This window comes from Streptomyces panacea (genome assembly GCF_040560175.1).
GTDB lineage: Bacteria > Actinomycetota > Actinomycetes > Streptomycetales > Streptomycetaceae > Streptomyces > Streptomyces panacea.
The window spans coordinates 1-57671 of sequence record NZ_JARJHW010000015.1 but is presented as its reverse complement, the minus strand read 5'-3'; the positions used below and the strand labels follow the sequence as shown (position 1 = coordinate 57671).

At 70.7% G+C, this 57671-nt stretch carries 43 protein-coding genes, 1 pseudogene and 1 riboswitch (1 of these 45 running past the window's edge); of the genes and pseudogenes, 33 read left to right on the top strand and 11 right to left on the bottom strand.

Annotated elements, in window-relative coordinates; genetic code table 11:
- A protein-coding gene (locus P3L51_RS06355; protein ID WP_354604063.1) for an SDR family oxidoreductase crosses the window boundary here: on the bottom strand, window positions 1–577 show its 5' portion. It extends 338 nt beyond the left edge of the window; only the first 577 of its 915 coding nucleotides appear in the window; the start codon lies at window positions 575–577; its stop codon lies off the left edge, out of view.
- Window positions 578–689: 112 nt separating this feature from the next.
- Window positions 690–1541, bottom strand: coding sequence for a helix-turn-helix transcriptional regulator (locus tag P3L51_RS06350; RefSeq protein WP_354604062.1), 852 nt, complete (start codon window positions 1539–1541; stop codon window positions 690–692).
- A gap of 244 nt (window positions 1542–1785) precedes the next feature.
- Between P3L51_RS06350 and P3L51_RS06345 the strand changes: the two genes are divergently transcribed.
- From P3L51_RS06345 to P3L51_RS06300, 10 genes are all read left to right on the top strand, one after another.
- Window positions 1786–2658, top strand: a complete 873-nt coding sequence (locus tag P3L51_RS06345; protein WP_354604061.1) for a helix-turn-helix transcriptional regulator — start codon at window positions 1786–1788, stop codon at window positions 2656–2658.
- A 60-nt stretch (window positions 2659–2718) separates the two neighbouring features.
- Window positions 2719–3783: an NAD(+)/NADH kinase gene (locus P3L51_RS06340; RefSeq protein ID WP_354604060.1), complete on the top strand. Its 1065-nt coding sequence runs from the start codon at window positions 2719–2721 to the stop codon at window positions 3781–3783.
- An 84-nt stretch (window positions 3784–3867) separates the two neighbouring features.
- Window positions 3868–4152, top strand: coding sequence for an Atu4866 domain-containing protein (locus P3L51_RS06335; protein WP_354604059.1), 285 nt, complete (start codon window positions 3868–3870; stop codon window positions 4150–4152).
- 107 nt (window positions 4153–4259) lie between these two features.
- A complete protein-coding gene (locus P3L51_RS06330; RefSeq protein ID WP_354604058.1) occupies window positions 4260–5645 on the top strand; it encodes an amidohydrolase family protein in 1386 nt (461 codons plus the stop codon).
- 210 nt (window positions 5646–5855) lie between these two features.
- A complete protein-coding gene (locus tag P3L51_RS06325; protein WP_354604057.1) occupies window positions 5856–7226 on the top strand; it encodes a DUF4192 domain-containing protein in 1371 nt (456 codons plus the stop codon).
- A 142-nt stretch (window positions 7227–7368) separates the two neighbouring features.
- On the top strand, window positions 7369–8133 hold the full coding sequence (locus P3L51_RS06320) for an NUDIX hydrolase (protein ID WP_354604056.1): 765 nt from the start codon (window positions 7369–7371) through the stop codon (window positions 8131–8133).
- Window positions 8134–8269: 136 nt separating this feature from the next.
- Window positions 8270–10015 (top strand): ATP-binding cassette domain-containing protein, encoded by a 1746-nt coding sequence (locus P3L51_RS06315; RefSeq protein ID WP_354604055.1) that lies wholly within the window; start codon window positions 8270–8272, stop codon window positions 10013–10015.
- A 159-nt stretch (window positions 10016–10174) separates the two neighbouring features.
- Window positions 10175–11062 carry a FadR/GntR family transcriptional regulator gene (locus tag P3L51_RS06310; protein ID WP_354604054.1) on the top strand — a complete coding sequence of 296 codons (888 nt, stop codon included), beginning with the start codon at window positions 10175–10177 and terminating at the stop codon, window positions 11060–11062.
- 379 nt (window positions 11063–11441) lie between these two features.
- Window positions 11442–12989 (top strand): RNA polymerase sigma factor, encoded by a 1548-nt coding sequence (locus P3L51_RS06305; protein WP_354604053.1) that lies wholly within the window; start codon window positions 11442–11444, stop codon window positions 12987–12989.
- Between the two features lie 145 nt (window positions 12990–13134).
- Window positions 13135–13983 carry a S1 family peptidase gene (locus P3L51_RS06300; protein WP_354604052.1) on the top strand — a complete coding sequence of 283 codons (849 nt, stop codon included), beginning with the start codon at window positions 13135–13137 and terminating at the stop codon, window positions 13981–13983.
- Window positions 13984–14105: 122 nt separating this feature from the next.
- On the opposite strand, the gene P3L51_RS06295 is transcribed toward P3L51_RS06300, so the two are convergent.
- Window positions 14106–14336, bottom strand: coding sequence for a DUF7455 domain-containing protein (locus P3L51_RS06295; protein ID WP_023538184.1), 231 nt, complete (start codon window positions 14334–14336; stop codon window positions 14106–14108).
- A gap of 431 nt (window positions 14337–14767) precedes the next feature.
- On the opposite strand from P3L51_RS06295, the gene P3L51_RS06290 reads away from it, so the two are divergent.
- From P3L51_RS06290 to P3L51_RS06270, 5 genes are all read left to right on the top strand, one after another.
- Window positions 14768–16894 (top strand): DNA gyrase/topoisomerase IV subunit B, encoded by a 2127-nt coding sequence (locus P3L51_RS06290; RefSeq protein WP_354604051.1) that lies wholly within the window; start codon window positions 14768–14770, stop codon window positions 16892–16894.
- Window positions 16895–17026: 132 nt separating this feature from the next.
- Window positions 17027–18244, top strand: a complete 1218-nt coding sequence (locus tag P3L51_RS06285; RefSeq protein ID WP_354604050.1) for a sensor histidine kinase — start codon at window positions 17027–17029, stop codon at window positions 18242–18244.
- Window positions 18241–18909 carry a response regulator transcription factor gene (locus P3L51_RS06280; protein ID WP_354604049.1) on the top strand — a complete coding sequence of 223 codons (669 nt, stop codon included), beginning with the start codon at window positions 18241–18243 and terminating at the stop codon, window positions 18907–18909. Before P3L51_RS06285 ends, P3L51_RS06280 begins: the two co-directional genes overlap by 4 nt.
- A gap of 97 nt (window positions 18910–19006) precedes the next feature.
- On the top strand, window positions 19007–19597 hold the full coding sequence (locus tag P3L51_RS06275) for a DUF485 domain-containing protein (protein ID WP_354604048.1): 591 nt from the start codon (window positions 19007–19009) through the stop codon (window positions 19595–19597).
- Window positions 19594–21252, top strand: a complete 1659-nt coding sequence (locus tag P3L51_RS06270) for a monocarboxylic acid transporter (protein ID WP_354604047.1) — start codon at window positions 19594–19596, stop codon at window positions 21250–21252. The genes P3L51_RS06275 and P3L51_RS06270 overlap by 4 nt, the downstream gene beginning before the upstream one ends.
- A gap of 26 nt (window positions 21253–21278) precedes the next feature.
- Here the strand turns inward: P3L51_RS06270 and P3L51_RS06265 are convergent, their stop codons facing one another.
- Both P3L51_RS06265 and P3L51_RS06260 read right to left on the bottom strand, forming a co-directional pair.
- The gene (locus P3L51_RS06265; RefSeq protein WP_354604046.1) at window positions 21279–21959 is read right to left on the bottom strand and encodes a response regulator; all 681 of its coding nucleotides are present in this window, start codon (window positions 21957–21959) and stop codon (window positions 21279–21281) included.
- Complete coding sequence (locus tag P3L51_RS06260; RefSeq protein WP_354604045.1) at window positions 21956–23689, bottom strand: sensor histidine kinase; 1734 nt, start codon at window positions 23687–23689, stop codon at window positions 21956–21958. The genes P3L51_RS06265 and P3L51_RS06260 overlap by 4 nt, the downstream gene beginning before the upstream one ends.
- A 361-nt stretch (window positions 23690–24050) precedes the next feature.
- Here P3L51_RS06260 and P3L51_RS06255 point away from each other — a divergent pair, with 361 nt between their 5' ends.
- The 8 genes from P3L51_RS06255 to P3L51_RS06220 all read left to right on the top strand — a co-directional run bounded on the left by P3L51_RS06255 (window position 24051) and on the right by P3L51_RS06220 (window position 36541).
- Window positions 24051–28337 carry a galactose-binding domain-containing protein gene (locus P3L51_RS06255; protein ID WP_354604044.1) on the top strand — a complete coding sequence of 1429 codons (4287 nt, stop codon included), beginning with the start codon at window positions 24051–24053 and terminating at the stop codon, window positions 28335–28337.
- Between the two features lie 126 nt (window positions 28338–28463).
- On the top strand, window positions 28464–29471 hold the full coding sequence (locus P3L51_RS06250; protein ID WP_354604043.1) for a LacI family DNA-binding transcriptional regulator: 1008 nt from the start codon (window positions 28464–28466) through the stop codon (window positions 29469–29471).
- A 285-nt stretch (window positions 29472–29756) separates the two neighbouring features.
- Window positions 29757–31178, top strand: coding sequence for an extracellular solute-binding protein (locus tag P3L51_RS06245; RefSeq protein WP_354604042.1), 1422 nt, complete (start codon window positions 29757–29759; stop codon window positions 31176–31178).
- Window positions 31179–31316: 138 nt separating this feature from the next.
- Window positions 31317–32279, top strand: a complete 963-nt coding sequence (locus P3L51_RS06240) for a carbohydrate ABC transporter permease (protein WP_354604041.1) — start codon at window positions 31317–31319, stop codon at window positions 32277–32279.
- A gap of 15 nt (window positions 32280–32294) precedes the next feature.
- Complete coding sequence (locus P3L51_RS06235; protein ID WP_354604040.1) at window positions 32295–33224, top strand: carbohydrate ABC transporter permease; 930 nt, start codon at window positions 32295–32297, stop codon at window positions 33222–33224.
- Window positions 33225–33344: 120 nt separating this feature from the next.
- Window positions 33345–34976, top strand: coding sequence for a glycoside hydrolase family 13 protein (locus P3L51_RS06230; RefSeq protein WP_354604039.1), 1632 nt, complete (start codon window positions 33345–33347; stop codon window positions 34974–34976).
- A 37-nt stretch (window positions 34977–35013) separates the two neighbouring features.
- Window positions 35014–35256, top strand: coding sequence for a hypothetical protein (locus P3L51_RS06225; protein ID WP_354604077.1), 243 nt, complete (start codon window positions 35014–35016; stop codon window positions 35254–35256).
- A gap of 178 nt (window positions 35257–35434) precedes the next feature.
- On the top strand, window positions 35435–36541 hold the full coding sequence (locus tag P3L51_RS06220) for a CobW family GTP-binding protein (RefSeq protein WP_354604076.1): 1107 nt from the start codon (window positions 35435–35437) through the stop codon (window positions 36539–36541).
- 16 nt (window positions 36542–36557) lie between these two features.
- On the opposite strand, the gene P3L51_RS06215 is transcribed toward P3L51_RS06220, so the two are convergent.
- Window positions 36558–39008 (bottom strand): DNA gyrase/topoisomerase IV subunit A, encoded by a 2451-nt coding sequence (locus P3L51_RS06215; protein WP_354604038.1) that lies wholly within the window; start codon window positions 39006–39008, stop codon window positions 36558–36560.
- A 285-nt stretch (window positions 39009–39293) separates the two neighbouring features.
- Here P3L51_RS06215 and P3L51_RS06210 point away from each other — a divergent pair, with 285 nt between their 5' ends.
- The 3 genes from P3L51_RS06210 to P3L51_RS06200 all read left to right on the top strand — a co-directional run bounded on the left by P3L51_RS06210 (window position 39294) and on the right by P3L51_RS06200 (window position 43251).
- On the top strand, window positions 39294–40664 hold the full coding sequence (locus P3L51_RS06210; protein ID WP_354604075.1) for a M16 family metallopeptidase: 1371 nt from the start codon (window positions 39294–39296) through the stop codon (window positions 40662–40664).
- Window positions 40665–40681: 17 nt separating this feature from the next.
- A complete protein-coding gene (locus P3L51_RS06205) occupies window positions 40682–42049 on the top strand; it encodes a M16 family metallopeptidase (protein ID WP_354604074.1) in 1368 nt (455 codons plus the stop codon).
- 219 nt (window positions 42050–42268) lie between these two features.
- Window positions 42269–42434: riboswitch (cyclic di-AMP (ydaO/yuaA leader) on the top strand.
- Window positions 42435–42447: 13 nt separating this feature from the next.
- Window positions 42448–43251, top strand: coding sequence for a M23 family metallopeptidase (locus P3L51_RS06200; RefSeq protein ID WP_354604037.1), 804 nt, complete (start codon window positions 42448–42450; stop codon window positions 43249–43251).
- 70 nt (window positions 43252–43321) lie between these two features.
- On the opposite strand, the gene P3L51_RS06195 is transcribed toward P3L51_RS06200, so the two are convergent.
- The gene (locus tag P3L51_RS06195; RefSeq protein ID WP_354604036.1) at window positions 43322–43603 is read right to left on the bottom strand and encodes an HPr family phosphocarrier protein; all 282 of its coding nucleotides are present in this window, start codon (window positions 43601–43603) and stop codon (window positions 43322–43324) included.
- Between the two features lie 134 nt (window positions 43604–43737).
- On the opposite strand from P3L51_RS06195, the gene P3L51_RS06190 reads away from it, so the two are divergent.
- The 4 genes and pseudogenes from P3L51_RS06190 to P3L51_RS06175 all read left to right on the top strand — a co-directional run.
- Window positions 43738–46680, top strand: a complete 2943-nt coding sequence (locus P3L51_RS06190) for a bifunctional acetate--CoA ligase family protein/GNAT family N-acetyltransferase (protein WP_354604035.1) — start codon at window positions 43738–43740, stop codon at window positions 46678–46680.
- A 48-nt stretch (window positions 46681–46728) separates the two neighbouring features.
- A complete protein-coding gene (locus P3L51_RS06185) occupies window positions 46729–47328 on the top strand; it encodes a DUF5998 family protein (protein WP_354604034.1) in 600 nt (199 codons plus the stop codon).
- Window positions 47328–48548 carry an alkaline phosphatase family protein gene (locus tag P3L51_RS06180; protein ID WP_354604033.1) on the top strand — a complete coding sequence of 407 codons (1221 nt, stop codon included), beginning with the start codon at window positions 47328–47330 and terminating at the stop codon, window positions 48546–48548. Before P3L51_RS06185 ends, P3L51_RS06180 begins: the two co-directional genes overlap by 1 nt.
- 99 nt (window positions 48549–48647) lie before the next feature.
- Window positions 48648–49286: pseudogene (locus tag P3L51_RS06175) on the top strand (thymidine kinase); the annotation flags it as partial.
- A gap of 136 nt (window positions 49287–49422) precedes the next feature.
- Here P3L51_RS06175 and P3L51_RS06170 read toward each other — a convergent pair.
- On the bottom strand, window positions 49423–50211 hold the full coding sequence (locus P3L51_RS06170; RefSeq protein ID WP_354604032.1) for a VOC family protein: 789 nt from the start codon (window positions 50209–50211) through the stop codon (window positions 49423–49425).
- Window positions 50212–50429: 218 nt separating this feature from the next.
- Here P3L51_RS06170 and P3L51_RS06165 point away from each other — a divergent pair, with 218 nt between their 5' ends.
- Window positions 50430–51266, top strand: coding sequence for a sulfurtransferase (locus tag P3L51_RS06165; RefSeq protein ID WP_354604031.1), 837 nt, complete (start codon window positions 50430–50432; stop codon window positions 51264–51266).
- Window positions 51267–51363: 97 nt separating this feature from the next.
- Here P3L51_RS06165 and sepH read toward each other — a convergent pair whose 3' ends face one another.
- Window positions 51364–52413 (bottom strand): septation protein SepH, encoded by a 1050-nt coding sequence (gene sepH, locus P3L51_RS06160; RefSeq protein WP_354604030.1) that lies wholly within the window; start codon window positions 52411–52413, stop codon window positions 51364–51366.
- 487 nt (window positions 52414–52900) lie between these two features.
- On the opposite strand from sepH, the gene P3L51_RS06155 reads away from it, so the two are divergent.
- The gene (locus P3L51_RS06155; RefSeq protein ID WP_435594388.1) at window positions 52901–53785 is read left to right on the top strand and encodes a hypothetical protein; all 885 of its coding nucleotides are present in this window, start codon (window positions 52901–52903) and stop codon (window positions 53783–53785) included.
- A 12-nt stretch (window positions 53786–53797) separates the two neighbouring features.
- Here P3L51_RS06155 and P3L51_RS06150 read toward each other — a convergent pair whose 3' ends face one another.
- Both P3L51_RS06150 and P3L51_RS06145 read right to left on the bottom strand, forming a co-directional pair.
- Window positions 53798–55135 carry a D-arabinono-1,4-lactone oxidase gene (locus tag P3L51_RS06150; RefSeq protein WP_354604028.1) on the bottom strand — a complete coding sequence of 446 codons (1338 nt, stop codon included), beginning with the start codon at window positions 55133–55135 and terminating at the stop codon, window positions 53798–53800.
- The gene (locus tag P3L51_RS06145) at window positions 55077–56342 is read right to left on the bottom strand and encodes an MFS transporter (protein WP_354604027.1); all 1266 of its coding nucleotides are present in this window, start codon (window positions 56340–56342) and stop codon (window positions 55077–55079) included. The genes P3L51_RS06150 and P3L51_RS06145 overlap by 59 nt, the downstream gene beginning before the upstream one ends.
- A 154-nt stretch (window positions 56343–56496) precedes the next feature.
- Between P3L51_RS06145 and P3L51_RS06140 the strand changes: the two genes are divergently transcribed.
- Complete coding sequence (locus P3L51_RS06140; RefSeq protein ID WP_354604026.1) at window positions 56497–57624, top strand: ferrochelatase; 1128 nt, start codon at window positions 56497–56499, stop codon at window positions 57622–57624.
- Window positions 57625–57671 lie beyond the last annotated feature (47 nt).

The window sequence follows — 57671 nt, the reverse complement described above, 5'->3', positions numbered from 1 at the left end:
CGCAGACCGACAGGGAGCTGGCGTCCAGAAAGTCCGTGCGGAAGACGCCCGGCTCCACGACCACGGACTGGATGCCGAACGGGGCCATCTCGACGGAGAGAGCCTCGCTGATGCCGGCGGCGGCGAACTTCGAGGCGGAGTACATGCTGACGCCGGGCTCGCCCTCGAAGCCGGAGCGGGAACCGATGTGTACGAGCTTGCCGGATCCCTGCTCGCGCATGATCGGCAGTACGGCTCGTGTGACGTTGATCAGGCCGAAGACGTTGAGGTCGAACAGTGAGCGGGCCTCGGCGTCGGTGATTTCCTCCAGCGCGCCCAGCAGGCCACGGCCGGCGTTGTTGACCAGGACGTCGATGCCGCCGAAACGATCCACGGCCACCTCGACCGCCCGCGGGATGCTGCCGTTGTCAGTGACGTCCAGAGAGACCGGGAAGACGTTCTCGGAATTCTTCAGATCGTCGGGGACACGTTCCGGGTCGCGAACCGCGACAACGGCATTGTTTCCCTTTGTCAGAGCGGCGCGTGCGATCTCGGCGCCCATGCCGCGAGAAGCTCCGGTGATAAACCACGTCGCCATGAGGAGAGCCTCTTTCCCTGTTCTCGTTGAAGGGAGTTCTTTGCTTTCGAGTTCGAGTCTGTATCCGGCAAGAAGGGAGAGGAAGGCAACGGTTTTCCAGGGAGTCCCACACCTACGATGGCGAAGACAGACCAGGGAGTGAGCTGAGCAGGGCCAGCGCGTCCTCGGACGGCGATCCGGGTTCCGCCTGCAGGACGATCAACTGTTGGCCGGGCTTGCTCCGTACATTCAGGGCCTCGTGACGGAGTTCGAGATTTCCCACACCCGAATGGTGAAGCTGCTTCACCTCGTACGCGGCCACATTGATGTACACGCGGGCCCACATCGAGCGGAATTCGCTGCTGCGGACCGACAACTCGCCGACAAGTTCCAGGATGCGAGGGTCGTCGGGATCGCGGGCGGCGGCCCGCTGCAAGTCGGAGACAGCCCGGTCCTTCGCCCGCTCGGCATTCCGGTAGAAGGAGTGCGTCGCGTGGTCGAGGAAAAGCATGCGAAGGACGTTGTCGTGTTCCGCGAAATCGGAGTACAGGGCCGCGGCCAAGGCGTTCATCGCCAGGATGTCCTGCGCGTTGCCGATGAGGAGCGCCGGAGTCCTGGTCCAGCTCTCGATCAGCTCGCGCAGATGATCACTGACGCGCTCGACCCGGGCGGGGGCCCTCGTGCGACGTGCCGCGGGCTTCACGAGGCGGTAGAGGTGGTCCGTATCCGCTTCATCCAGTCGCAGGGCCTTCGCCACGGCGTCCAGCACCCGTCGGGACGGGCTCAGTTCACGCCCCTGCTCAAGGCGCGTGTAGTAGCCCGGGCTCACGCCGGCCAATGCCGCGACCTCGTCGCGTCGCAGACCAGGCACCCTGCGGCGACCGGAAGCGGTCAGTCCTGCCGCCGCGGGGGACACCAGTGCCCGCCGGGAGCGCAGAAACCGGCCCAGGTCCTCCACCTGACCAGGGTGTCTGTCGTCGTCCATGACGCCGAGGCTAGGGCGAAAGCGGGCCGGGAGGGCGTGCGGATGGTGGGTGTATCACTCCCAGGGTCCGGTGCGAGGAGCCGAGGGGCAGGTGAATTGATGACGCCCGTGACGCGAAAAGGAACGTCCCACGAGGCGGCATTACGTTACGTGACTCGTTGCGTGCCACGTGTGCCCGGTGCGGTCGAGAAGGATGTCCTGCCGGACACGTCTGTGTGGCGCCCCACCCGTTTAGCCTTGCCGTATGAGTAATGGGACTCCATTGGGTGACTACCTCAGGGCCCGGCGAGAAGCGTTGAAGCCGCGGGATGTCGGCCTGCCCGAACATGGCCGTCGCCGAGTCCCGGGGCTGCGCAGAGAGGAAGTCGCGATGCTGGCGGTTGTCAGTTCCGACTACTACATCAGACTTGAGCAAGGCCGCGAGAACAGTCCGTCCCCTCAGGTTCTTGGCGCTGTGGCGCAAGCGTTGAAACTGAACGCGGAAGCCGCCGACCATCTCCACCGGATCTGCCTCGACGCCTCCCAGCGCCCCGGGGACGTTGAAAACGGGGGCGTCAGCGCCCAGTTGCTCGAGTTGATGGACGGATGGGAGCACACGCCTGCCTTCGTTCTCGGTCCGGCACTCGACGTACTCGCGGGAAATTCGCCGGCCACCGCTCTGCACAGCGGCTTCACAAGCTTTGACAACTTGGCGCGCATGGTGTTCGTCGACCCGGCGGGCCGTGAGTTCTACCAGGATTGGGAGAAGGCCGCGCGTTCCTGCGTGGCGGAGATCAGGGCCGCTTACGGCTACGACCCGGAGTCGGCCAGGATCGCCGAGGTGGTGGAAGAGATCTCGGCGGAGAGTGACGAGTTCGCGGATCTCTGGAGCCGGCACGAGGTCAAGGGCAAAACCCGTGCGGGCAAACACCTACGGCATCCGCGGGTGGGTGATCTGCACATCCGATTCGCGGCCTTCACCGTGAACGGTGCTCGGCACCAGCAGCTCGTGGTCTACCAAGGGGAACCGGCCGGCCGTACATCCGCCGCCTTCGAAGCGCTTCGCGCCATGGCCACCGAGCCCAGGCAGGCCGAAACAGTCGCGCTGCTCCCGGATCTGGCCGCCGCCGACGGCTAGCTTGTGGGCGAGACTTTCTCGCGATGTGGATCCGGAGTTCGCGCGGATCCGGAGGTTGTCATGCCCGTACGACGCATCGGACTGATCGTCCACCAGGGGCGTCCTGCCGCCCTGGACGTTGCCCGGGCAGTGCACGCCTGGTGCGACGCGCACCGTATCCGCTGCACCGAGATCGACGTCTGGGCGAAGGAGCAGCACCGTCGCGGTAGCCGTGAGGAAGCCGAAGCGGCCGGCGATCCGGACCTCGTGGTGACGCTCGGCGGAGACGGCACTTTTCTCCGCGGGGCACGGATCGCGGTCAACAGCGGTGCGAGCGTGCTGGGAGTGGACCTGGGCAAGGTCGGCTTCCTCACCGAGGTGCCTGCCGGCGATGTGACCCAGGCTCTGGACGCCGTACATCAAGGTCATGCCGTCGTCGAAGAACGTATGACGCTGACCATGCGCGCCTCCCGGGCCCTGGAGATCCCCGAGGAGATGGAGGGCCTGCTCCGCTACGGCCGAGGCCCCGCGCTGCCCCCACCACAGATCAGGCCGGAGACCACCGAGGGGGCGGGCTGGGGCCTGGCTCTGGACGTGATCGCCCTGAACGACATCGTCCTGGAGAAGCTCGCCCGCGACCACCAAGTCGCCGTCGGCGTCTATCTGGCGGGCAGCCTGCTCGCCTCCTACGCGGCCGACGCCCTCGCCGTGGCCACCCCCACCGGGTCCACCGCCTACAGCTTCGCCGCTGGCGGGCCCGTCCTCTCCCCGCACATGGACGCGGTCGTCTTCACCCCGATCGCCCCGCACATGACCTTCAACCGCACCGTCGTGGCGGCGCCGGACGAACCCGTCGCCCTCCGTGTGCTTCCGCACTCGGGCCAGGCCGCCGTCAGTATCGACGGCCAGCTGAGCGGGGTCCTCGACCCGGGGGACTGGATCGGCGTCTTCCGCGCCCGGCACCGCGTACGACTCATCCGCCTGCACCCGACCGACTTCTACGGCCGCCTGCGGGACCGCTTCCGTCTCGCCGACGCACCCGCCACCACGACCGACGGAGAAGCCGCGCCGTTCTTCCGCCCCGACACCCCCATCCCGCCCGACCTCGCGCACATGCGGCTGCCACCGCCCTCGGCGGCCCGCTGAACCCTGGCACGCCAGGGTGGGTGCGCGGCTCCCAGGAACCCTGTGACCTGGTACTTCCTGCGGCAGCGGGAGACCGTTTGGGCCATGAACACCGACGACACGTCCCACCCCCACCCCTATGTCGGCATGTGGGTGACCGCGGACGGCTTCATCCGCCAGGAACTGCGCGCCGACGGCCGTTACGACGAGGCCCGCGGCGACCGGCCGAGCGCCTACACGGGCGGCTACACCGTCACCGGCGCCCACATCGACTACGTCGACGACACCGGCTTCACGGCCACCGGCGACGTACGCGACGGCGTGCTCCACCACGAGCACCTCGTCCTGTACCGGGAGACGGCTGCTTCGCCCCGGCCGGATCGAGCCTGAGAGCGCACAGCCGTTGCGCGTCGATCCGTCGATCCGTTCCGAGTCGACCCCTCCCGCGTCGAGATTCCGCCGTCGATCCAACTCCCGCTGTCCGGAAAGGGCCTCTCATGCCTGCCAACGACACCACCGACCCCGCCCTGTTGGAGCGGCTGCGCCGCCGAGCCGACGACCCTCGGCGGCGCATCCTGTTCACCGGCGCCACCATCGTCACCATGGACCCCGAGCTGGGGACCCTGGAACGTGGTGACCTCCTTGTGGAGGGCGACACCATCGTCGCTGTCGGCCCAGGTCTGAGCGCCGAAGGCGCGGTCACCGTCGACGCCACCGGCACCATCCTGGCCCCCGGCCTGGTCGACACCCATCGGCACGCCTGGGAGGCCCAGCTGCGCCGCGTCATGCCGGACGTGGACGATCTCGGCGGCTACGTGATGTCCACCCTGGCCGGCTACGCCACGGTGTACCGGCCCGAGGACATGTACATCGGCACCAGACTCGCCGCTCTGACCGCGATCGACAGCGGCATCACCACCATGCTCGACTTCTCCCACAACTCTCGCACCCGCGCGCACTCGGACGCCGCGATCGAAGCTCTCCGCGACACCGGCATCCGCGGTGTGCACGCCTCCATGGGACCCCATTTCGGGAAGTGGGACCGGCAGTGGCCCGGAGATCTCTCCCGGCTCAAGAACCAGTACTTCAGCAGCGACGACCAACTGCTGACACTGCGCGTCGCCGCCCTCGCCACCGACGAGATCGGGGGTTCCACCCTGGCGTACGGGACCGATCTCGCCCGCACCGCGGCGGAACTGGGCGTCGGAGTGAGCGTCGACGCCGTGTTCGGCGCGTCCTCCTCCGAGGCGGTGCTGTCCTGGGCCGGGGAGGGCGTCCTCGGCCCTTCCGTCACCCTCATCCACGCCACCGGCCTCACCGCCGAGGCGTGGCAGGCGATAGGGGCGACCGGCGCCACGGTGGCGCTCGCTCCCACCTCCGACGCACAGATCGGCCTGGAGACGGCGATACCCGCCGTTGACGAGGCGCTGGCCGCCGGTATCCGGCCCGGCCTGAGCATCGATGTGGAAGTCGCCCTGGCCAGCGACATGTTCACCCAGATGCGAGTCCTCCTCGCGATCCAGCGGATGCGCGCCGTCAACGCGGTCTACGGCACGGACCGAGAGCCTTCCCGGATCACCACCCGTGACGTTCTGGACTTCGCCACACTTCAGGGCGCTCGTACCAACGGCCTCGCCGGCGTGACCGGTTCACTCACCCCGGGCAAGAAGGCCGACCTGCTGGTCGTCCAGGCCGAGGACCTGAACAACATGCCGCTCAACGACCCGATCGGCACCCTTGTGCTGGGCTCCGACGCCCGCAACATCACCGCCGTGCTCATCAACGGTGAACCCCGCAAGTGGAACGGCCAGGTCCTCGATGTGGACCTTCCGGCGCTGCGCGGCGAAGTCCAGGCATCACGCGAGTACATACGCCGCTCCTGACGCGAGGCACGGTCACCGCGGGCGCCCCGCCGCTGGGCGACTGGCAGGAGGCCGATGTCCGCACAGGCGGCGGGGTCGTCGTCGGGCCGAGTCTCATGGGGTCCATGGGGGCCGGTACGTGGAGAACGGCTCGCGCCGGCCGGAACTAGCCTGTGGATAACCTTATCCACAGGGGTCGCGGGATTCGGGCTTTCGCGGGACCGTCGAGCCATGAACAAGCACAGCGAACCGACCCGTCCCGCCGACGAGCAGCAGGTCACTCTGCGCAGCCCCGCTGAACTCGCCGATGCCCTGCCCTTTCTGATGGGCTTCCATCCTTCCGACTCCGTGGTGCTCGTCGCGCTGCACGGCGATGAGGGCCGCTTCGGGGGCCGGCTGAGGCTCGGTATCCCGCGCTCGCCCCGCGAGTGGGCGCCCGTCTCCGAGCAGTTGGCCGCGTGCCTGGTGGAAGGGAGCGAGCGGCGTGGGTCCCGTCCGGACGGGATTGTCGCCTTCCTCTGCCAGGACCCGGAGAACGGGGCCACGGGCCGTGGCGTGCGCGACCGGCTGCAACCGCTCGCGCAGTTGATTCGCACGGGCTTCGGGAGCCTCGACATCCCCGTGCACGAGGTGCTTTGCATCTCCGACGGCCGTTTCTGGTCCTACTGCTGTCCGGACACGCGCTGCTGCCCGCCCGAGGGTACGCCGCTGGCCCTGCCCGGCACATCCGTGATGGCCGCTGCCTCCGCCTACGCGGGGATCCAAGTGCGTGGATCCCTGCGGGAGATGGAGGCGCGGCTGGAGCCCTGGCGTGGTTCCGCCGAGAGGGCGGCGAAGCAGGAACAGGCGCTGGACGAGGCCGCCGGCGCGCTGGTGCCGAGGATTCTGGGCGGTGGTAGCCGTGAGCAGGTGGGCGCGTCGACGCTCAGCGCCGCCCGGGACCTGATGGACCGCCTGGCACAGACACCGCCCGCGTCGGCCCGCCGGGGAGCGAGCGGGCGGGTCCGCGAGGGCGACGACGGTGGCACGGACATCGCCGACGACCGGCTCATCGCGGATGACGAGGCGGCGGCGGTCATCATCGGCCTTCAGGACCGGGAGACCCGCGACCGGGCGGCGCAGTGGATGGAGGGTCCCGACGCCGAGCCGGCGCTACGGCTCTGGCGGGCCCTGGCCCGTCGCTGTGTGGGTTCCTACGCCGAACACGCGGTCGCCCCGCTCACCCTGGCCGGCTGGGTCGCCTGGTCCGCCGGCGACGAGCCGGCGGCCCGGGTCGCGCTCGGACTCGCCCTGCGTCTCGACCCCACGTACACCTTCGCCCAACTCCTCCACCAGGCATTCAACGAGGGCCTCGACCCGGAGACCCTCCGGCGTTGTATGCGCGGCGAACGCGTCGCCACCGGGAGCCCACGGCATCGCCCCGTACGGCGGTCAGCGACGAAGCAGGCCAAGAAGTCGATCAAAAGGGTGGTGAAGAAGGCGACGATCAAGAAGGCGACGCCCAGGACGGTGCCGTCACCGAGGTCCCGTCCGGGTCCGCCGGCGGCGCGCGCTCGGACCGCGAGCCGTGGCGGTCGGCGCGCCACGGAGGGCGGCAAGTGAGAGCGGGGGCGCCGCACGCGGTGAGCGAGGGCGTGACAGTGCACGTTCCCTCCGGCGGGGGCCGGGAAGCGGGCGGGGAAGAAGTCGCCGGACCTGAGCGGAACGGATGTTTATCGTCAGGCAGACGACTAAGATCACCGGCATGTCGCCCTACGACCCGTCGGCTTACCCCGCGTTCGCAGTCACCGTCGACCTGGTCGTGCTCACCGTGCGCCGCCACGCCCTGTGCGCACTGGTCGTGCGGCGCGGTGAGACGCCGTTCCAGGGGCGCTGGGCGCTGCCCGGCGGGTTCGTCAAGGGCGACGAGGATCTTGGTGCGGCTGCGGCGCGCGAACTGGCCGAGGAGACGGGGCTGTGCGCGCACGACCCGGCGTCACCCGCTCCCGCGAACGGTGCCCATCTCGAACAGCTCGCGACATACGGCGACCCGGCACGCGACCCCCGGATGCGGGTCGTCAGCGTGGCCCATCTCGCTCTCGCGCCCGACCTGCCCGCGCCCCGCGCGGGCGGCGACGCCAACAGCGCCCGCTGGGCGCCCGTGGACGCCCTGCTCGACCACGAGGGCGGCTTCGGCCGGGACGGCGAACAGCCCGCGCCGCTCGCGTTCGACCACGCGCGCATCCTCGGGGACGGGGTGGAGCGAGCCCGTTCCAAGATCGAGTACTCCTCCCTGGCCACCGCCTTCTGTCCGCCGGAGTTCACTGTCGGCGAGCTGCGGCGGGTCTACGAGGCGGTGTGGGGCGTCGCGCTCGATCCCCGCAATTTCCATCGCAAGGTCACCGGCACCCCCGGTTTTCTCGTGCCGTCCGGCGGCACCACCACGCGGCAGGGCGGGCGACCCGCCCAACTGTTCCGCGCCGGCGGTGCCACGATCCTCAACCCGCCGATGCTCCGCCCCGAGGTCTGACCCGAGGTCTGACCCCGTCGGACGGGACCCGGACACCCGTAGGCGCAATCCTGCGCCACAAGTCGGACATGTCGCGTTATCTTGCTGCGGTACCCATACTGCCGTCGAGCGGTCTCACCTCCCCGCGAGAGAAGCGATGCTCCAGGCCATCGGACTCACCAGCAGCCCCCACCGCGACCTCCCGCCCGCCGTGGACGATCTGACCTTCGAGGCCCGGACCGGTGGCGTCACGGCGCTGCTCGGTGCCGAGGGCAGCGGGAAGACCACCGCCCTGCGGCTGATGCTCGAACTCGAATCCGGCCGGGGAATCACCTACTTCCGCGGCCGGCCGCTCCACCGCATCGCGCACCCCGCCCGCGAGGTCGGCGTGCTGCTCGGTGATGTGCCGGGGCACCCCTCGCGTACCGCCAGAGGGCAGCTCCGCATGCTCTGCGCGGCCGCGGGCGTGCCCGCCGCGCGTGCCGACGCCCTGCTCGACCTGGTCGGCATCGGCGCCCTGCGCGACGAGCCGCTCGGCACCCTCTCCCTCGGCATGGACCGCAGACTCGGCCTCGCCGCCGCCCTGTTGGGAGACCCGCACACGCTCGTCCTCGACGAACCCGCCGCCGGTCTCTCGCCTCGCGAGAACAGCTGGCTGCACGGACTGCTGCGGGCGCACGCGGCGCACGGCGGCACCGTTCTCTACGCCACCAGCGATCCCAAAGAGGCGGCCCGCACCGCCGATCGCGTCGTCACCGTCCACGAAGGCCGCCTCGTCGCCGACCAGGACGCCGCCGACTTCGCGCGGACCCGGCTGCGGCCACGCGTCGTCATCCGTACCCCGCACGCGGCCCGCCTCGCCGACGCCGTCAACCGCGAGGCTCGGGCGGACCGCCGCTCCGTCGAGGTCGTCACCGGGGCGGGCGGACGACTGACCGTCTTCGGCAGCAATTGCGCCGAGTTGGGCGAGACGGCCTTCCGGCACGGCATCCTCGTCCACCAACTCGCCGACGAGACCGGAGACACCGGCCCGACGCCCTCGGTGGACCCGTCACCGCCCTCAGAGGTGCGGCAGGCCCTCCAGGGGCCCGACGGCGACCTTCTGCCGCCTCCGCTGCCCGCGCGGCCCGTGCGCAGCCCCCTGCGTCCGTTCCGCTACGAGCTCCGCCGCTTCCTCGGCGTACGGACCCCCTGGCTGGTCGCCGCCGCCGTCCTCGTCGCCTCCGTCGCCCTGACCCTGCCGCTCGCCCGTACCGGCAACACCCCGCTGCCCGGCCTCCTCGCGGCCTGGCCCGGATTCCTCCCGCTGCCGCCCGCCGCCCTCGGTGCCGGTCTGCTCGGCGCGTTCGCCTTCGGCGACGAGTACCGCTACCCCGCGCTCGCCGCCGGAAGAGGCACCGTCCCGCGACGCCTCGGCCTGCTGCTGGCCAAACTCACCGTCACCGGCACGGCGGCCCTGCTGCTCGCCGCCCTCACCGTCGCCGTCGACTCGCAGGCGATGCGGCTGGTGTACGGCGGCGGAACGGAGGTGGTGCCCCCGGACTGGCCGGCGCTCGTGGCCAGTTGGGCGGGACTGACCGTCGGCTGCGCCTGGGCGGGCCTGCTGGGAGCCGGCATCTTCCGTGTCACCGGTGCCGGGGTCGCCGCCGTCCTCGCCGTACCGGTCGTCGTCGTCCCCCTCCTTCAGAAGGGGCTCGCCGTTCCGTCAGCGCGTTCGATCGTCGGACTGCCGGCCAGGCTGCGCGAACTGGCCTGGCCGCAATGGCCGGAGGCCGCCGACCGCTGGCTGGTGGCGACCGGTCGGGTCCTCGCCCAGCCTGTCGGGGCGGCGTTGGCGCTGTCGCTGTCCGCCCTGCTCTGCGCGTATCTGTTCACGAGCCTTCGTCGCAGGGCCCGTTGGTGATCGCCGGGCGACCGGAGCTGTCACACCTGCCGATAACTCCCCGATTGCGCCCGCTTCTTTACGATAAGTCGTCAATCGAAGGGCGGGCGCCGATCACCCTTTCGTGTGCTTTTCACCAAAGACCTCAAGGGGCCGACGAGCAGAGCCGACAAAGGATGCGTGAGTACCCTTGCGCACACCATGATGACCGCCGCCCGCTCCGTCGAGTCCGGCCTCGCGGCCCCGGGCGGAATCGACCGCTACCCCTACGCGGAGGCGCCCGGCGCCGACCGCATCCCCGCCCCCACTTGGGACGGCGCGGACAACGAGTTGGGCCGGGTGGGCCGTCGCTCGGCGGGCAGCCGGGGCCGTGGACTGCACGGCCAACTCGTCCAGCAGCTCGGCCAGATGATCGTCTCCGGCGACCTGGGTGCCGACCGGCCGCTCGTACCGGAGGAGATCGGCCAGCGTTTCGAGGTCTCCCGCACGGTGGTCCGCGAGTCGCTGCGCGTCCTGGAGGCCAAGGGCCTTGTCAGCGCCCGCCCCAACGTCGGCACCCGCGTCCGGCCGGTCAGTGACTGGAATCTGCTGGACGCCGACATCATCGAATGGCGGGCCTTCGGCCCCCAGCGTGACGACCAGCGCCGCGAGCTGAGCGAGCTGCGCTGGACGATCGAGCCCCTCGCCGCGCGCCTCGCCGCCGGCCACGGCCGTGAGGACGTCCAGCAGCGGCTGGCCGACATGGTCGAGATCATGGGGCACGCCATCGCCCAGGGCGACTCGATCACGTTCTCCCGCGCCGACGCCGAATTCCACTCCCTGCTGATCCAGCTCGCGGGCAACCGGATGCTGGAGCACCTGTCGGGGATCGTCTCGGCGGCCCTCCAGGTCTCCGGCGGCCCCGTCACCGGCTGTGACCGTCCTACCGACGCGTCGCTGGCGCACCACGCGCGGATCGTGGAGGCCCTGGCGGCCGGCGACGCCCAGGCGGCCGAATCCGCCATGCGGCAGCTTCTGATGGTCCATCCGGAAGTGGAACGCGTCGTTCCCGCGCCCCGCGAGCACTGAGGGCGCCACCGGGGTACTGAAGGCGAGTTCCCGCGGTGCCGAGCAGAAAGACGAAGGTCAGGACGGACAGGGGCGTGCGCGTCACGTGCCGCCGGACCCCCGGGCCCGGCGGCACGAATGTGCGATAAGACCCTTCTGGCCGCTTTGCCGCAAATGAGGTGTGACTCGGGCCACGTGGATTGGGCGTAACACTCCACGAGGCAGGGCGATGACCTAAGAGGTGAACAGCCACGGAGGGAATAGCGCCACGAGGAGTGGCGCTGTATCCAGCTCCGAGGTCCAGCCCGCGCCGTCGGCACATCCCCAGTCGACGGTCGTCGGTTCCGCCCCGATCCTGGGGGGAGCCGGAAGCCGTTTCCATCGTTCCGAGAGGTTGTTCGTGTCGGCCAGCACATCCCGTACGCTCCCGCCGGAGATCGCCGAGTCCGAGTCTGTGATGGCGCTCATCGAGCGGGGAAAGGCTGATGGGCAGATCGCCGGCGACGACGTGCGTCGGGCCTTCGAGGCTGACCAGATTCCGCCAACCCAGTGGAAGAATGTTCTGCGCAGCCTCAACCAGATCCTCGAGGAAGAGGGTGTGACGCTGATGGTCAGTGCCGCGGAGTCGCCGAAGCGCGCCCGCAAGAGCGTCGCTGCGAAGAGCCCGGCGAAGCGCACCGCCACCAAGACAGTCGCCGCCAAGACCGTTCATACGAGGACCGTCGCGGCCACCGCCGCCCCGGCCTCCGAGACCGTCGAGACTCCCGCCGACGAGACGGCCGCGCCCGCGAAGAAGGCGGCCGCGAAGAAGACCGTGGCCAAGAAGGCGGCGGCCAAGAAGACCGCCGTCAAGAAGACCGCGGCGAAGAAGACCGCTGGCAAGAAGGACGCCGACGAGGCCGGTGACGGCGAGGAGACCTCCGAGGAGGTCCAGGCCGGCAAGGGCGAGGAGGAGGAGACCGAGGGCGAGAACAAGGGCTTCGTCCTCTCCGACGACGACGAGGACGACGCGCCGGCCCAGCAGGTCGCCGTCGCGGGCGCCACCGCAGACCCGGTCAAGGACTACCTCAAGCAGATCGGTAAGGTCCCGCTCCTCAACGCCGAGCAGGAGGTCGAGCTCGCCAAGCGCATCGAGGCGGGTCTGTTCGCCGAGGACAAGCTGGCGAACGCCGACAAGCTCGCCCCCAAGCTCAAGCGCGAGCTGGAGATCATCGCCGAGGACGGGCGCCGCGCCAAGAACCACCTGCTGGAGGCCAACCTCCGCCTGGTGGTCTCGCTGGCCAAGCGCTACACCGGCCGCGGCATGCTCTTCCTGGACCTGATCCAGGAGGGCAACCTGGGTCTGATCCGCGCGGTCGAGAAGTTCGACTACACCAAGGGCTACAAGTTCTCCACGTACGCCACCTGGTGGATCCGTCAGGCGATCACCCGCGCCATGGCCGACCAGGCCCGCACCATCCGTATCCCGGTGCACATGGTCGAGGTCATCAACAAGCTCGCGCGCGTGCAGCGCCAGATGCTCCAGGACCTGGGCCGTGAGCCCACCCCGGAGGAGCTGGCCAAGGAGCTCGACATGACCCCTGAGAAGGTCATCGAGGTCCAGAAGTACGGTCGCGAGCCGATTTCGCTGCACACCCCGCTGGGCGAGGACGGGGACAGCGAGTTCGGTGACCTCATCGAGGACTCCGAGGCGGTCGTCCCGGCCGACGCGGTCAGCTTCACGCTTCTCCAGGAGCAGCTGCACTCGGTGCTCGACACGCTCTCCGAGCGTGAGGCCGGTGTCGTCTCCATGCGCTTCGGTCTCACCGACGGCCAGCCCAAGACGCTGGACGAGATCGGCAAGGTCTACGGCGTGACGCGTGAGCGCATTCGTCAGATCGAGTCCAAGACGATGTCCAAGCTCCGCCACCCGTCGCGTTCGCAGGTTCTGCGCGACTACCTGGACTAGGCCGCTCTCCGTCCACGGCACAGCCCCTCCTGAGGGCCCGCGATCCCGACCGGGATCACGGGCCCTCAGGCGTTGCGGGGATGCGTTTGTCGGCTCAATGGGTGACTCTGTGTCAGTAGGTGTCACCGGAGAGTCAGGAGCCAGTATGCGTCGTCCTATTGCCCGAGTGCTCACGGGAGGACTGGCCACGATCGCCGCGGGGGCGGTGCTGCCGCTCGTCTCCCCCGTGCCGGCCGCCGCGGACCGGGTGGTCGTGGGCGGGGAGCCGGCGCCGGCCGAGGAGAGTCCCTGGGTCGTGGCCCTGTCGAGCCGAGAACGTTTCGGGGACACCCGCGCGGGCCAGTTCTGCGGCGGCGTGGTCGTGGCGCCGACGAAGGTGCTCACGGCCGCGCACTGCATGGGCCGGGACGTGCTCGGGGTGAAGCCCGAGGACGTGACGGATCTGCGGGTCATCGCGGGCCGGGAGCAGCTGACCGGGAAGGGCGGCAAGGAGGTCCGGGTGGGATCCGTACGGATCGACCCGGCGTACGAGCCGACGACCCACGCCGCCGACCTCGCGATCCTGACGCTGGCGCGGGCGCTGCCCGCGCGGTACGCCGTCCGGCCGGCCGATCCCGGCTCGGAGGCCGTGGCTCCGGGCGCCCCGGCGAAGGTGTACGGCTGGGGCGACACCACCGGTCAGGGCAAATACGCCGCCACGCTGCGCTCAGCCCCTGTGACGGTCCTGGCGGACTCCGAGTGCGAGCGGGCCTACCCGGGGGGCTCAGGGGGCCGCTACGCGGCCTCCACGATGCTCTGTGCCGGCGATCCCCAGGGCGGGCACGACGCCTGCCAGGGTGACAGCGGCGGGCCGCTGGTGGCCCGTGGGCGGCTCATCGGGCTGGTCTCGTGGGGGAGTGGCTGCGGGCGGGCCGGGAGCCCGGGGGTCTATACGCGGATCACCTCGGCGGTCGACGAGGTGGCCGCGGCCACCGGGACGCGCCGAACGGGCTGAGAGCGCCGCGCGGCGGGCGCACCGCACGCGACGACGAGAACGGGCCGCCATCCCGGTTTTCTGGGGTGGCGGCCCGTCGGCCGGTCCTGGATCAGCCCTTGGCTCGTCGTGGATGCGAGGTGTCAGTGTTCCTCTTCACCGGCGGCGGCCTGCACGGCCGTCAGTCGGTCGGTCTCATCCTGTATTTCCGCGGCGATCTTCTTGAGTTCCGGCTCGAACTTGCGTCCGTGGTGGGCGCAGAAGAGCAGTTCACCACCGCTGGTAAGAACGACGCGCAGATATGCCTGGGCGCCACAGCGGTCGCAGCGGTCAGCGGCCGTCAGCGGGCTCGCGGGGGTCAGAACAGTAGTCACGTCGCCTCTTCTCTAGCTCGACGAGCTGTCGTACCAGGGTCAACATCCAACCAGGCCGAAAACGTTCCCGCTCGCGGCCTTTCCTCGAAACTTCTTCCCGAGGTGGCTGTCTGCTGCCGGTTGGCGGCGAATGAGCCGTATTGCGTCGCTTTACGGTTTCGCGTTGCTTGTCAGGGTCGATCCTCCCGGCTGGCTTGCCGGTCGTTCATGAGGACGTGCCCGGAGCCTAAATGGTTCATGCCTGGAAGGGAACGTGATGTGTGCTTCACTCCATCGAGCGATCGAACACTCATGCGAGCCTCGGTTAGCATGAGAATTCAATAGGGTGGCGCTACAACGGCTCTACCAGGCCTCTGTACCCTCTGAGCGGCGACCGATGCCAGGCCCCTACCCACTGGGCCACATTTCAAATTCAGCGAGGAGCGAACCGCGTGACCGCCGAGACGTCCGTGCCGTCCAGTGCGCTGCTGACCGCAGACCGTGACGGTTCCAACTACACCGCGCGGCACCTGCTCGTCCTTGAGGGGCTCGAAGCGGTCCGGAAGCGACCCGGCATGTACATCGGGTCGACCGACAGCCGCGGCCTGATGCACTGCCTCTGGGAGATCATCGACAACTCCGTCGACGAGGCCCTGGGGGGTTACTGCGACCGTATCGACGTCACCCTCCACGAGGACGGCTCCGTCGAGGTCAAGGACAACGGCCGGGGCATCCCCGTCGACATCGAGCCCAAGACCGGCCTCTCCGGCGTCGAGGTCGTGATGACGAAGCTGCACGCGGGCGGAAAGTTCGGCGGCGGCGCGTACGCGGCCTCCGGCGGTCTGCACGGCGTGGGCGCATCCGTCGTGAACGCGCTCTCGGCCCGGCTGGACATCGAGGTCGACCTCAACAGCGCCACGCACGCGATCAGCTTCCGCCGGGGCGTCCCCGGCATCTTCACGGAATCGGGCCCCGACGCCCCCTTCGACCCGGCGAACGGCATGCTCAAGGGCAAGCGGGTGCCCAAGACACGCACCGGCACCCGCACCCGGTACTGGGCCGACCGGCAGATCTTCCTCAAGGACGCCAGGCTGTCGCTGGAGACCCTCCACCAGCGGGCCCGCCAGACCGCCTTCCTCGTCCCCGGCCTGACCATCGTCGTGCGCGACGAGCGGGCGGCCGGCGAGAGCGAGGGCAACGGCACGATCGAGGAGACGTTCCGGTACGACGGCGGGATCAGCGAGTTCTGCGAGTACCTGGCGCAGGACAAGGCGGTCTGCGACGTGCTGCGGCTGACCGGGTCGGGCGTCTTCAAGGAGACCGTGCCCGTCCTGGACGACCGAGGTCACATGACGCCCACCGAGGTCACCCGCGAGCTGGGCGTCGACATCGCGCTGCGCTGGGGCACGGGGTACGACACCACGATGCGCTCCTACGTCAACATCATCGCCACCCCCAAGGGCGGCACGCACATGACGGGCTTCGAGCGGGCGGTGACCAAGACGGTCAACGAGGCGCTGCGCTCGGCGAAGCTCCTGCGCGTCGCCGAGGACGACGTCGTCAAGGACGACGCCCTGGAAGGTCTCACGGCCGTGGTCACGGTGCGTCTGGCCGAGCCGCAGTTCGAGGGGCAGACCAAGGAGATCCTGGGCACGTCGGCGGCCAACCGCATCGTCGCGGGCGTCGTCGCCAAGGAGCTCAAGGAGTTCCTGACGTCGACCAAGCGCGACGCGAAGGCGCAGGCCCGCGCGGTGCTGGAGAAGGCCGTCGCCGCGGCCCGTACACGCATCGCCGCCCGTCAGCACAAGGAGGCGCAGCGCAGGAAGACGGCGCTGGAGACCTCCTCGCTGCCCGCCAAGCTCGCCGACTGCCGCAGTGACGACGTCGAGCGCAGCGAGCTGTTCATCGTCGAGGGCGACTCGGCGCTCGGTACGGCCAAGCTCGCCCGCAACAGTGAGTTCCAGGCGCTGCTGCCGATCCGCGGCAAGATCCTCAACGTTCAGAAGTCGTCCGTCTCCGACATGCTGAAGAACGCCGAATGCGGCGCGATCATCCAGGTCATAGGGGCCGGGTCGGGCCGGACGTTCGACATCGACGCCGCCCGCTACGGCAAGATCGTGCTGCTGGTCGACGCCGACGTCGACGGGGCCCACATCCGCTGTCTGCTGCTGACGTTGTTCCAGCGCTACATGCGTCCGATGGTGGAGGCGGGACGGGTGTTCGCGGCGGTTCCGCCCCTGCACCGGGTGGAGCTGGTGCAGCCCAAGAAGGGCCAGGACAAGTACGTCTACACGTACTCGGACAACGAGCTGCGGCAGACGCTTCTGGAGTTCCAGCGCAAGAACGTGCGCTACAAGGACTCCATCCAGCGCTACAAGGGCCTCGGCGAGATGGACGCCGACCAGCTGGCCGAGACCACGATGGACCCCCGCCACCGCACCCTGCGGCGGATCAACATCGGGGACCTCGAATCGTCCGAGCAGGTCTTCGATCTGCTCATGGGCAACGAGGTCGCGCCGCGCAAGGAGTTCATCACCAGCTCGGCCGCGACGCTGGACCGCGCCAGGATCGACGTCTGACCCACACCGATCAGGATCTCCGCCGGGCTCCACCCACGGGTGGAGCCCGGCGCCGTTCGCGACTCCCCCCAGAAGGGGATTCGGCGGGCCGTCGCGCTCCGTAACATCGAAGCCGAGAGAGAGGGCTTCGGGATGCGGATCCGTGTGGGGACCGAGTGGCCGAGCAGGGAGGCGCTGACCCGGGTGGGGGTGCCGCCCGTCAGGACGGCGCTGGACGTCGTGCTGTCGGGTGCGCTGACCGTCTGGCTGGTCGTGAGCGCGTACCACGCGGAGGCATTCCAGGGCCGGCTGATGGCCCTGCCGGTGCTGGGTCTCCTCTGCTTCCTGGCGGCCGTGCTGGTCTTCCGCCGGTGGACCGTCGCGCGGCGGCTGGTTCCCTCCCTGGCGATGCTGTTCGTGCTGACATCGCTGGGCGGCGGCGCGTACGCGGCGGGGGCCGAGGGGGCAGCCGTCCTGCTCTGGGTCCTGGCCACCGTCCTCGCGGTGGACAGACTGCCGATGGCGGCGGCCGTCTGCGTCTGGGCGGTGGTCTCCACGGTCGTTTTGCTGGCCCACGCCGGGGAGCCTCTGGGCGTGCTGGTGACCATGGGCTCCGTCCTGCTCGGCGGCTACACCCTGCGGCTCGACGCCCAGGCGCGCGGGGCCGGGTTCCGGCTGCTGGCGGAGGAGCGCGCCGCGCGGGCCGCCGAGGCCGAGTCGGCGGCGCTCGCCGAGCGGGCCAGGATCGCCCGCGAGATCCACGACGTGCTGGCCCACAGCCTCTCGGCGCAGCTCGTGCATCTGGAGGCGGCGCGCCTCCAGATCGAGGGCGGGTACGACCGGGAGCAGGTGCTGCGGCGGGTGGTGGAGGCGCGGAGCATGGCCCGGCAGGGTCTGGCCGAGACGCGGCAGGCGCTCTCCGCCCTCCGGGGCCAGCTGGTGCCCGTCGAGGACTATCTGCGCGAACTGGCGGTCGACGGGGTGCGGACCGAGGTCGTGGGGGAGCCGCGGCTGCTGCCCGTCGAGGCCTCGCAGGCGGTACGGCGCGTCGCCCAGGAGGCGCTCACGAACGCGCGCAAGCACGCCCCGGGGGCGGATGTGACGATGCGGCTGGAGTACGCGCGGGACGTGGTGACCCTGGAGGTACGGGACGTGGGCACGGACGCACCCGGCACCGAACTCGGCGCCTCCGGCTCCGGGTACGGTCTCCTGGGAATGCGGGAGCGTGCCGAACTGCTCGGCGGCAGTCTGGAGGCCGGGCCCGTCGCGGTCTCCGCGGAAGCAGACGTCGGCGGAGCCCCGTACGGCTCCGGACCACCGGACCGGTCCGAGGGGAAGGGCTTCACCGTGCGCCTGCGAGTGCCCGCGTGACGGCCCGGGTGATCGTGGCCGACGACCAGGCCGTGGTGCGCGAGGGCATCGTCATGCTGCTCGGGCTGCTGCCCGGTATCGAGGTCGTCGGCGCGGCGAGGGACGGCGAGGAGGCGGTGGCGCTCGTCGGTGAACTCGCCCCCGACGTGGTCCTGATGGACCTGCGCATGCCGCGCTGCGACGGGGTCGAGGCGACCCGCCGTATCCGCGAGCGGTATCCGGCGACCCAGGTCGTGGTGCTCACCACCTACGCCGACGACGACTCGCTGTTCCCCGCGCTGCGGGCCGGCGCGCGCGGCTATCTGACCAAGGACGCGGGCGGTGACGAGATCGTCAAGGCCGTCCGGGACGTCATGGCCGGGGACGCCGGACTCGCCCCCGGCGTGCAGCGGCGGCTGCTGGAGCGGGTCGGCGCGGTCCCCGTCGTACCGGAGCGCGAGGCGGTTCCCGACGGGCTCACCGCCCGCGAGACCGAGGTGCTCTCCCTGGTCGCCGAAGGGCTCTCCAACCACGAGATCGCCCGGCGGCTGCACATCGGGGCGGCCACGGTGAAGACCCACATCAACAACATCTTCGCCAAGTCGGGGGTACGTGACCGGGCGCAGGCGGTCCGTTACGCCTATCAGCACGGCCTCATCCAGCCACCCGGGACAAACGTCACCTGATGGGGTGAAGCCGGAGGGGAGAAGAGTCCGGGATCCTCCCGTTCCGGCCATCCTTGGGGCGCGGCCGAAATGGTCCGCTGACAAGGAGAGTTGACCGGTGGAGAAGCAGGACGGGCGCGACGCCGCGGCAGTGCGGACCGACGACCCCTGGTACGACGCGCCGGCCTCCGGCTGGGGCGAACTGGACGGTACGGGCACGCCGACGACACCCGTCGCGCCCGCCGCGGCCGGAATCCCCGCCGGGGGCGGCGCGGCGGGCGGGCCCGGAGCCCAGCCCGGCGCGGCCGACATCTATCTGGAGGTCCAGCGGAGCGCCGCCTTCCAGGAGGTACGCCGCCGTTACCGCCGTTTCGTCGTCCCGGCCACCCTCGCCTTCCTGCTCTGGTATCTGGCGTACGTCGTCACGGCGACCGTGGCGCCCGGTCTGATGGCGCGCCCGGTGGCGGGGGCGGTGAACGTGGCGATGGTCGCCGGGCTGGGCCAGTTCCTCAGTACCTTCCTGCTGACCTGGGCGTACTCCCGCCATGCCCGGCTGCACCGGGACCGGGACGCGCTCGATCTGCGCTGGAGCGTCTTCGACCGGACGCGGACGCGGGATCGGGAACGGGACCGGGAACAGACACGGGAACGGGAGCAACACACGGCGCGGGAGCGGCAGTCGGCGCGGGCGGGGGAGCGGCGGCGATGAGCGGCGACCACCAGACCCTGGCACTGCTGCTGTTCAGCGCGTTCGTCGCCGTCACCCTCGGCATCACCACCTGGGTGAGCCGCCACCGGCACGGCTCGGCGGAGGAGTTCTACACCGGCGGACGCCTCTTCTCCCCCATGGAGAATGGTTTCGCCATCGCGGGCGACTACATGTCGGCCGCCTCCTTCCTCGGAATCTCCGGTCTCATCGCCCTCTTCGGCTACGACGGCATGCTCTACTCCGTCGGCTTCCTCGTCGCCTGGCTCGTCGTCCTGCTGCTGGTGGCCGAACTCGTCCGCAACTGCGGCCGGTTCACGCTGGCCGATGTCGTCGCCGCGCGGATGCGGGAGCGCCCGGTCAGGATCGCGGCGGGCACGTCCTCCGTCGCGGTCTCCATCCTCTACCTGGTGGCTCAGATGGTCGGGGCGGGCAGCCTGGTCGCGCTGCTGCTGGGGGGTACGAGCGAGGCGGCGCGCGCCTGGACGGTGATCGGCGTCGGCGCGCTGATGGTCGTCTATGTGACGCTCGGCGGCATGCGGGCCACCACCTGGATCCAGATCGTCAAGGCCGTGCTGCTGATGGCCGGCACGATCGCGCTGACCGTGCTCGTACTGGTCCGTTTCCACGGCGACTTCGACGCGCTGCTCACCACCGCGGCCGAACGCAGCGGCCATGGGAAGGAGTTCCTGTCGCCCGGTCTCGTCTACGGCGGAGGCTGGACCGCGCGCTTCGACTTCATGAGCCTGGGGCTCGCCCTGGTGCTCGGTACGGCCGGACTGCCGCACATCCTGTCCCGCTTCTACACCGTGCCGACCGCCCGCGCCGCGCGCCGCTCGGTCGTCTGGGCCATCGGGCTCATCGGCGGCTTCTACCTGATGACGATCGTGCTCGGCTTCGGCGCCGCGGCCCTGGTCGGCACCGACGAGGTCCGCGCGTCGAGCGCGGCGGGGAACACGGCGGTGCCGCTGCTCGCCCTCGACCTGGGCGGTGGCGCGGGTTCCACCGGCGGAACGGTTCTCTTCGCCGTGGTCGCCGCCGTCGCCTTCGCGACGATCCTCGCCGTCGTCGCGGGCATCACTCTCGCCTCCTCGGCCTCGGTCGCGCACGACCTCTACGCCTCGCTCAAGCGGCCTGACCGCCGGGGAAGGCCGGACGCCAAACGGCACTCCAAGGCCCACTCCACGGCCCACGCCAAGCCCCACTCCAAGCCGCGCAGCGAGGTCGCCGTGGCCAGAATCGCGGCGGCCGGTATCGGCGCCGTGGCCATCGCGCTCGGCCTGCTCGCCCGCGATCTCAACGTGGCTTTCCTGGTCGGTCTCGCGTTCGCCGTCGCCGCCTCGGCCAATCTGCCGGTGCTGCTCTACTCGCTGTTCTGGCGGAACTTCACCACCCGGGGAGCGGTCTGGTCGGTGTACGGAGGGCTGGTGCCGGCCGTGCTGCTGGTGGTGTTCTCACCGGTCGTCTCCGGAAGCCCGGAAGCGCTCTTCCCCGGCGTGGACTTCCATGTCTTCCCGCTCCAGAACCCGGGCCTGGTCTCGATCCCGCTCGGTTTCCTGGCGGGCTGGCTCGGCACGGTCCTCTCGCGCGAACGTGCGGACGAGGCCAAGCACGCCGAGTCCGAGGTGCGTTCCCTGACGGGAGCGGGCGCCGTCTGAGTGCGTCCGAGGCCGGCGGACCCGGGTCAGCCGCTGGTCGCCCACGCGTACCGGTGCTCGGGGCGTCCCGTCTCGCCGTACCGGAGGCTGAGCCGTACCCGCCCCGCCCGCTCCAGCAGTTTGAGATACCGCTGCGCCGTCTGCCGGCTCATCCCCGCGCTCTCCGCGATCTCGTGCGCGGAGAGCGGTCCTTCGGCGCCGAGCAGCACCTGGCGCACCACCTCGGCGGTGCTCGGCGAGTGGCCCTTGGGCAGCTCGGGCGGCGAGGCCGATGCCGACAGCGCGCCGAACATCCGGTCCACGTCGGCCTGCTCGGCCTCGCCGCCGCCCTCCAGCGTGCGGCGCAGCGTCGCGTACGCCTCCAGCTTGGTGCGCAGCCCGGCGAAGTTGAACGGCTTGACCAGGTACTGGAGCGCCCCGTGGCGCATCGCCGACTGGACGGTCGCCACGTCGCGCGCGGCGGTCACCATGATCACGTCGGTCCGGTGGCCGAGCCCGCGCAGATCCCGTACCACCGAGAGCCCGTTGCGGTCGGGCAGATAGTGGTCGAGAAGGATCAGGTCGACGGGCCGCTCGGCGAGCCGGGTGAGTGCCTCCGCCGCCGAGTGCGCCTTGGCGACGACCCGGAAGCCGGCCACTTTCGCCACATAGGCGGTGTTGATGTCGGCGACCCGGATGTCGTCGTCCACGACCAGTACGTCGATCATCGTGTCTCTCCTGTGGTGACGGGCTCCGCCGGATCGCGTACGAGACCGCCCGGTGGCGCCGTGTCCGGCGCGCCGTCCGGTCCGCCGTCGCGGGCGGCGTCCCGTACGGCGTCCGCCGTCCCGGCGAGCGCCTCGGGCAGTACGACGGTGAACTCCGCGCCCCCGTCGGCGGATTCGGCGACGCGCGCGCTGCCCCCCTGACGCTCGGCGAGCCTGCGCACCAGGGCGAGGCCCAGTCCGCGCCTGCCGTGGGAGGGCAGTTCCTTCGTCGTCCAGCCTTCCGTGAAGACCAGTTCGCGCTGCTCCGGCGGGACTCCGGGGCCGCTGTCGGAGATCCGCAGGACGACCGTACGGCCCTCGGCCCGTACCTCCACCTCGATGCGCGGGTCCTCGGAGCCGGCCGCCGCGTCCAGCGCGTTGTCCACGAGATTGCCCAGCACCGTGACCAGCCCCTGCGGGTCGATCAGCCGGTCGGGCAGCAGCGTGGCGGGCGAGATGCGCAGCGAGACGCCCCGCTCGGCGGCGACGGTGGCCTTGCCGACCAGCAGGGCGGCCGGCAGCGGGTCGTGGATCCGCTCGGTGACCTGCTCGGCGGTCGCCCGGTGCACCCCGACGACCTCGGTCACGAACTCCACCGCCTCCTCGTGCATCTCCAGCTCCAGCAGCCCCATCAGCGTGTGCATCCGGTTGGCGTGCTCGTGGTCCTGCGCGCGCAGCGCGTCGATGAGACCGCGGGTGGCGTCCAGCTCCCGGCCCAGCTGTTCCAGCTCCGTACGGTCACGGAGCGTGGCGACCGCGCCGCCGTCGTCGGTCGGCATCCGGTTGGCGATGAGCACCCGGCCGCCGCTCATGGCCAGCAGGTCGTCGCCGGCCACCCGGCCGGCCAGCACGTCGGTGGTACGGCCGGGGCCCAGCACCACGTCCAGCGGCTGACCCGTGGCCTCGGGCCCGAGGCCCAGCAGCCGCTGCGCCTCGTCGTTCATCAGCCGGATCCGTCCCGTCCCGTCGAGGGCGATCACTCCCTCGCGCAGGCTGTGCAGCATCGCCTCGCGCTCCGCGAGCAGCGCCGCGATGTCGGAGAAGGCCAGGTCGTGGGTCTGGCGCTGGAGCCGTCTGGAGATCAGATACGCGGCCAGCGCGCCGACGGCCAGCGCGCCGCCCGCGTACGCGAGCAGTCCGGGGATCGTGGCCAGCAGGCGCTCGCGGACGCTGTCGTACGCGATGCCCACCGAGACGGCGCCGATGATCTTCCCCGACGCGTCGCGCAGCGGGACCTTGCCGCGCGCCGAGCGGCCGAGGGTGCCGCTGTCGATCTCCATGACGTCCTTGCCGGCGATCGCCTCGCTGGGGTCGGTGGAGACGACCTTGCCGATCTGGCCGGTGTCGGTGTGTGACCAGCGGACGCCGCGTCTGTCCATGATCACGACGTATTCGGCGCCGGTGGCCCGTCTGATGCGTTCGGCCTCCGTCTGCACCGGTCCGTCGAGCGAGGGCCCCGACGTCAGCAGCGCCCGCGCCACCGGCTCGGACGCGGTCGTCTCGGCGATGGCGAGCGCCCTGCGCATCGCCTGGTCGTCGAGCTGGTCGCTCAGAGGCCTGAGGAACAGCCCGGTGGCGAGCACGGCGGTGCCCGCGGCGATGGCCAGCTGCATCAGCAGCACCTGGGAGAAGACGCGCCGTGGCCAGCCGAATCGCCGTCGTCGCTGGGGGGTCGTCGGTCCGGCGCTCATGCGTACGAACGGTAGACGGCGCAGGTGTCTTTCTGAAATTTCCAGGATTACGCAAATGGCTTACGTGATCTGCGCGCCGCTTGCAGTGGGGTGAAAGTTCGCTGGAAAGCTGACTGATAGGGGCTGGTGGGTCCGTCTTGGGTGTTTTCGAGCCAGAGAACGGCCGACTTGGTTCTGTCGGATCTGTGGACGCTCTCGCATTTCTCTGCAACTCTCTGACCGCGTAACGCAAAAGATACCGCTCGGCAGTGCAGAAAACGCTTAGCGAAGAAAACGCTTGTCGCATCAGCCAGGTGGCACCAGCCATGCAGACAGAGCCGCGCCTCGCCGCCCCCGCGCCGAGGCCGAAGATCGGGGATACATGAGATCTCACCGTTGGAGATGGCGGGCGCTCTCCGCCGCCGTCACCACCAGTCTCCTGATGGTCGGCGGGCCGTCGCTCACCGCTTCGGCGGCCGACGGTCCCAACATCGCCGCGGGCAGTGCCGCGGCGGCGAGCAGCGCATCGAGCGACCACTCCGCACGGATGGTCGCGGACGGCGATCGGTCGACCTACTGGCAGGGCTCCGGCAAGAGCCTGCCCCAGTGGGTCCAGACCGATCTGGGCTCCGCCGCCCGGATCGACCAGGTCACGCTGAAGCTCCCCGCGGACTGGGAGACCAGACGGCAGACACTCGCCGTCCAGGGCAGTGCCGACGGCACGAGCTTCGCCACCCTGAAGACCTCCGCCTCGTACACCTTCAGCCCGGGCGAGGCCAACGAGGTCAGCATCTCGTTCCCCGCCACCCGGACGCGTTACGTCCGCGTGAACATCACGAAGAACTCGGTCGCGTCCGCGGGCCAGCTCGCCGAGCTCCAGGTCCACAAGGCCGCGGCGGCGTCGGTGAACCTCGCCGCCGGCCGGACGCTCACCGAGAGCAGCCACACCGAGGTGTACGCGGCGTCCAACGCCAACGACGGCAACAAGGCCAGCTACTGGGAGAGCCGTAACGGCGCGTTCCCGCAGTGGCTCCAGGCCGACCTCGGCTCCTCCGTCGGCGTCAACAGCGTCGTACTCAAGCTGCCCGACGGCTGGGAGGCCAGGAGCCAGACCCTCAAGCTCCAGGGCAGCACCAACGGAACGGCCTTCACCGACCTGGCCGCGTCCAAGGCGTACCAGTTCGCGCCCGGGTCCGGGAACACGGTGACGATCCCCTTCGACGCCACCACCACGCGCTACGTACGGGTCCTGGTCACCGCCAACTCCGGCCAGCCCGCCGCCCAGGTCTCCGAGCTGGAGATCTACGGCCCCGAGACGGGCGACACCCAGGCCCCGACCGCGCCCACCGAGCTGGCGTTCACCGAGCCCGCCTCCGGCCAGATCAAGCTGACCTGGAAGGCGTCGACCGACAACACGGCGGTCACCGGCTACGACATCTACGCCAACAACGTGCTGCGCACCAGCGTCGCCGGCAACGTCACCACCTTCACCGACACCCAGCCCGGCAACGCCGACGTCTCGTACTACGTACGGGCCAAGGACGCGGCCGGCAACACCTCGGGCAACAGCAACACCGTCACCCGCAAGCCGCCGGGCGGCGACACCCAGGCGCCGACCGCGCCCACCGGTCTCGCCCACACCTCGCCCTCGCCGACCCAGGTCAAGCTCACCTGGCAGGCGTCGAGCGACAACACGGCGGTCACCGGTTACGACGTCTACGCCAACAACGTGCTGCGCGACAGCGTCGCCGGCAATGTCCTGACCTTCACCGACACCCAGCCGGCCAGCACCACGGTCTCGTACTTCGTGCGGGCCAAGGACGCGGCGGGCAACCAGTCGGGCAACAGCAACACGGTCATCCGCACCGGCAGCACCGGCTCGGTCTCCAACCTCGCCGTCGGCAAGCCGATCAGCGCCTCCTCCGTGGTCCACACGTTCGTCGCGGCCAACGCCAACGACAACTCGACGTCGACCTACTGGGAAGGCGCCGGGGGCAGTTACCCCAACACGCTGACCGTGAAGCTGGGCGCCAACGCCTCCACCGAGAGCGTCGTCGTCAAGCTCAACCCGGACAGCAGCTGGGGAGCGCGCACCCAGAACATCCAGGTGCTGGGGCGCGAGCAGAACGCCACCGCCTTCACCAGTCTGGCCGCCGCGAAGGACTACGCGTTCAACCCGGCCTCCGGGAACCAGGCGACCATCCCGGTCTCCGGGAACGTCGCGGACGTCCAGCTCAGGTTCACCTCCAACACCGGTTCCGGTGCGGGCCAGGTGGCCGAGTTCCAGGTGCTGGGCGAGCCGGCACCCAACCCGGACCTCCAGGTCACTGCCGTGACCGCGTCCCCCGCCGAGCCGGTCGAGTCGAACCCGATCACCCTGTCGGCGACGGTACGCAACAACGGCACCGTGGCCGCGGCGGCGAGCTCCCTCGAATTCCGCCTCGGTGACTCCAAGGTCGGCACGGCGGCGGTGGGCACCCTCGCCCCCGGCGCGTCGGCCAATGTCAGCGCGGCCATCGGTCCGCGCGACGCGGGCAGTTACGAACTCAGCGCGGTCGCCGACGTGGCGGACGCGGTGATCGAGCAGAACGAGACCAACAACACCTACACTGCCTCGGCCCCGCTGGTGGTGAAGCCGGTCGCCAGCTCCGACCTGGTCGCGACGCTCGGCTCCTCCCCGTCCGCCCCGGCGGCCGGTGACACGGTCAACTTCTCCGTCTCGATCAAGAACCAGGGCACCGTCGCCTCCGCGGGCGGCAGCCACGGCATCACCCTGACCGTGCTCAACTCCGAGGGCGCCACGGTGAAGACCCTCACCGGCGCGCACAGCGGAGTCATCGCGGCGGGCGCCACCACGGCGCCGGTCGCGCTCGGGACCTGGGCCGCCGCCAACGGCTCGTACACCGTGAAGGTCGTGCTCGCCGACGACGCCAACGAGGTGCCGGTCAAGCGCGAGAACAACACCAGCACCCAGTCGCTGTTCGTCGGCCGCGGCGCCAACATGCCGTTCGACATGTACGAGGCCGAGGACGGCACCACCGGCGGCGGCGCGACGAAGGTCGGTCCCAACAGGACCGTCGGCGACATCGCGGGCGAGGCGTCGGGCCGCAGGGCCGTCAACCTCGACGCCAACGGCGAGTTCGTCGAGTTCACCACCAGGGCCAGCACCAACACCCTGGTGACCCGCTTCTCCATCCCCGACTCCGCGGGCGGCGGGGGCATCAACTCCACGCTCAACGTCTACGTGGACGGCGTCTTCCTCAAGGCGATCGACCTCACGTCCAAGTACGCCTGGCTCTACGGCGCCGAGGCGGGACCGGGCAACTCCCCGGGCCAGGGCGCGCCCCGTCACATCTACGACGAGGCGAACGTGATGCTGGGCAAGACCGTCCCGGCGGGCAGCAAGATCAAGCTCCAGAAGGACGCGGCCAACAACACCACCTACGCGATCGACTTCATCAACCTGGAGCAGGTCGCACCGGTCGCCAACCCGGACCCCGCCACCTACACGGTCCCGGCCGGCTTCACCCACCAGGACGTGCAGAACGCCCTGGACCGGGTCCGGATGGACAACACGGGCACCTTGAAGGGCGTCTACCTGCCCGCCGGTGACTACCAGACGGCCAGCAAGTTCCAGGTGTACGGCAAGCCCGTACAGGTGGTCGGCGCCGGTCCCTGGTACACCAAGTTCCACGCCCCGTCGACGCAGGACAACACCGACATCGGCTTCCGGGCCGAGGCCGCCGCCGCGGGTTCGTCGTTCAAGAACTTCGCGTACTTCGGCAACTACACCTCGCGTATCGACGGTCCGGGCAAGGTGTTCGACTTCTCGAACGTGCGCGACATCGAGATCGACAACATCTGGAACGAGCACATGGTGTGCCTCTACTGGGGCGCGAACACCGACGACATGACCATCAAGAACTCCCGTATCCGCGACATGTTCGCCGACGGCATCAACATGACCAACGGCAGCACCGGCAACCTCGTGACCAACAACGAGGCGCGGGCCACGGGAGACGACAGCTTCGCGCTGTTCTCGGCGATCGACGCCGGCGGCGCGGACATGAAGGACAACGTCTACGAGAACCTGACGTCGATCCTGACCTGGCGCGCGGCGGGTGTGGCCGTCTACGGCGGCTTCAACAACACCTTCCGCAACATCCACATCGCGGACACGCTCGTGTACTCGGGCATCACGGTCAGCTCGCTGGACTTCGGCTACCCGATGAACGGCTTCGGGACCCAGCCCACGACGATCGAGAACGTGTCGATCGTGAGATCCGGCGGTCACTTCTGGGGCGGGCAGACGTTCCCCGGCATCTGGCTGTTCTCCGCGTCCAAGGTGTTCCAGGGCATCCGGATCAACAACGTGGACATCGTCGACCCGACGTACAGCGGGGTCATGTTCCAGACCAACTACGTAGGAGGCCAACCGCAGTTCCCGATCAAGGACACGATCCTCAGCGACATCTCGATCACCGGTGCGAAGAAGAGCGGTGACGCCTACGATGCCAAGTCGGGCTTCGGGCTGTGGGCGAACGAGCTGCCGGAGACGGGGCAGGGACCCGCGGTCGGTGAGGTGACGTTCAACGGTCTGAGGCTGAGCGGCAACGCGTTGGACGTGAAGAACACGACGCCCAACTTCAAGATCAACATCAACCCGTAGAACAGAGCGCCCCGCCGTGGGCCGTCCGGGGGCTTCCTCGGGCGGCACCACGGCGGCACCCTGGCTGTGCAGGGACTTTACGCTGAGAAGTAAGTAGCTTGCATTGTTTGCGCTAGTCTTGCGTGTATGACGCGACGACTTGCTCAGGTGGCTAAGAAGGTTGGGGTCAGCGAGGCCACGGTCAGCCGGGTGCTCAACGGCAAGCCGGGAGTTTCCCAGGCCACCCGGCAGTCCGTGCTGACGGCGCTGGACGTGCTGGGGTACGAGCGGCCGACCCAGCTGCGCGGCGAGCGCGCCAGGCTGGTGGGCCTGGTCCTGCCCGAGCTGCAGAATCCGATCTTTCCGGCCTTCGCCGAGGTGATCGGCGGCGCGCTGGCGCAGCAGGGGCTCACCCCCGTCCTGTGCACGCAGACCAAGGGCGGCGTCTCCGAGGCGGACTACGTGGAGCTGCTGCTCCAGCAGCAGGTGTCCGGAGTCGTGTTCGCCGGCGGTCTCTTCGCCCAGGCCGACGCGCCCCACGAGCACTACCGTCAGCTCCACGAGCGCAAGATCCCGGTCGTGCTCATCAACGCGCCCATAGAGAATCTGGACTTCCCCACCATCTCCTGCGACGACGCCGTCGCCGTCGAGCAGGCGTGGCGCCACCTGTCGTCGCTGGGCCACGAGCGCATCGGCCTCGTCCTCGGCCCGGCCGACCACGTACCGTCGCGGCGCAAGCTCGCCGCGGCCCTCGCGACCGTGAAGGCGGCGGGGGAGTCCCTGCCCGACGAGTACATCGAGCGGTCGATGTTCTCCCTGGAGGGCGGCCAGGCCGCCGCCGCGCGGCTGCTGGACCGCGGCGTCACCGGCATCATCTGCGCGAGCGACCCGCTGGCGCTCGGTGCCGTACGGGCCGCCCGCCGGCGCGGGCTCGACGTCCCCGGCGAGGTCTCCGTCGTCGGGTACGACGACTCCGCCTTCATGAACTGCACCGAGCCCCCGCTGACGACGGTCCGTCAGCCCATCGAGGCGATGGGCCGCGCCGCGGTGGAGCTGCTGTGCGCCCAGATCCAGGGCGGCGCCGTGCCGCCCGGCGAGCTGCTGTTCGAGCCGGAGCTGGTCGTACGCGGCTCCACGGCGCAGTCGCCGCGCTAGCCACCCACCCGCCTCCGGGCGCCCGTCGGCCCTCAGCGGCCCTCGCAAGCCCCTTCCAGGGCCCCTTCGGGGGCCCTGTGGCAGTCCTGGGGGTCCTGTCTGACAAATCCCGCCCTGTCCAACTCCGGGCCCCCGCACGGCGCTTGGACGATGCGGAAGACTGTCAAACTTTTACGAAAACGGCGCGAGATCTTGCGGTCTCCTGTCGACGGTGGTTGAGTGTGCCGCGCCCCGGCAGAGTTTCAGCCGTGGGCCTTCCACGCTCATGCCCGAAGGGGACCATCGATGAGAAGTGCTGGGTTCCGCCGTATTCGCCGTACCGACCGCACCGCCGCGGCCGCCATTGTCACCGTGCTCGCCCTGACTCTCGCCGCCTGCGGCACGAGCAGCAGCAGCAGCGACGACGACGGCGACTCCGGCGGCGGGTCGTCCGACCCGTCAGCGCCGTTGGACCCGAAGGCCAAGGTGACACTCTCGATCGACTGCATGCCGCCGGCCGCGAAGGCCGCGGAGCTGAAGGAGTGGAACGAGGACGTCAAGGAGTTCAACAAGACGTACCCGAACGTCAAGATCAACGGGAAGTCCACGCCGGGCCAGTGCCTGGAGCCGCCGCGCTTCACCGCGATGCTCAAGGCGAAGTCCCAGCCCGACGTGTACTACACCTACTTCACCGACCTTCAGCAGGTGCTGGACAACGACGGGGCCGAGGACATCTCGGCGTACGTCAACGACAAGTCCGTGCCCGCGCTGAAGGACATCGACCCCAACGTCCTGGACGTGCTGAAGCAGGACGGCAAGCTCTACGGCCTGCCGACCAGCAACTACACCATGGGCCTGCTGATCAACCGGAAGCTCTTCGAGCAGGCCGGACTGGACCCCAACTCGCCTCCCACCACGTGGGAGGACGTCCGTACGGCCTCCGACAAGCTCGCCGAGATCGGCGGCGGGGTCTCCGGCTTCGGTGAGTACAGCGCCGGCAACAACGGCGGCTGGCACTTCACCGCCTCGATCTACGGTCTCGGCGGCGAGGTCGTCGACTCCACGGGCAAGAAGGCCGCGTTCAACACCGACCTGGGCAAGCAGGTCCTGGAGAACCTGCGCACCATGCGGTGGGACGACGACAGCATGGGCAAGACCCAGCTGCTCAAGTGGGGCGACCTCCAGAAGCAGATAGCCACCGACAAGCTGGGCATGTTCCTCGCGGCGCCCGACGACATCACGTACATGGTCCAGCAACTCGGCGCCAAGTACGAGAACTTCGGCATGGGGCCGATCCCCGGTGCCAAGGCGACCCTCTTCGGCGGCAACAACTACATGATCAAGAAGGGCAGTTCGCCCGACAAGATCAAGGCCGCCGTCGCCTGGCAGAACTTCAAGTTCCTCACCCCGGGCAAGGGCCAGTTCGAGTGGGACCGCAGCAAGGCCGACAAGCTCCCCGTCGGACTGCCGCAGCCGAACTTCTGGCTCGGTGACTCCAAGGCCAAGGACGACGCGCTGCGCGGCGAGCACGCCACCATGCCGGTCGAGAACTTCAAGCCCTTCATGGACAACCCGGTCAAGGGCAAGGCCGAGCCGCCCAAGGCGCAGGAGATCTACAAGATCCTCGACGTCGCGATGTCCGGCGTGCTGACCAACAAGGACGCGGACGTCGACAAGCTCCTGTCCACCGCCGAGAAGCAGGTCAACCAAGTCCTGGCGACTCAGTAACGGACGTGCGGGACCGGGTCACGCGGACCCGGTCCCGCCGACGGGCCCGGCCCCCGACCGGGGGCCGGATCAGCCCCGAACCGACGTTCCGTCCGTCTGCGAGCCACCGAGTCTGCGCACCGGCACCGAGGAGAGACCATGTCGGCCCCCACCCTGTCCAAGAGCGAGGCGACCCCGCCGAGCCACGGACGCCCCGGCTCCACCACCCGGACGGACTCCGCCCGCGAGGAGTTCGTACGGTCCGTGCGCCGCAATCTCTCGGCGCACGGGTTCCTGATCGGAGCCGTACTCTGCTTCTCGTTCTTCTCCTGGTATCCGATGGTCAGGGAATTCATCCTGGCCTTCCAGAAGAACGAGAACGGGAAGACCACCTGGGCCGGCTGGTCCAACCTCACGTACATCTTCAACGACCCGGCCTTCTGGCAGGCGTGGCGCAACACGCTCCTCTTCACCGGTCTCGCGCTGCTGCTGGGATTCATCGTCCCGTTCCTCATCGCCGTCGTGCTCAACGAATTCCGGCACGGCCAGGGATATCTGCGGCTGCTCGTCTATCTCCCGGTGATGCTTCCGCCGGTCGCCTCCGTGCTGCTGTTCAAGTACTTCTACGACCCCGGATACGGCCTGTTCAACCGCATTCTGGAAGTCTTCGGGCTGCCCGCCCAACAGTGGCTCCAGGACACCGACACGGCCATGCTCTCCGTGGTCATCGCCGCGACCTGGATGAACATGGGCGGCGCCACCCTGATCTACCTCGCCGCGCTCCAGGGCATTCCCGGTGAGCTGTACGAGGCGGCCGAACTCGACGGCGCGGGAATCCTCCGCAAAATCTGGCACGTCACCATCCCGCAGACCAAACTCATTCTCTCGCTGATGCTGCTCATGCAGATCATCGCGACGATGCAGGTATTCACCGAGCCTTTCCTGCTCACCAACGGGGCCGGGCCGGAAGGGTCGACGACGACGGTCGTCTATCTCATCTACCAGTACGCGTTCAACTTCAACAACTACGGCAGTGCGGCGGCACTCGGACTCGTCCTGCTCGTACTCCTCGCGGGTTTCTCCGCCGTGTACGTGCGACTCAGCCGCAGCAGCGAAGACTAGGAGGGGAGAGAAGGCATGACAGCGAACACGCTCATACCCCGGCGCAAGCGAGCCGCCACCGTCGAGGTCGCCCGCCCGCGGACCCTGATCTCACCGGCCCAACTGGGCAGATCGCGCGGCAGGACGGTCTACTGGATCGTCTTCGCCCTGGTGGTCCTCGTCTTCACCCTGGTCTTCCTCGGGCCGCTCTACTGGATGGTCACCGGCGGTCTCAAGACCACCCAGGAAGTGGTGCAGAGCCCCCCGACGGCCTTCCCCACCTCCGTACACCCGGAGAACTACGAGCAGGCCTGGAAGGTCATGGACCTGGCCAAACTGCTCTTCAACACCCTGTACTACGCGTTCGGCGCGCTCGCCTTCCAGCTGATCTTCGATGTGGCCGCCGCCTACTCGCTCTCCAAACTGCGGCCGATCTTCGGCAAGGCCATCCTCGGCCTGATGCTGATGACACTGATGATCCCGGCGACCGTCCTCGTCGTACCCCAGTACCTCACCGTGCTCGACGTACCGATCATCGAACGGAACCTGCTCAACTCGCCCTGGGCGATCTGGCTGCCGTCCGTCACCAACGCCTTCAACATCTTCCTGCTCAAGAGATTCTTCGACTCGATACCGCGGGAGCTGCTGGACGCGGCGGCCATCGACGGGGCATCGGCGACACGCACCCTGAGATCCGTGGTGCTGCCGATCTCCCGGCCGATCCTCGGAGTCGTGTCGATCTTCGCGGTCGTGGGGGTCTGGAAGGACTTCCTCTGGCCGATGCTGACCCTGCCCGATCCGAGCAAACAGACCCTGAACGTGGGCATCTACTCGCTCGCGAGCGGTGTACCGGAGAACGTCCTGATCGCCGCGCTCACCATCGCGTCCGTCCCGACGCTGCTCATCTTCCTGCTCTTCCAGCGCAACATCATGAGCGGTCTGACCGCGGGCGGCCTCAAGGGCTGATCGTCCTCACCGCTCCGTAGGACCTACTCCCCACCAGCGCTCCGCCGCCTGCCCTCCCATCCAGTGCCCCGTTGTCCGGGGGCCGGCGGCGGAGTACCACCTGCCCGAAAGGACCGTCACGTGGCAGCCATCCAGCCGGCCGAGGCCACCGTCGAATGGTGGCGCGACGCCGCCATCTACCAGGTCTACGTACGCAGCTTCGCCGACGGCGACGGCGACGGCACCGGCGATCTCGCCGGCGTGCGGTCCAGGCTGCCGTATCTCGTGGAACTGGGCGTGGACGCACTGTGGTTCACCCCCTGGTATCTCTCGCCGCTCGCCGACGGCGGCTACGACGTGGCCGACTACCGCACCATCGACCCGGCCTTCGGCACCCTCGCCGAGGCGGAGAAACTGATCGCCGAGGCCCGTGAACTGGGCCTCCGCACGATCATCGACGTGGTGCCCAACCATGTCTCCGACCAGCACGTCTGGTTCAAGGCGGCGCTGGCGGCCGGACCGGGCAGCCCCGAGCGCGAGCTGTTCCACTTCCGCCGGGGGCGCGGTGCGGACGGCGAACTCCCCCCGAACAACTGGGTGTCGGAGTTCGGCGGCGTCCCCTGGACCCGGCTGGACGACGGCGAGTGGTATCTGCATCTGTTCGCCACCGGACAGCCCGACCTCAACTGGGCCCACCCGGCGGTCCGCCGGGAGCACGAGGACGTGCTGCGCTTCTGGTTCGACCGGGGTGTGGCCGGCGTACGGATCGACTCCGCCGTCCTGCCCGCCAAGGACCCCGGCTTGCCCGACTTCACGCCCGGTGTCGACGCCCACCCCTTCGTGGACCGCGACGAACTCCACGACATCTACCGCTCGTGGCGCGCCATCGCCGACGAGTACGGCGGCATCTTCGTCGGCGAGGTCTGGCTCCCCGACGCCGAGCGCTTCGCCCGCTATCTGCGCCCCGACGAACTGCACACCGCCTTCAACCTCAGCTTCATGTCGTGCCCGTGGGACGCGGACCTGCTGCGGACCGCCGTCGACGACACGCTCGCCGAGCACGCGCCGGTCGGCGCCCCCGCCACCTGGGTGCTCTGCAACCACGACGTCACCCGCACCGCGACCCGCTACGGGCGCGAGGACACCCGCTTCGACTTCGCGGCCAAGACCTTCGGCACCCCGACGGACCTGGAGCTGGGCACCAGACGGGCCCGCGCCGCCGCGCTGCTCTCGCTGGCGCTCCCCGGCGCCGTGTACGTCTACCAGGGCGAGGAACTGGGCCTGCCCGAGGCCGACATCCCGCGTGACCGCATCGAGGACCCGATGCACTTCCGGTCCGGCGGTACGGATCCGGGCCGGGACGGGTGCCGCGTACCGCTGCCCTGGACGGCCGACGCGCCGTACGCCGGCTTCGGGGGAGACGCCGAGCCGTGGCTCCCGCAGCCGGATTCCTGGGCGAAGTACGCGGCGGATCTTCAGGAGGGCGACCCGGGATCGATGCTCAGCCTGTACCGGGAGGCGCTGCGGCTGCGCCGTACGGAGCCCGGATTCGCCGTCCGGGCGTCGGGGGACAGCGCCGAGGCCCCGCTGTCCTGGCTGCCCTCCGGCCCCGGTGTCCTCTCCTTCACCCGCACCGACGGCCTGATCTGCGTCGTCAACCTCGCCGGGCCCGCCACGGAGCTTCCCGGCCACACAAGCGTTCTGCTGACCAGCGGCCCCTTGGACGACGAGGGGAGGCTGCCGCAGGACACCGCGGCCTGGCTGCGGAGCTGACCCCGCCGCCGAACCGACCGGCCCGTGCCCCCCGACCGTGAAGTGCCGCGGCCGGGGGGACTCCACCGAGGCGTTCCGCGAGGCCGTCGCCGCCGCGAAGGGTGGCGTCGTGGGGATCCCGCCGGGCGAGTTCACGCTGACCCGGTCGCTCGGCGGCGCGGCCACCTTCAGGGGCGTCACGGCGACGGACGTGGGGGTCGCCGGTACGTACCAACTGCCCGTACCCGGCGGGCAGCGGCACCTTCGAGATCAGCGACGGCGGTGGCGACTCCGGCTGTGACACGGCCTGGGAGGACCGCGCGGTGTGGCCCGGGCCGGCGCGACAGGGGAGACGGGGCGCGCTCGACGGCCCCGTCCTGAGACGCCTCTGTCCGCTCCTATCCTGGAGCGGGCAGGCGTACGGCTCTGCCGCGACCTCCTACGGAAGACGGAGCACGGCCTTGAATCCGAGGACGGCCTTGAATCCGAGCACGGCCGGCAGGCAGATTCCGGTGGTCGTCCTCGCGGGCTTCCTCGGCTCGGGCAAGACGACCCTGCTCAACCACCTCCTGCGGCGCCGGGGCGGCAACCGCGTCGCCGTCGTCGTCAACGACTTCGGCGCCGTCGAGATCGACGCCATGACCGTCGCGGGCCAGGTCGGCTCCACGGTCTCCATCGGCAACGGCTGCCTCTGCTGCGCCGTCGACGCGAGCGAGCTGGACGGCTATCTGGAGCGGCTCAGCCGCCCCGCCGCGCGGATCGACATCATCGTCATCGAGGCGAGCGGTCTCGCCGAACCCCAGGAACTCGTCCGGATGATCCTCGCCGGCGACAATCCGCGCACCGTGTACGGAGGGCTCGTCGAGGTCGTGGACGCGGCCGAGTTCGACGCCACCCGTGAACGGCACCCCGAGACCGACCGGCACCTCGCCATCGCCGACCTGGTCGTCCTGAACAAGACCGACCGCGTCACACCGGCCGAACACGAGCGCGTCCTCGGGGTGATCGGGACGCTCGGACCGGGGGCGGCTGTGGTCTCCGCGTCGTACGGGAGGATCGACCCCGGCCTGCTCTTCGACCCCGCCGCGCGCCCCGCCGAGGAGGAGAAGGTCCGCCAGCTCTCCTTCGAGGATCTGACGGCCGACGAGGACCAGGAGCACGCGGACCACCCGCACACCGCGTACGAGAGCGTGTCGTACGACGAACCGGCCGCCATGGACCCGCGCCGGCTCATGGCCTTCCTCGACTCGCGGCCGGAAGGGCTCTACCGCGTCAAGGGCTTCGTGGACTTCGGCGCGGCGGACCCGGGCAACCGGTACGCCGTACACGCCGTGGGCCGCTTCCTGCGCTTCTGTCCGGAGCCCTGGCCACGGGGCGCCGAACGCCGCACCCAACTCGTGCTCATCGGCTCCGGCATCGACCGCGACGCCCTCGGTAAGGAGTTGACGGTCTGCGCCGTCACCGCGAGCGATACCGACAGCGGCGCCGAGGCCGCCGAGGCAGGCCCGGACGAGTCCGCCATGTGGGGCGTCCTGCGCTACGTACGGTCCGGGCCGGCGGCCGGGGAGGCCGCCGACCCGGTCTGAGCGTGGACCGCCTCCGTCAGCTCGCCGGACCGGCCAGTACGGCGACGACCGACGGCGGCGGCGTACCCGAACCGTCCCTGCGCGGATCCAGCTCCGGCAGCTGGGCCGGCGCCCCGTTCTTCTGCGCCGCCCGGGCCGGGGCCGCGCCCGCCCAGGCGAAGGTCAGCAGATCCTCACCCTTGAGGAACCGCTGGCAGCGCACCCCGCCGGTGGCCCGCCCCTTGCGCGGATACTGGTCGAACGGCGTGAGCTTCGCCGTCACCTCCGAGTCGTCCAGCGTGCCGTGCGAGCCCGCGACCGTGTAGACCACCCCGTCGCCCGCCGGATCGACCGCCGTGAAGGAGATCACCGAGGCACCGTCGGTCAGCTTGACGCCCGCCATGCCCCCGGCGGGCCGGCCCTGCGGCCTGACCTGCGAGGCCTGGTAGCGCAGCAGTTGGGCGTCTGAGGTGATGAAGACCAGATCCTCCTCGCCCGTACGCAGCTCGGCCGCGCCCACCACCCGGTCACCCTCCCGGAGGCTGATGACCTCCAACTCGTCCTTGTTGGACGGGTAGTCGGGGACGACCCGCTTGACGACGCCCTGGAGCGTGCCCAGCGCCAGGCCGGGCGACGACTCGTCCAGCGTCGTCAGACAGACCAGATCCTCGTCCGGCTCCAGCGTCAGGAACTCCGCGAGCGGCGCCCCGCCCGAGAGATTCGGCGCGGAAGCGGTGTCGGGCAGTTGGGGCAGGTCGATGACGGAGATCCGCAGCAGCCGTCCGGTCGAGGTGACCGCGCCGACCTCGCCGCGCGCCGTCGCGGGCACCGCCGAGACGATCACGTCGTGCTTCACCCGCTTGCCGTCGCCGCTGCCCAGCGGCCCGCCGTTGGCCGTACGCGCCAGCAGCCCGGTGGAGGACATCAGCACCCGGCACGGGTCGTCGGCCACCTCCAGCGGCACCGCGGCGACCGGCGAACTGCCCGACTCCAGCAGCACCGTGCGCCGGTCGGTCCCGAACTTCTTCGCCACCGTGGCCAGTTCGGAGGAGACGAGCTTGCGCAGCTCGGCGTCCGACTCCAGGATCCCGGTCAGCTCGTCGATCTCTCCGTTGAGCCGGTCGCGCTCGCTCTCCAGCTCGATCCGGTCGAACCGGGTGAGCCGGCGCAGCGGCGTGTCCAGGATGTACTGCGTCTGGATGTCGCTCAGCGAGAAGCGCTCGATCAGCCGCTCCTTGGCCTGCGCCGAGTTGTCGCTCGACCGGATGAGGCGGATGACCTCGTCGATGTCGATCAGCGCGACGAGCAGCCCCTCGACCAGATGCAGCCGGTCGCGCCGCTTGGTCCGGCGGAACTCGCTGCGCCTGCGCACGACGGTGAACCGGTGGTCGAGATAGACCTCCAGCAGCTCCTTGAGCCCCAGCGTCAGCGGCTGGCCGTCCACCAGCGCCACGTTGTTGATGCCGAAGGTCTCCTCCATCGGCGTCAGCTTGTAGAGCTGCTCCAGCACCGCCTCGGGGATGAAGCCGTTCTTGATCTCGATGACCAGACGCAGCCCGTGCATCCGGTCCGTGAGGTCCTTGACGTCGGCGATGCCCATGAGCTTCTTCGCCGAGACCAGGTCCTTGATCTTGGCGATCACCTTCTCCGGGCCGACGGCGAAGGGCAGTTCGGTGACGACGAGGCCCTTACGGCGCGCGGTGACGTCCTCCACGGTGACCGTGGCGCGGATCTTGAACGTCCCGCGCCCGTTCTCGTACGCGTCCTTGATGCCCTGGAGACCCACGATCCGGCCGCCGGTGGGCAGGTCGGGCCCCGGCACGTACCGCATCAGCGTTTCCAGGTCGGCGCCCGGGTGCTTGATCAGATGCCGGGCGGCGGCGATGACCTCGCCCAGATTGTGCGGCGCCATGTTCGTCGCCATACCGACGGCGATCCCGGAGGCGCCGTTGACCAGCAGGTTCGGATACGCGGCGGGCAGGGTGACCGGTTCTCGCTCCTGGCCGTCGTAATTCGACTGGAAATCGACGGTGTCCTCGTCGATCGACTCCGTCATGAGTGACGTGGCGTCAGCCATCCGGCACTCCGTGTACCGCATCGCGGCCGGCGGGTCGTCGTTACCGAGGGAGCCGAAGTTGCCGTGCCCGTCGACGAGCGGCAGCCGCATCGAGAACGGCTGCGCCATCCGGACGAGGGCGTCGTAGATCGACGCGTCCCCGTGCGGGTGCAATTTACCCATCACCTCGCCGACGACGCGGGCGCACTTCACATAGCCGCGGTCGGGGCGCAGGCCCATCTCGTTCATCTGGTACACGATGCGGCGGTGCACCGGCTTCATACCGTCCCGGGCGTCCGGCAGGGCGCGGGAGTAGATCACCGAGTACGCGTACTCAAGGAAGGAGCCCTGCATTTCATCGACCACGTCGATGTCGAGGATCTTCTCCTCGAAGTCCTCCGGCGGCGGGGTCTTCGTGCTGCGGCGGGCCATCGCTGCTGCGGCTCCTTCACAGGTCTGTGCGGGTCTGGGCGGACAACTAGAGGAACTGACGCCGACCATTGTGGCCCGCCGCACCGACAACGCCGACCTCGACCCGTCGTTGAACGGTCCGAGACGCCGTTTCCGGCGCCCCCGTACGAGCCCGTCGAGCGTCGGTCACGGGCCGATGGCGAGTCCTCGCCGCTTCCCCGGACACGGGAACTTCGCCAGGCGCGGGCACGCTTGCATACAGTGGCAGGACTTCTCCATATCGCGATCGAAGGGACGTACATGCCCATGGGTCACACGGCCACAGCGCAGGCCAGTTCCGGCGGCCTGACAGCGACCGAGCACCGGCTCGCCAACGGACTGCGCGTGGTGCTCTCCGAGGACCACCTGACCCCGGTCGCCGCGGTCTGCCTCTGGTACGACGTCGGCTCACGCCACGAGGTCAAGGGCCGTACGGGCCTCGCCCACCTCTTCGAGCACCTGATGTTCCAGGGCTCGAAGCAGGTCAAGGGCAACGGTCACTTCGAGCTGGTCCAGGGCGCCGGCGGCTCGCTCAACGGCACCACCAGCTTCGAGCGCACCAACTACTTCGAGACCATGCCCACCCACCAGCTGGAGCTCGCCCTCTGGCTGGAGGCCGACCGCATGGGCTCGCTGCTCTCCTCCCTGGACGACGAGGGGATGGAGAACCAGCGCGACGTCGTGAAGAACGAACGCCGCCAGCGTTACGACAACGTGCCCTACGGCACCGCCTTCGAGCGCCTGACCGCGCTCTCCTACCCCGAGGGCCACCCGTACCACCACACCCCGATCGGCTCGATGGCCGACCTGGACGCGGCGACCCTCGACGACGCGCGGCAGTTCTTCCGTACGTACTACGCGCCGAACAACGCGGTGCTGTCGGTCGTCGGCGACATCGACCCCGAGCAGACGCTCGCCTGGGTCGAGAAGTACTTCGGCTCGATCCCCGGCCACGACGGCAAGCAGCCGCCGCGCGACGGCTCGCTGCCCGAGACCATCGGCGGGCAGCTCCGTGAGGAGATCCACGAGGACGTCCCGGCGCGCGCGCTGATGGCCGCCTACCGGCTGCCGCAGGACGGCACCCGCGAGGCCGACGCCGCCGACCTGGCGCTCACCGTCCTCGGCGGCGGCGAGTCCTCGCGTCTGCACAACCGCCTGGTGCGCCGCGACCGTACGGCCGTCGCCGCCGGATTCGGGCTGCTGCGTCTCGCCGGCGCGCCCTCGCTGGGCTGGCTGGACGTGAAGACGTCCGGCGGCGTCGAGGTCCCGCAGATCGAGGCCGCGGTCGACGAGGAGCTGGCCCGGTTCGCGGCCGAGGGCCCCACGGCCGAGGAAATGGAACGCGCCCAGGCCCAGTTGGAGCGCGAGTGGCTCGACCGGCTCGGTACGGTCGCGGGCCGCGCGGACGAACTGTGCCGGTACGCGGTGCTGTTCGGCGACCCGCAGCTGGCCCTGACCGCCGTCCAGCGGGTGCTGGACGTCACGGCCGACGAGGTGCGCGCGGTGGCCGAGGCCCGGCTGCGCCCGGACAACAGGGCGGTGCTGGTCTACGAGCCGACGACCGCCGACGACGAGGACGCCGCTTCCGACGAGATCACCGACGAGACCCTCGACCAGCACGAAAAGGCGGACCAGTGACCGACGCTGCCGTGACCATGGAGTTCCACCCGCAGCCGACGGCCGGAGAGGCCAGGCCCTGGGCGTTCCCCGCACCTGAGCGCGGCGCGCTGCCCAACGGCCTGACGGTGCTGCGCTGCCACCGCCCCGGCCAGCAGGTGGTGGCCGTCGAGATCTCCCTCGCCGCCCCGCTGGAGGCGGAGCCCGAGGGCCTGGACGGTATCGCCACGATCATGGCCCGCGCGCTGTCCGAGGGCACCGACAAGCACACCGCCGAGGAGTTCGCCGCCGAGCTGGAGCGCTGCGGCGCCACGCTCGACGCGCACGCCGACCACCCCGGCGTCCGGGTCTCCCTGGAGGTCCCGGTCTCCCGGCTGCCCAAGGCGCTCGGCCTGCTCGCCGACGCCCTGCGCGCGCCGCTGTTCTCCGAGAGCGAGGTCGGCCGGCTCGTCACGAACAGGCTGGACGAGATCCCGCACGAGCAGGCCAACCCGGCCCGCCGCGCGGCCAAGCAGCTCTCCAAGGAGCTGTTCCCGGCCACCTCGCGCATGTCGCGTCCGCGCCTGGGCACCGAGGAGACCGTCGGACGCATCGACGCGAAGGGCGTCCGCGCCTTCTACGACGCGCATGTCCGCCCCGCCACCGCCACCGCGGTGATCGTCGGCGACCTCACCGACGTCGATGTCGACGCGCTGCTCGCCGAGACCCTCGGCGACTGGACGGGCGACACCTCGGAGCCGCGCCCCGTGCCGCCGGTGACCGCCGACGACACCGGCCGGGTGGTGATCGTGGACCGGCCCGGAGCCGTCCAGACCCAGCTCCTGATCGGCCGCGTCGGTCCCGACCGGCACGACCGTGTCTGGCCGGCCCAGGTGCTCGGCACGTACTGCCTGGGCGGCACGCTCACCTCCCGGCTCGACCGGGTGCTGCGCGAGGAGAAGGGCTACACCTACGGCGTGCGGTCCTTCGCGCAGGTGCTGCGCTCCGACCCGCAGGGCACGGGCGCCTCCATGCTCGCCATCAGCGGCTCCGTGGACACCGAGTCGACCGGGCCCGCGCTGGACGACCTGTGGAAGGTCCTGCGTACGCTCGCGGCCGAAGGACTGACGGACGCCGAGCGTGAGACGGCCGTACAGAATCTGGTCGGGGTCGCGCCGCTGAAGTACGAGACGGCCGCGTCCGTCGCGGACACGCTCGCCGACCAGGTCGAGCAGCACCTCCCGGACGACTTCCAGGCGCAGCTGTACGCGCGCCTGGCCGAGACCGGCACGGTCGAGGCGACGGCCGCCGTCGTCAGCGCCTTCCCGGGCGACCGGCTCGTCACGGTGCTCGTCGGGGACGCCTCGGTGATCCGGGAGCCGATCGAGGCCCTGGGTATCGGCGAGGTGAAGGTCGTCACCGGCTGAGGCCGACGACGCCCCACGCGGCGACCGCGCGAAACGGATAAAGGGAACCCCGGTGACGAACCTGTCGCCGGGGTTCCCCGCTATGTCCGCATTCAGGAGGACGTTGCCTGAATGCCCTGTGGCGTGCGCTACAAAATGGCCTGTCCGTTTGGTGATTGAAAGATGACCCCTTTAGCGTCGGTCCGGCTGTCCGCCAGAGCCCGCCGCATCCGCGGCACCGGACAGCCATCGCCGAGTCCCCGTCAGGCGCGAGCCTGGGGAGCCGGGGACCCATTCACGTCCCTGGGGTGAATCGGGGGCCTTCGCGCAATCCGCGGAGGAGCCCGTAGGAGACCTTCCTGCTCCGAACCCGTCAGCTAACCCGGTAGGCGAGAAGGAAGGAAAGGACCAGCCACTTCATGGCGTTCACCCGTGCCCCCGGGAAGCACCGTGCCCCGAGCCGAATGACGCGCAGAAGCGCGAACATCGCCGGAGTCGCGACTCTCACAGCGGCCGGTGTCATCGGCACCCTCGCCTCCCCGGCGCTCGCCGCCGACGTGGAGGCGGCCGTCGCCCAGGACGCCGTCCCGGTCACCCCGGTCCGCGCCATCGTCATCGACACCTCGCTCGCCGCGAAGATCGACGCCCAGGCCGACGCGCAGCACCTGGCCGTCCGGAAGGCCGCGGAGGCGAAGGCGGAGGCCAAAGCCGCGGCCCGCGCCAAGGCCGAGGCGAAGCGCAAGGCGGCGGCCCGCGCCAAGGAGATCCGCGAGGAGAAGGAGCGCGCGACACGGGCCGCGGAGCGCGAGCGCCTCAACTCCTACCGACTCCCCGTCACCGGCTCACCGGTCACCACCGGCTATCGGACCGGCGGCGCGCTCTGGTCCTCCGGCAGCCACTCCGGCGTCGACTTCCGCGCGGCGTCCGGCACTTCGGTCGTGGCCGTCGGCGCGGGCACCGTCGTCGAGGCCGGCTGGGGCGGCGCGTACGGCAACAACGTCGTCATCCGCATGAACGACGGCACGTACACCCAGTACGGACACCTCTCCTCGATCGGCGTCTCCGTCGGCCAGAGCGTCACGCCGGGCGCGCGGATCGCGCTCTCGGGCTCGACCGGCAACTCGACCGGCCCACACCTGCACTTCGAGGCACGGACGAGCGCGGAGTACGGCTCCGACATCGACCCGGTCGCGTACCTGCGCGCGCACGGCGTCGGCGTCTGACGGCACGGACATCCACCTACGACGAAGGCCCCGGCGTCCCGCGCCGGGGCCTTCGTCGTACAGGTGCGGCTCAGACGGTCTCGGGAAGCTCGTCCAGTCCCTCGGCGACCAGCTTCGCCAGCCGGTCCAGCGCGGCGTCGGCGTCGTCCGCGTCGGAGAACAGGACGATCTCGTCGCCGCCCTGCGCGCCCAGTCCCAGCACGGCGAGCATCGACGCCGCGTTGACCGGGCTGCCGTCGGCCTTGGCGATCGTCACCGGAACGCCGGAGGCCGTGGCGGCGCGGACGAAGATGGAGGCGGGACGGGCGTGCAGGCCCTCGGCCCAGCCGACGTTGACGCGGCGCTCAGCCATGGTGTTGCCCTTCAAAGTCACAGTTGTTGTCTAGACCAGTGTCTCATGTGCCCCGTAACGGACCGGTGAGGCACCCCCAGACTGCCCCGGCCGGACAACCGCCGCTACCCGTGTGCGCGCCGTAGGCTCTCCCCATGACGCCGCCGTCGCAGCACGCCTACCCCGCTCACTGGGAAGCAGACGTGGTCCTGCGCGACGGGGGCACCGCCCGCGTCCGGCCCATCACCACCGACGACGCCGAGCGCCTGGTCAGCTTCTACGAACAGGTCTCGGACGAGTCGAAGTACTACCGCTTCTTCGCGCCCTACCCCCGGCTCTCCGACAAGGACGTCTACCGGTTCACCCACCACGACTACGTGGACCGGGTGGGCCTCGCCGTGACCGTCGGCGGCGAGTTCGTCGCCACCGTCCGCTACGACCGCATCGACAGCCGGGGCATGCCCGCGTCGGCCCCCGCCGACGAGGCGGAGGTCGCCTTCCTCGTCCAGGACGCGCACCAGGGGCGCGGGATCGCCTCCGCGCTCCTGGAACACATCGCCGCGGTGGCGCGCGAGCGCGGGATCCGGCGCTTCGCAGCGGAGGTGCTGCCCGCCAACAACAAGATGATCAAGGTGTTCCGGGACGCCGGGTTCACCCAGAAACGCAACTTCGAGGACGGCTCGGTCCGCCTCGTACTCGACCTCGAACCGACCGCCGAGTCCCTCGCCGTCCAGCGGGGCCGCGAGCAGCGCGCCGAGGCGCGCTCCGTCCAGCGGCTTCTCGGCCCGTCGTCCGTGGCCGTCGTCGGCGCCGGCCGCACGGCGGGCGGCGTGGGGCGGGCGGTGCTGCGCAATCTCCTCGACGGGGGCTTCACCGGGCGTACGTACGCGGTGAATCTGGCCCTGCCCCCGGAACTGGCCGAGATCGGGGGCGTCCCGGCCGTACGCTCCGTCGCGGAGATCCAGGAGCCCGTCGACCTCGCGATCGTCGCCGTCCCCGCCGAGCGGGTGCCCGAAGTCGTCGCCGACTGCGGCGAACACGGTGTCCAGGGCCTGGTCGTCCTGTCCGCCGGATACGCGGAGAGCGGGCCCACCGGGCGGGAGCGGCAGCGCGCACTGGTGCGGCAGGCGCGGTCGTACGGGATGCGGGTCATCGGGCCCAACGCGTTCGGCGTCATCAACACCTCACCACCCGTCCGGCTGAACGCCTCGCTCGCGCCCGAACCGCCCGACCGGGGGCGGATCGGCCTCTTCACCCAGTCGGGCGCGATCGGCATCGCGCTGCTCGCCGGGCTGGTCCGGCGCGGCGCGGGCCTGTCCACCTTCATCTCGGCGGGCAACCGCGCGGACGTGTCGGGCAACGACTTCCTCCAGTACTGGCACGACGACCCGGACACCGACGTCGTGCTGCTGTACCTCGAATCGATCGGCAACCCACGGAAGTTCACACGCCTGGCGAGGCGTACGGGGGCGGTGAAGCCCGTCGTCGTCGCGAAGGGCGCGCGGCACAGCGGCAGCGCGCCGCCGGGGCACGCGGTGCCGGTCACCCGCATCCCGGAAGCGACGGTCTCGGCGCTGCTCAGCCAGGCGGGGGTGATCCGCGTGGACACCGTCACGGAGCTGGTGGACGCGGGCGTCCTGCTCGCGACCCAGCCCCTGCCGGCGGGGCCGCACGTGGCGATCCTCGGCAACTCGGAGTCGCTCGGGCTCCTCACGTACGACGCCTGTCTGACGGAGGGCCTGCGCCCACTGCCCCCGCTCGACCTCACGACATCGGCCCGCCCGGAGGACTTCCGTACGGCGCTGGCCACGGCACTGGCGGACCCGGGCTGCGACGCGGTCGTCGTCACGGCGATCCCCTGGGTCGGCGAGAACGGCGCGAGGGAGTCGGGCGACGGCGAGGTCCTGGCGACGGCGCTGCGCGAGGCGGCCTCGATGTCGCCGGCGAAGCCGGTGGCGGTGGTCCACGTGGAGATCGGCGGCCTGGCGAAGGCACTCTCGGCGGCCACGACGACGGCCCCCCGCCCGGGCCCGATGCCGGGCGCCGCCGCTGCCGACGACGAGACGCCGGACAGACCGGCCGACAGCGGCCAGGTCCCCAGGACCCCGAACCCGGCCCCCACCCCCGAGACCCCGACCGCCCGGCCCGCGCCGGGACCCGGCCCCGTCGCCGGGCCGGGCCGTCAGCCGGCCGACGGCGCCGACCCCGCGTCCGACACCACCCCCGGCCGGATCCCCGCCTACCCCGCCGCCGAGCGTGCCGTGCGGGCGCTCAGCCAGGCCGTCACCTACGCGCAGTGGCGGCGGCAGGCCGCCGAGCCCGGCAAGGTGCCCGAGTACGACGACATCGACGAGAGCGGCGCCGCCGGGCTCATCGACCGGATGCTCGGCGCCGCGTCCCCCGACCCGCAGGGGCTGAGCCTCGGCGACGACGACACCCGCGAACTGCTCGGCCGGTACGGGATCGCCGTACGGCCCACCCTGCCCGCGCCCGGACCCGACGACGCCGTGGAGGCCGCCGCCCGGCTCGGCTACCCCGTCGCGCTCAAGACCACCGCCCCACATCTGCGCCACCGGGCCGACCTCGGCGGCGTACGCCTCGATCTCCCCGACGAGGCGCAGCTGCGGACGGCGTACCGCGAACTCACCGACCTGCTCGGCGAGCCCGCCGAGCTGCGGCCCGTCGTCCAGGCGATGGCACCGCGCGGGGTGGACACCGTCGTGCGCGCGGTCATCGACCCGGCGGCCGGCGCCGTGCTCTCGTTCGGGCTGGCGGGCGTGGCCTCCGAACTGCTGGGCGATGTGGCGCACCGGCTCGTCCCCGTCACCGACCGCGACGCCGCCGAACTGCTCCGCTCCATCCGCACCGCACCCCTCCTCTTCGGCTGGCGCGGCTCCGCGCCCGTCGACACCGCCGCACTCGAAGAGCTGCTGCTGCGGGTGTCCCGGCTCGTCGACGACCACCCGGAGATCGTCTCCGTCGCGCTCGAACCGGTGGTGGTCGCCACGACCGGCCTCTCCGTGCTCGGCGCGAGCGTCCGCCTCGCCCCACCACCGTCCCGCGACGACCTCGGACCCCGCCGCCTGCCCAGCTACTAGGCCCCCGCACGGTCCTGGCCATACATCCCGCCACCGTAGGATGGGGCCATGGCGAAGACCGGTACGACGACCCAGGGGCTGCGCACGGCGATCGAGCGCAGTGGCTACTACCCGGCTCTCGTGGCCGAAGCGGTGGAAGCCGCTGTCGGAGGCGAGCCGATCGCTTCGTATCTGGTGCACCAGGAGACGACGTTCGACTCCAACGAGGTCCGCCGGCATGTCACCGTCCTCGTCCTCACCGCCCACCGCTTCATCGTCAGCCACACCGACGAGCAGGCCGCCGACACCAGTTCGCCGACGCCGTACGCCACCACCTCGACCGAGTCCGTGAAGCTGGACCGGATCTCCTCCGTGGTCGTCAGCCGCGTCGTCGCGAACCCCGAGTCGTACACCCCGGGCACCCTGCCCCGCGAGGTCGTCCTCACCATCGGCTGGGGCGCCGTCTCCCGGATCGATCTGGAGCCCGCCGCCTGCGGCGACCCCAACTGCGAGGCGGACCACGGCTACACGGGCAACTCCACCGCCGACGACCTGAGCCTGCGCGTCAGCGAGGCCGGTGACGGACCCGACACCGTCCGGCAGACGCTCGTCTTCGCCCAGTCGCTCTCCGAGGCCACCGCGGCCGCCCCGTCGTCGACCGGCCGTTGATGGCCGCCCCGCCCGCCGCCTGGCAGGACCCGGTCCCGCTCGCCCTGGACACCGCGCCCGTCCCCGAGTACGGCGGCGGCTCGCTCGCCGACCTGCTGCCCACCCTCGTCGCCGGCCAGGGCGTCACCGTCCCGGGCACCGTCCCCGGCACCCCGGCCGCCGTCATCCCCGAACTCACCCCGGCCGACCGCAACTGCGTCTTCCTGATCGACGGCCTCGGCTGGCAGCAGATCAAGGACCACCCCGACGAGGCGCCGTATCTGACGTCGCTGCTCGCCACTTCACGCGGCGGCACCGGTCGGCCGATCACCGTCGGTTTCCCCGCCACCACCGCGACCTCGCTCGCCTCCATCGGTACGGGCCTGCCGCCGGGCGTCCACGGCATGCCCGGCTACACCGTGCGCGACCCCGCGACCGACCGGCTGATGAACCAGCTCCGCTGGCGACCCTGGACCGACCCGCACGTCTGGCAGCCGTATCCCACGATCTTCCAGCTCGCCGACGCCGCCGGGATCCACGCCGCCCAGGTGTCGTCCCCGATCTTCGAACGCACCCCGCTCACCGATGTCGCCCTGAGCGGCGGCACCTTCCACGGCCGCCTCTCCGGCGAGGAGCGGATGGACCTCGCCGCCGCCCAACTGGCCGCGGGGGACCGGTCGCTGGTCTACACGTACTACAGCGAGGTCGACGGCAAGGGCCACAAGTTCGGCATGGACTCCGACGCCTGGCGCGGCCAGCTGATGTACGTGGACCGGCTCGCCCAGCGTCTCGCCGAGCAACTGCCGCCGCGCTCCGCCCTGTACATCACCGCCGACCACGGCATGATCGACATCCCCTTCGACGAGGAGTCGCGCATCGACTTCGACGAGGACTGGGAGCTGCGCGCCGGCGTGGCCCTCCTCGGCGGCGAGGGCCGCGCCCGCCACGTCTACGCGGTACCGGGCGCCGAGGCGGACGTCCTCACCGTCTGGCGCGAGGTGCTGGGCGATCGGTTCTGGGTCGCGAGCCGCGACGAGGCCATCGCGGCGGGCTGGTTCGGCCCGCCGCACACGGTCGAGGAGCGGGTGTACGGCCGGATCGGCGACGTCGTGGCCGCCGCCCACGACGACGTGGTCATCACCGCCTCCGTCCACGAGCCGCGCGAGTCCGAGATGGTCGGCATGCACGGCTCGATGACCCCCGTCGAGCAGTTGGTGCCGCTCCTCGAAGTACGCTCGTAGCCGCGCGCCCCGGTCACCCCCGGCGCACCCGCCCCCGGACCGCTCCGCACCGGCGCGCGCCACCTGCCCCCGTCGTATCTGAAAGGCCGTCACTTCCTCATGCCCGAGCTGGTGTTCTTCTCCGGAACCATGGACTGCGGAAAGAGCACCCTGGCTCTGCAGATCGAGCACAACCGCTCGACCCGCGGCCTCCTCGGCATGATCTTCACGCGCGACGACCGCGCGGGCGAGGGCAAGCTCTCCTCCCGGCTCGGCCTGGTGACCGACGCCGTCGAGGCGGCCGAGGGCTTCGACTTCTACGCGTACATCGTCGACCGCCTCTCCCAGGGCGGCCGTTGCGACTACGTCATCGCCGACGAGGCGCAGTTCCTCGCGCCCGAGCAGGTCGACCAGCTCGCCCGGATCGTGGACGACCTCGAACTGGACGTCTTCACCTTCGGCATCACCACCGACTTCCGCACCGAGCTCTTTCCCGGCTCGCGGCGGCTGGTGGAACTCGCCGACCGCGTCGAGGTCCTTCAGGTCGAGGCGCTGTGCTGGTGCGGGGCGCGGGCCACGCACAACGCCCGTTCGGTCGGCGGGGTGATGGTGGTCGAAGGTGCCCAGGTCGTCGTCGGCGACGTGCACCAGTCGCAGGACGAGGTCGGCTACGAGGTGCTGTGCCGGCGCCACCACCGGCGCCGTATGACGGCGGCCACCGCCAGAGCCGCCGCGCTGTCGCCGGACGTGCTGCCCGTCGAGATCGGCGCACAGGCGGACGCGGTGCGAACGGAGAGCGTACGGACCGACGACGCACGGCGCGACGCCGTACACAGCGACGCCGTACACCGTGATGCCGTTCACCGCGATGCCGCCCGCGCCCCCGGCCTCCGACTCAGCGGTCCGCCGAGCGCACCACGCTGAAGACCGCGCCCTCCGGATCCGCCACGGTCGCCACCCGCCCCGCCGCCGTCTCCCACGGCGGCTCGATCACATGCCCGCCCAACTCGGTGACGCGCCGGACCGCGGCGTCCGTGTCGTCCACCTCGAAGTACGTCATCCAGTGCGCCCCCCGGATCGGGCCCAGGCCCTCGCCCACCCCGTGCAGCGTCGCCACCGCGCGCCCGTCGAGGCTCAGCGTCACCACGTCGTCGCGATTCCCGTCCTGGCCGGTCGTCTCCAGCTCGTATCCGAAGACCGACCGGTAGAACGTGCTCATCCACGTGGCCTCGCGGGTCACCAACTCGTTCCAGACCGGCGTCCCGTGCGGCCCGGCGACGGCCGTGCCGGTGTGCGCCCGCGCCTGCCAGATACCGAAGAGCGCGCCGGCCGGATCCGACGCCATGGCGAGGCGCCCCTCCGAGCCCGCGTCCAGCGGCCCCACTCCGACGGTGCCGCCGTAGCCCCTGATCGCCTCGGCCGTCGCGTCGGCGTCGTCCGTGGCGAGATACGTCGTCCACGCGAGCGGCAGCCGTCTGCCCGGCGCCAGTTCGCCGATTCCGGCGACCTCCTTGCCGTCGAGGACACCACGCACGTACGGGCCGAACTGCTGGGCCCCCGGCACCCGGACGAACTTCCAGCCGAACAGGGCCCCGTAGAAGTCCTGTGTCGTGCCGAGGCTGTGCACCATCAGACTCACCCAGCACGGTGTGCCGGGTCTGCGCCGGACCGCTGCCTCGGTCATCGTCGCTCTCCTCTCGAACCGTTCGCGGACGGTCGTGATCGGGATGGGCATGCGGAAGTCAGATGGTTCCACTCCCCACCGCCCACCGTGCCCCGGCCGCGCCGCTTTTGGCGTGATCTAGCAAGAGGATGACCGTTTTGACAGGGACGTAACGTTGTCGTGCTATCACCCACCGGGTCGAAGCCGAACGCCCTTGCCGGTGCGCGAGGATGGCACGCATGACAGTCATCATCTCCGCGTCCGAACTCGCCGACGCGACGGCCGGGCCCCGGCCGCCCGTCCTGCTCGACGTCCGCTACGCGCCCGGCGCCCCGCCCGGCCGCCCGGAGTACGACGCCGGTCATCTGCCGGGCGCCGTCTTCGTCGACCTCGAAGCGGAGCTGTCGGGCCCGCCCGGCGACGGTGGCCGTCATCCGCTGCCCGACGTCGCCGTGTTCGGCGCGGCGATGCGCCGCGCGGGCGTCTCGGCCGACACACCGGTCGTCGTCCACGACGCCGGTCTGGGCTGGGCCGCGGCCCGCGCCTGGTGGATGCTGCGCTGGGCCGGTCACCGGGACGTACGGGTGCTGGACGGCGGACTCGCGGGCTGGGGCGGCCCGTTGACCACCGAGATCCCGACACCGGACGAGGGCGACTTCAGCCCCGTACCTGACTCGCTTCCCCTGCTCGACGCGGACGGCGCGGCCGCGCTGGCCCGCGACGGGCTGCTGTTCGACGCGCGCGCCGCCGAGCGTTACCGGGGTGACGTCGAACCGCTGGACCGCGTCGGCGGGCACATTCCGGGCGCGGTCTCGGCCCCCACCTCCGAGAACGTCGGCGCCGACGGCCGCTTCCTCCCGGCCGAGGCGCTCGCGGCCCGGTTCGAGGCGCTGGGCGCGACGGCCGACGGCACCGGCCCGCGCGTCGGTGTCTACTGCGGCTCCGGGGTGTCGGCGGCGCACCAGTTGGTGGCGCTGGAGATCGCGGGCATCCCGGCGGCGCTGTACGCCGGTTCGTGGTCGGAGTGGACGGCGGACCTCTCGCGCCCGGTGGCGACGGGCCCCGACCCGCGGTAGGCCCCAGGGGCGTGTGACGTCATGGGCAGGGGCCGTACGGATGCGCTCGTACGGCCCCGGCTCCGTCTTGTCGGTCTTGTCGGTCTTGTCGGTCCGGTCAGTCCTGCTTCTTGCGACGCGTGCCGAACACGATCTCGTCCCAGCTCGGCACGGCGGCACGGCGGTTGGGCCGTACCCCGTCGGCCTCCGCCTGACGGTCCGTCGTACCGGTCAGCCGGTCGCGGTGGCCCGCCACCGAACGCGGCATCAGCACATCCGCGTACGCGGACCCCGCGCCCGCCGAGGCGGCCGGTGCCACCGGCTCCTCCTCGGGCGCCTGACCGGGCTCGATGGCCGGCGGCTCGGGCGGCGAGGGCCGCTCCGGGACCACCATGTCGCCACGGAAGCTCGGCACCGCCTCCAGCAGGCTGGTCAGGGTGTCGCGCTCACTGGTGTCCTCGTCCGGATCCAGCGCGTTCGGGCGCTCCATCTGCCGTTCCAGAGCGCGGTCGAGCGGCCGTTCACGATCCCTCGGCAGCCGCGCGATGCGCGGTACGAAGGGAAAGCTCGGCTCCTTCGTGCCGACGGCCAGTGAGTCGTCCGTCTCACCGATCAGCGAGCGTGCCTCGTCGTCGACGGCCTGGACGAGCCGTCGGGGCGGGTCGTACGTCCAGCTCGCCGAGTGCGGTTCGCCCGCGACCCGGTAGACGAGCAGGACTTCCCAGGTGCCGTCGTCGCGGCGCCACGAGTCCCACTGCGCGGTCTCCTTCTCGGCACCGCGCATGAGCAGCCGCTCGTTCACCGCCTCGCCCAGCTGGGGACCGGTGTTCTCGCCGGGGCGGCGTACCGCCGTCTTCCTGGCGCGCTCGGCCATGAAGGCGCGCTCGGCCAGCACGGGGCCCTCGAAGCGCCGGACCCGGTCGACCGGGATCCCGGCCATCTGGGCGACCTCTTCGGCGGAGGCTCCAGAACGTATCCGCGCCTGGATGTCACGGGGCCTGAGGTGGCTCTCCACCTCGATCTCGATCTGGCCGAGGCGAGCACGGTCGTTGCGTACGGCCGCTCGCAGCCGCTCGTCGATGGGGAGCGTGTACTCCGTGCTGTCGGCAGCCTTGAGCACCAGTCGTGTGCCGTCATTGGAGACGGCCACGACACGCAGTTCGGGCATGGGGACCTCCCGGGTGGTGCCTGCCGACGTCACGTGCGTCGCTGCTTCCGCTAGTCGAGTGTGACCTGCCCGGGTGCAGCCTGCCACAACCTTGCCGAGTTGCCCGGCGTGTCGGGCATGGGCCCTGGAACGCCGTCATGACACGGTTGCCTGTTTGCGACGCAGAGTGACGGACCTGGTCACTTTGCGTAGCAGGCGCCCGTGCGGTGCCATCGCGCCGCCGGATCGAGTGCCACTTCGGCCCCCTCCCGAAGACCCGGACACCTGTGAGGGAGTCCGGCCCCAGGGCTCGCCACAGTACTCCATTCGGGCCATCGGGGTGGACTGCGACGCCACCGAAGTTCTGTGGAGGTACGGCAGTTGAGGGGGTGTCCGTATGCCGTACGCGTGTCCCAATTCACACAATCTCCAGAAGCGGAACTATCCGATTCGCTCAAATGTCTCTTCCTGGTGCACGGTGGCACAGATGGGCAAACAGAGGTCGGAGATGGATCAGAGGCAGAATCCGGGCATTCGGACCGGCGAGGGAACCGTGACACAACGGCTCGAACTGAGCGTGCCGCAGGTCGCGGGCAGCGCGCTCGCGGCCATCGCCGCGGCGGTGTTCGCCTCGAAGCTCGGGGTGTACGGCACGATCATCGGCGCCGGTGTGGTCAGCGTGATCGCCACCTGCGGCGGCACGGTCTTCCAGCACCTGTTCCGGCGCACCGGCGACCAGATTCGCGAGGTCTCGGTCCAGGTGAAGCCGAGGGCGCGCCAGGTGTACGACTCCGAGCCGGCGCCCGTCCCGGAACCGGCGCGCGCCGGCCGGTCTCCTGAAGAGGCCGCCGCGCGGGAGCCCTCCGCCCGGGAGTTCTCCATCCAGGAGCCTTCCGCCCGGGACGAGTTCGGGGGAACCACCACGTACGGCACGCGGGTACGCGGCTGGAAGCGGCCCGTCGTCGCGGCCGTGGTGGTCTTCGCCGTGGCGATGCTCGGCATCACCGGCTACGAGTTGGCCGCCGGCCAGGATCTGAGCGGCGGCAAGGGAACGACGTTCAGCTCCGTCGTGCGAGGCGGGGACACTGGCCGCGACTCCTCTCCCGACCGGCCGGCCGAGCCGGGCGACGGCGGATCGACCCCCTCCGGCGACGGCACGGGAAGCGGCACGGGGACCGCCCCGGACCCGGGCACCGGCACCGGCGGCACCCCGACCCCGTCCGCGCCGGGCGACGGACAGAGCCCGAACCCCCCGGAGACCGGCGGTCCTTCGACCGCCCCGTCCCCCGACGCCTCGCGTCCGGACGGCGGATCCGGCGGATCCGGCGCCCCCGAGGACCAGACCGTCCCACCCCCGACGCCCACGGCTCCGACGCCGAGTCCGTCCGGCTGACGGCGAGAGGCGCTATCCGCCGATGACCCGCCGCAGATACGGATTCCCGAACAGCCGCTCCGGGTCCAGCCGGTCCCGCACGGCCGTGAACTCGTCGAAGCGGGGATAGACCCCGGCCAGATACGCCGCGTTCCGCGTGTGCACCTTGCCCCAGTGCGGCCGGCCGCCGTGCGCGGTCATGATCCGCTCGACCGCCGTGAAATACGAGCGGTAGGGCGTGCCCCGGTACAGATGCACCGCGATGTACGCCGTCTCCCGCCCCGACGCCGTCGAGAGCGGGATGTCGTCGGCGGGCGCGGTCCGCACCTCCACCGGGAAACCCACCCGGAGTGGTGAACGCTCGATCATGGCCTTGACCTCGCGCAGCGCGCCCACCGCGGCCTCGCGCGGCAGGGCGTACTCCATCTCCACGAAACGCACACGGCGCGGGCTCGTGAAGACCTTGTAGGGAATGTCCGTGTATGTGCGGGCGGACAGGGCGCGGCTGGCGACTCCGGCGATCACGGGGATGGTCCTGGGCACCGCCCGGCCGACCGAACAGGCCACCTGGAACAGCCCGTTGGAGAGGAGTTCGTCCTCGATCCAGCCGCTGACCCGGCCGGGAGGCGCCGCCGGGCCCGCGCTGCGGTTGTTGCGCTTGGTGTTGCAGTTGCCGGTGTGCGGAAACCAGTAGAACTCGAAGTGCTCGTTCTCCGCGACGAGCGCGTCGAAGTCGGCCGTCACCCGGTCGAACGGCATCGGCTCCTCGCGCGCCGTCAGCAGGAAGACCGGCTCGACGGCGAAGGTGATCGCCGTGACGACACCCAGCGCGCCCAGCCCGATCCGGGCGCTCGCGAAGATCTCCGGATTCTCCGCCGGGGAGCACGTCAGTACGGAGCCGTCCGCCGTGACGAGCTCCAGCGCCCGGATCTGCGCCGCGATCGAGGCCGACTCGCGGCCGGTGCCGTGCGTGCCCGTGGAGGTCGCGCCGGCGACGGTCTGATCCATGATGTCGCCCATGTTCGTGAGCGACAGGCCCTCCCTGGCCAGGGCCTCGTTCAGCCGCTTCAGCGGGGTGCCCGCCGCCACGGTGACGGTGCCGGCGGTCCGGTCGATCTCCCGGATGCCGGTGAGCAGATCGGGCCGTATCAGCAGCCCGTCAGTGGCTGCCGCGGATGTGAACGAGTGCCCCGTACCGACCGCCTTGACCCGCAGTCCGTCCGCGGCGGCCGTACGGATCGCCTCGGCGAGTTCTTCCACGGAGGCGGGGGAGAGCGTGCGGGCGGGACGCGCGCTCACGTTCCCCGCCCAGTTACGCCAGGTGCTTGTCGCGTTCCTCGTCGTCGCCGCGCCTGTACCGGTGTTGGTCATCAGCTCCGCGCCCCTCCCGATCCGTTGGCCGCTCCCGCAGCCGGCGGTGGCCCAGCAGCGCCACCAGAGCCGCGGCCACCCCCGCCGCGACGGGCACAGCGAACCCCGCCCGCGCCCCGGAGGCGTCCACCACCCAGCCCCCGGCGGAGGAGCCGAGCGCCACTCCGACGGCGAGTCCGGTACTGGTCCATGTCATGCCCTCGGTGAGCTTGGTACGAGGTACGTGCGCTTCGACGAGGGCCATCGTCGTCACCATCGTCGGTGCGATCGAGAGGCCGGCGACGAAGAGCGCCACGGCCAGGATCGGCAGGCTCCCGGCCAGTTGGAGGGGGATCATACTCACGGCCATCGCACAGACGCCCACCAGCCACCTCCTGGACGCGCTGCCCCGCGGATGCAGCAGACCGAAGACGGCACCGGCGAGGCAGGAACCGAGCGCGTAGACGGCCAGCACGAGGCTCGCCGCCGTCTTGTTCCCGCGCTCCTCCGCGAACGCCACGGTCACCACGTCGATGGCGCCGAAGATCGCGCCGGTCGCCACGAACGTCACCACGAGCACCTGGAGACCGGGGGAGCGCAGCGCGGTCCCCACGGTGTGGTGCTCACGGGACTGCGGCACGGGCTCGGTGGCCCGCTGCGCCGTCAGCCAGAAGACCCCCGCCACCAGGAACACCGCGGCCAGCAGCGGCCCCGCCTCGGGGAACCAGGCCGTGGACAGACCGATCGCGATGATCGGGCCGAAGATGAAGCACAGCTCATCGACGATCGACTCCCACGAGTACGCGGCGTGCAGCTCACGCGGCGACCCCCGGTAGATCTCCGCCCAGCGCGCCCGGACCATCGACCCCACGCTCGGCACACAGCCCGCGCCCGCGGCGAAGACGAAGAGCGTCCACTCCGGGGCCGACTGCTGGGCGCACACCAGGAGTCCGGCGACGGCCGTCACGGCGGTCAGCGCGGCGGGCCGCAGGACCCGCCGCTGACCGTGCCGGTCCACGAGCCGGGAGATCAGCGGCCCCATCCCGGCGGCGGACATCGCGAGCGTCGCCGCCAGCGCGCCCGCCAGCCCGTACCGCCCGGTGAGCTGGGAGATCATCGTCACGACGCCGATGCCCATCATGGACAGCGGCATCCGGCCGACGAGACCGGCCGCGCTGAAACTCCGGGTGCCGGGCGCGGCGAAGATCGCGCGGTAGGGACTGGGCACGTGTCGCTCCGGTAGGCGCTGTCGCGAGTGACGGCACGTACGGCCGCTGAACACTGGCGGTAAGGAATGAACAGGCGCAGACAGCTTACGGCCGGGTGGCCTTCCGGCGCGCCTCGGTTGATCGCCCCCCGACGGTGGATGGCAGGATCGAGGCATGCCCGAACAGCTTGCGACTTCTCCTTACGACGCCTTGCTCCTGCTGTCCTTCGGTGGCCCGGAAGGCCCGGACGACGTGGTTCCGTTCCTTGAGAACGTGACCCGTGGCCGGGGCATCCCGAAGGAGCGGCTCAGAGAAGTCGGGCAGCACTACTTCCTGTTCGGCGGGGTCAGCCCGATCAACGAACAGAACCGCGTCCTACTGAGGGCGCTGCGCGAGGACTTCGCCGAGAACGGCCTGGAACTGCCGGTCTACTGGGGCAACCGCAACTGGGCGCCCTATCTGACCGACACCCTGCGGGAGATGGTCAAGGACGGCAGACGCCGCATCGCCGTCCTGGCCACCAGCGCCTACGCCTCGTACTCCGGCTGCCGGCAGTACCGCGAGAACCTCGCGGACGCGCTCGCGACGCTGGCGGACGAGGGGCTGGAGCTGCCCCGTGTAGACAAGCTGCGGCACTACTTCAACCACCCCGGCTTCGTGCGGCCGATGGCCGAGAGCGTGCTCGCGTCCCTCGCGGGCCTTCCCGAGGACGTGCGCGCGGGGGCGCACCTCGCCTTCACGACCCACTCCGTCCCGCTGGCCGCCGCCGACACCTCGGGCCGCGTCGAGGACCACGGCGACGGCGGCGCGTACGTCGCCCAGCACCTCGACGTGGCGCGGCTGATCGCCGACGCGGTCCGCGAGGAGACCGGCGTCGAGCACCCCTGGCGGCTCGTCTACCAGTCGCGCAGCGGGGCGCCGCACATCCCGTGGCTGGAGCCGGACATCTGCGACCACCTGGAGGCCGTGCACGGCGCCGGGGCCCCGGCGGTCGTCATGGTGCCCATCGGGTTCGTCTCGGACCACATGGAGGTGCTGTACGACCTCGACACCGAGGCCACGGCGAAGGCCGCCGAACTGGGCCTGCCGGTCCGGCGCTCGGCGACGGTGGGGGCCGACGGGCGCTTCGTCGGCGCGGTACGCGATCTCCTCCTGGAGCGCGCGGCGACCGAGCGGGGGCTCGCGCCGGACCGGTGCGCGCTCGGGACGCTCGGCGCGAGTCACGACGTCTGCCCGGTCGGCTGCTGCCCCGCCAGGACGCCCCGCCCGGCCGCCGCCGGCGCCGACAGCCCGTACGCCTGACGCCTGTACGCCCGGCTCCCGTACCCCCGGCTCCCGTACCCCCGGCT

Coding starts and splice junctions, on each gene's coding strand:
- P3L51_RS06325 (WP_354604057.1), top strand. CDS start 5,856: ATGAACAAGCACAGCGAACCGACCCGTCCCGCCGACGAGCAGCAGGTC.
- P3L51_RS06245 (WP_354604042.1), top strand. CDS start 29,757: ATGAGAAGTGCTGGGTTCCGCCGTATTCGCCGTACCGACCGCACCGCC.
- P3L51_RS06185 (WP_354604034.1), top strand. CDS start 46,729: ATGGCGAAGACCGGTACGACGACCCAGGGGCTGCGCACGGCGATCGAG.
- P3L51_RS06155 (WP_435594388.1), top strand. CDS start 52,901: ATGGATCAGAGGCAGAATCCGGGCATTCGGACCGGCGAGGGAACCGTG.
- P3L51_RS06335 (WP_354604059.1), top strand. CDS start 3,868: ATGAACACCGACGACACGTCCCACCCCCACCCCTATGTCGGCATGTGG.
- P3L51_RS06190 (WP_354604035.1), top strand. CDS start 43,738: ATGACGCCGCCGTCGCAGCACGCCTACCCCGCTCACTGGGAAGCAGAC.
- P3L51_RS06260 (WP_354604045.1), bottom strand. CDS start 23,689: ATGAGCGCCGGACCGACGACCCCCCAGCGACGACGGCGATTCGGCTGG.
- P3L51_RS06195 (WP_354604036.1), bottom strand. CDS start 43,603: ATGGCTGAGCGCCGCGTCAACGTCGGCTGGGCCGAGGGCCTGCACGCC.
- P3L51_RS06285 (WP_354604050.1), top strand. CDS start 17,027: ATGCGGATCCGTGTGGGGACCGAGTGGCCGAGCAGGGAGGCGCTGACC.
- P3L51_RS06350 (WP_354604062.1), bottom strand. CDS start 1,541: ATGGACGACGACAGACACCCTGGTCAGGTGGAGGACCTGGGCCGGTTT.
- P3L51_RS06345 (WP_354604061.1), top strand. CDS start 1,786: ATGAGTAATGGGACTCCATTGGGTGACTACCTCAGGGCCCGGCGAGAA.
- P3L51_RS06250 (WP_354604043.1), top strand. CDS start 28,464: ATGACGCGACGACTTGCTCAGGTGGCTAAGAAGGTTGGGGTCAGCGAG.
- P3L51_RS06240 (WP_354604041.1), top strand. CDS start 31,317: ATGTCGGCCCCCACCCTGTCCAAGAGCGAGGCGACCCCGCCGAGCCAC.
- P3L51_RS06265 (WP_354604046.1), bottom strand. CDS start 21,959: ATGATCGACGTACTGGTCGTGGACGACGACATCCGGGTCGCCGACATC.
- P3L51_RS06340 (WP_354604060.1), top strand. CDS start 2,719: ATGCCCGTACGACGCATCGGACTGATCGTCCACCAGGGGCGTCCTGCC.
- P3L51_RS06200 (WP_354604037.1), top strand. CDS start 42,448: ATGGCGTTCACCCGTGCCCCCGGGAAGCACCGTGCCCCGAGCCGAATG.
- P3L51_RS06170 (WP_354604032.1), bottom strand. CDS start 50,211: ATGACCGAGGCAGCGGTCCGGCGCAGACCCGGCACACCGTGCTGGGTG.
- P3L51_RS06315 (WP_354604055.1), top strand. CDS start 8,270: ATGCTCCAGGCCATCGGACTCACCAGCAGCCCCCACCGCGACCTCCCG.
- P3L51_RS06235 (WP_354604040.1), top strand. CDS start 32,295: ATGACAGCGAACACGCTCATACCCCGGCGCAAGCGAGCCGCCACCGTC.
- P3L51_RS06215 (WP_354604038.1), bottom strand. CDS start 39,008: ATGGCCCGCCGCAGCACGAAGACCCCGCCGCCGGAGGACTTCGAGGAG.
- sepH (WP_354604030.1), bottom strand. CDS start 52,413: ATGCCCGAACTGCGTGTCGTGGCCGTCTCCAATGACGGCACACGACTG.
- P3L51_RS06150 (WP_354604028.1), bottom strand. CDS start 55,135: ATGACCAACACCGGTACAGGCGCGGCGACGACGAGGAACGCGACAAGC.
- P3L51_RS06205 (WP_354604074.1), top strand. CDS start 40,682: ATGGAGTTCCACCCGCAGCCGACGGCCGGAGAGGCCAGGCCCTGGGCG.
- P3L51_RS06210 (WP_354604075.1), top strand. CDS start 39,294: ATGGGTCACACGGCCACAGCGCAGGCCAGTTCCGGCGGCCTGACAGCG.
- P3L51_RS06140 (WP_354604026.1), top strand. CDS start 56,497: ATGCCCGAACAGCTTGCGACTTCTCCTTACGACGCCTTGCTCCTGCTG.
- P3L51_RS06320 (WP_354604056.1), top strand. CDS start 7,369: ATGTCGCCCTACGACCCGTCGGCTTACCCCGCGTTCGCAGTCACCGTC.
- P3L51_RS06165 (WP_354604031.1), top strand. CDS start 50,430: ATGACAGTCATCATCTCCGCGTCCGAACTCGCCGACGCGACGGCCGGG.
- P3L51_RS06255 (WP_354604044.1), top strand. CDS start 24,051: ATGAGATCTCACCGTTGGAGATGGCGGGCGCTCTCCGCCGCCGTCACC.
- P3L51_RS06300 (WP_354604052.1), top strand. CDS start 13,135: ATGCGTCGTCCTATTGCCCGAGTGCTCACGGGAGGACTGGCCACGATC.
- P3L51_RS06180 (WP_354604033.1), top strand. CDS start 47,328: ATGGCCGCCCCGCCCGCCGCCTGGCAGGACCCGGTCCCGCTCGCCCTG.
- P3L51_RS06270 (WP_354604047.1), top strand. CDS start 19,594: ATGAGCGGCGACCACCAGACCCTGGCACTGCTGCTGTTCAGCGCGTTC.
- P3L51_RS06330 (WP_354604058.1), top strand. CDS start 4,260: ATGCCTGCCAACGACACCACCGACCCCGCCCTGTTGGAGCGGCTGCGC.